A 56320-nucleotide genomic window follows, 5' to 3' on the forward strand; every position below is an offset into this window, starting at 1 on the left:
ACCGCAACCCCGGCATCGACCAGCCGGGTCAGCGGATCACCGAACCGAGCCAGATCCTCCGAAAACGACACGGTCGCCGCAACCTCTCACATCGAGAGTGTTGCGACGACCGCATGAACCCAAGATGCTCCGGGGCTTCCTCTCTTCTCTGGGATGCTCGGCTATCGGCGGCACCGGCCGCACGGCCGGACGAGCAGAATGACGAGCTTCAAGGTGCGAGTCAGAACGTGCAGTCTGTTGGACGGCCTGCCCAGCCGCCCTTCAGGAATCGGATCACGGCGCAGAATATGTCCTCCGACAACGATCCGATGGGCGTCGCGGTCGACGTCGCGGTCGACGTCGCGGTCGACGTCGCGGCGTTCGGTGCGGCAGCGGGTTCCGCGGTTGCCAGCCCGGCGGGTGTGAGCAGGCCGGCCGTCACGGCGGCGACAACGATGAGCTTCTTCATCTGGTGTCCTGTTCGTAGGGGTTGTGGATCGCGAGCCATGATTTCACATTCGACCGATCACAGCGGGCGTCGCAACTGCCTCGGAGGGCGTCTGACACTCACGCGTCCTAGTCGGTGGCGCGGGCCGGCGGTCCAGGTCGGGGTGTGATGGCGGCGATGCAAGAGCGACGGGAAGGCATCTCCCGCACCGGCATTCGCCTGGGCGTGCCTCCACTCACCGGGGCGGCGCTGCGCATCCTCACTTGGCGTCCCAGTAGCACTCCACCACCGCTGTCGTGAACGGGAACCGCACGGGTGTCGGCCCGAAAGCGATCCGGCCTGCGGTCTCTGCCGCGGTTGCGATCGTTTCGGCGACCGTCGTGGCCTCCTCTGCCGGGCAGTGCACGATTACCTCGTCGTGCTGGAAGAAGACCAGTTCGGCGCGGAGCCCGGCGCGAGTCATTGCATGACGCACGCCCGCCAGTACCAGCAGGGCCCAGTCGGCGGCGCTGCCCTGCACCACGAAGTTACGTGTGAAGCGGCCACGAGCGCGCGCCGCGGAGGTGCTGCCGTACCCGCTGAACTGCTCCTCCTCCCGGGGCAGGTCCGACTGGTCGGGCGAGGCGACCAACCGCGGCGGGCAGGTGCGCCCCAGCCAAGTGCGCACCAGGCGGCCCTCCTCACCGGCGCGAGCCGCGTCGTCGACATACGCCACTGCGGCCGGATAACGCCGGCGCAGTCCGGCCATGTGGGTGAGGGCATCGCCGGAGGTCTGGCCGTAAATCGCTCCCAGTAGGGCGATTTTGGCCTGGGCACGGTCGCCGCCGAAGGCTCGGACCGCCAGATCCGCGTACAGATCTTCGCCGCGTCCGGCCACCTCCATCAGACCTGGGTCGCGGGAGACTGCAGCAAGTACTCGCGGCTCCATTTGGTCGGCGTCGGCGACCACCAGACACCATCCCGGGTCCGCACGTATCGCTTGACGGATCACCTTGGGGATCTGCAGCGCACCACCGCCGTTGGTAGTCCAGCGGCCCGAAACCGTGCCGCCGGGCAAGTACTCGGGACGAAAGCGGCCGCCGTGCACCCACTGCTCGAGCCAGGACCAGCCGTGAGCGGTGTACAAGCGGTAGAGCGATTTGTAGGCCAGCAGTGGCGCGACCGCAGGATGATCGATCTGCTGGAGCTCCCATTTTCGAGTGGAGGACAACGAGATCCCGGCGCGGGCGAAAGCTCTGATGATGTCGTTGGGCAGGTCTGGTCGGACCCGGACGCCTTCCCCGAAGGCCCGCGACACTTCGTCGGCCAGCTCCACCATCCGGCGCGGTTCCAGCCCGCCAGGAAAGCGCTCACCCAGCAGCTCGTCCAGCAGCTCGCGGTGGACGTCCGCGCGCCACGGGATCCCAGATCGCGACATCTCCGTGGCAACCAGCATGCCCGCCGATTCGGCGGCAAGGAGCAGCCGCATTCGCTCCGGATGTTCGGTCTTCGCGGTACGGGCCAGCTGTCCCCCGTAGACCTCCAGTAGGGCGTTGAACTCGTCCGTGCCGGGTGGCAGCGGTGCCGGGCCCGACTCGAACAGCGACGGCTGGGTCTCGGCGGCCCGTGCTGGCGCATCCGGCGGGACGGGCAGGTTGTGCAGTCGCGCCCAGGCGGCCGCCAGCGAGCGGGCCTGGCCCGACTGGCCCTCCTCGTGGCCGATCAGCAGAGCCTCTGCGGCCTGCACGTCGTAGCAGCGCTCGACCCGCACTCCGGCCGCAAGCAAGGGTCGGTATATCTCGGCCGTGGATCGCCAGACCCACCGCTCGACCTCGGGGCGTGAGCGCACCGCCTCGGCGATCGAGGGCTCGCGTATCACTGGTCCCGCGGGCCGACCGTCCCGATCGAGTGGACACAGACGCGCACCTCCGTCGCCGGTTTCCGCCACCGCCCATCTCACGTCCCCGAGTCTTGCACCAGGGACATCGGCTTCCGACATCCACCTCGGTGGCGGCATCGAACCGACTGAACAATCGGACAATCCCTTTGGTCACCCCTGAGCCGGCGGGCGCGGCGAACGACACCGATGACGCGTAGCCGATCCGAAGCTCGAGACCCCGCATAAGTGTTGGCTTACACAGCTTTACGCCGCAGCAGTCAGCGACGATGCAACGAATACAGGGACGTTCTCACCGCGCGATCAGCGACAAGACATGATGTTCGCCTGTGAGCTCTCACGAACTTCGGCCCGGACCGGCCGGTCCTCGGTGTTCGGTCACCATCGGACTCACCAACTTTCCGTGTAGCGTCTGGAATGTACCCAATTCAGAGCCATACGGGGGCGACACATGATGGTTCGCACATCCCATCCGATTGTGGACGCCGTGCTCGATCGGCATTCCCAAAAGCTGGGCGATGCGTTGCCGGTCTATCACAATCATGTATTCCGCAGTCTGAACTATCAGCAGTTACTGTTGGGCGAGCCGGTGCCCGACACAGCGGCACTGGCGTGGGCCGTACATGACCTGGGCATCTGGACTGCCGGAACCTTCGACTACCTGAAGCCCTCGGCGGATCTGGTCACCGAACACGCCGCCGAGTTCGGAATCGACGACATCGACAGTGCGCGACGGATGGTCCTCGACCATCATCGACTGCGCCGCAACGACGACCGATTGACCGAAACGTTCCGTATCGCCGACCGCATCGACGCAAGCCGTGGTCTGTTCCGCCGACCGGTGACTCGCGCAGATGTCAAAGCTGTTGTCGCACAGTTGCCTTACCTCGGCTTTCATCGGTTCCTCGCAAACCGAGTCACCACTTACGCGCTGACCCACCCCACCCGCCCGCTGCCCATGGTCCGCTGGTAGGTCGACCGGAGCGCGTCGGGATTCATTCAGCAACGTAGCCAACTCGATTCTCCGAGGATGTGCCGCGGTTGTTGGACTCCTGCTGCATCGCGTACTTCCCGACGCCGATGCGCCCTACCCGCGCGACTCGGGTTCCGAGTCGACCGCGAGACCGGAAATGAGCTGCTCGATCACCGAGCCGATGGCCGCGGCGTCCTCGGCGTCGCCTTTGGAGTGCGCGAGGCATTGGGCAGCCTCGTCCAGCGCGCCCACGATGACCAGTGCAAGCGGCCGCACAGGTTGGGTTCTGATGCGTCCCGCGGCGATGGCCCCGGCCAAGGCGTTCTCCACCAGACCGATCGTGTGTCGCAGTTCGATCTCCCGCCAGAGGCTCCAACCGAGCACCGCAGGCCCGTCCAGGAGCGCGATCCGTCGCACTTCCGAACTGGTCGAGGCCTGCAGCCACGCCAGACAGCCCACGATCAGGTTGGCGATCGGATCATCGGAATGCGACTCGGCGACCGCGGCACCGATCACCTCGACCAGGCTGCGTTCGAGGTCCTCGAACACCGCCACGAACAGATCCCGCTTTTCGCTGAACTGGTGATAGAGCGCACCACGACTGACACCGGCGGCCTCGGCGACCGCGACCGTGCTCACCGCGCCATATCCATACTGGCCGAACAGTTCTCGCGCCGCACGGATCACCGCACCGCGCGTCGACGCCGAGCGTTCGGCTTGGGTTCGGCGATCAGCGTTCATAGCGACGTTGAAGTCTAGGGCAGCACCGAATCCGTCTTCGATCCGAGCTACTTCGGCCCTTGACCAGTGATATCGCCATCCGGGAACATACAGTCATCCTGTTTGTATCTTAGAAGGATTTCTGATTATGTCCGCTTCCACCAAAGATCTGTTCGAGCGCTATCACGCCTGCTGGGCCGACCGCGACCCCGACCGCATCGCAGCACTGCACACCCCCGACTCGATATTCCACCTGCACTCCGGTAGCAAACCCGCTCGCGGGCGCGCCGAGATCCGCGCTTCCGCCGCGGAGACCTTCGCCCTGGTCCCAGACCTGACCTTCCACCTGGTCAACCTGCGGGTCGGCGACGACTTCTGGGTGGTCCAATGGAGGCTGTCAGGCACCTCGGCCACCGGCGGCGCCGTCGATGTGGACCTCGCAGATGTGGTTCTGATCGAGGATGGCGCGGTGCGGGAGAAGCACTCCTACGTCGACGGGGTGGCGATGCAAGCCGCACTGGCCGCCCCCGCCGATATCGCCTGAGCCAGCAGAGCTCGAGGGCGGACTCCGCACACCACCCAGGTCTCGAAAGCTCAGGCCGAGGGGCACCGGTCTTGATCGAACGAAACATCGTCGATCACGGGGTGGGGTCCACCTTCGAGAACGTCACGTCAAACGGTTTCGCTATGACCGAACAGGTGGCCGAGCGCGATCTGCTGCAGATGATTCTGCGGAGCTACCTACCCAAAACGGTGCGGTTCGCCCAAATCAGCACCGTCGCTACGACCGATGCGCTTACCTGCGGTTACTTCGTTTCGCACTTCATCTCGAAAGTGCGCCCACGTGCCAGGATTCCGCGCCCGATCGCGCAGATTCTGTTGCACCGGCGTAACGGTTCCATAAATTACAAGCAGGGGATTTACTCTCGTCGTTCGCCCGGCAGCAGGTGTGAACGGTCACATTTCCCCCGGTTGGGTATCACTGCCACATGTTGGTCACGAATCAGCATCGCCTAGGTGTTCGATTTTCCGTGCTGCGATCGAGGTTTCCTCGAAGCCATACCTCTGGCAAGCTTTCCTGCAACTGGAGTTATCTATAACTATCGCTAACGACTGTGATGCCGACCACAGCGACACGTGAACAACGATGCCCGCAGATCCACCCTCGGCCTACCGGGGCGGCCCGCTTGGAGAACATCATGGTCACCAGAGCTTCCATACATTCACTCGATGCCTTTACCGTCATCGGCGACCGGAGCCGGGCCAGCGCCCGCAGTCGACAGCTGCCGCAGCAGCGCAGTATCGATGACGAACTCGCACCACTGGGAATACCAGCTCTGGCGCTGGGAATGATGCTGATCGGCGCCGGGTTCGCCTTCCTGCCGCTGACGATAGGGTGGGCCGGCGACTATGGCCCGCTGATGGTCTGCACCGCCTACATCCTGTATCTGAGCCTGGCTATAGCGCTGAGCATGTGGGGTGTGCGCCGGATCCGCGACCACCGTAGATTTGTGTCCCGCGCGAGCGATGCAGCGCAGAGCGCCCTCAATCGAAGGTGAAAAGGCTCTAAGACTGGCAGCATCGCTATCACCGGCGGCACGGCCGCGGCGGACAACCTCGTCGATCGACACGGTCGACGTCCAGCACCTAACGCTCGGTCCGCCCCTCGCTCGGCACGCTCCAGGCATGCTTGAAATCACCTCTCACCAGCGCGATTGCACGAAACCCTCCGAATATCCCGTCGCAGCTGACAGATGTGGATCCCGCGTCGAGCATCTACTGCGTGCTACCACCGATTCGGCCACCACTCCGCCGAGCCCGACGTCAGTCGTCGATCTCGCGGTCATGCAGCAGGCGGCGCTTGACCTCGTTCTTGAGAACTTTGCCGAGCTTCGAACGGGGTAGATTTGGCCAAACCTCCACCTGTTTAGGAGCTTTCACGCTACCCAACAGATTGCGTACGAAGGCAACTACTTCGGGGCTCGTCACATGTTGGCTGTCGTGTAGCTCCAGTACTGCGGTCACCCGCTCGCCCCACTTGTCGTCCGGCAGGCCGATCACCGCACAGTCCCGCACCGCAGGATGGGTCATCAGCGCCTGCTCGACCTCGGTCGAGTACACATTGAAGCCTCCTGTGATGATCATGTCCTTGGCACGGTCGACGATGAACAGATAGTTCTCCTCGTCGAGGTAACCGATGTCCCCGGTGTGATGCCAGCCGTATTTCCCGGCAGCCTCCGACGCCGCGGGATCTTTGTAGTATCCGGCCATGACGAGGGGGCTACGAATGACGATCTCACCGCGCTCACCGGCACCGAGTAGCCGACCCTCGCCATCCATGATCGCCGTCAGCACCAGTGGCGTCGGCCGTCCCGCCGAGGAAAGGCGGCCGCGAGCAAGAGTGCCGTCGGCATGGAAGTGGTCCTTCGGCGCCATGGTCGAGATCATCATGGGCGCTTCGGTCTGGCCGAATAATTGAGCAAGCACCGGGCCGATCTTCTCGATCGCCTCTTCCAGCCGCGCCGCCGACATCGGAGCCGCCCCGTACCAAAGGCACTCCAAGGATTTCAGTTCAGCGGATGCGAGGCCTGGATGGTCCAGCAGCATGTAGATCAGGGTCGGCGGCAAGAACGTATGGGTGACCTGGTGCCTCTCGATCAGTGATAGGAACTCGGCCAGCTCGGGTTTCCGCATGACAACAATCTCGCCACCGAGTGCCATTACCGGAAAGCAGAGCACACCCGCGGCATGCGTCAACGGTGCGAGCGCCAGATATCTCGGCCGTTGGTCGAATGGATAGCTCATCAGTGTCAGAGCTGACATCGTGGCAATGTTGTTGCCGGTCAGCATCACCCCTTTCGGGCGCCCAGTGGTGCCCCCGGTGCCGACGATCATGATCACGTCGTCGACCGGTTCCGCCTGCCAGGGCTCGGCGGCCATCCCGTCGAGCCACTGCTCGAATGGTATTGCGGCCGGGATCTGCCCCTCGAGAGACACCAACGTGGTCAGCTTCGGTAGGTCCGGAAGGATCTTTGTGACAAGTTCGGCGAACGCCTCCTGAACGATCAGGCAAGTGCAGTCGAAAAGATCGAGCAGATCCCGGTTTTCCGCCGCTTCATTGCGTGGATTGATCGGGCACCACACCGCACCGGCTCGCGCAATACCGAAAACGCACGCGAACGCGACCGGGTCGTTGCCGGAGAGGATCGCCACTTTGTCACCCGGCCGCACACCGGACCGTGCCAATGCCCGAGCCACCTGCCACGACAGTCGTTGTACCGCTTCGTAGCTCAGTGATTCACCGTCCGTCGTGAGACATGGCGACGACGGGCCCAGGGAGGCCCCCTTGTCGAGGTATTCGGTCAGACGCACAATGCCGTCCTTTGTTCAGGTGCGGACTCGGATCCGATACGGCGTGGGCCCCGGCAGGTGGTGAGCCGGGAGCCCGACGCGATCAGCTATAGACAGAATGGATCGGCTCGAGCACCAGCCCGAAACTTCGCAGCACACCCAACAGTTCACGATGTCCGAACGCCTGGCATGCGGAGGCGAAGCCGACGCGCTTCGGTGCCTGCTGAAGCAGCGAGTACGCCGAAAATGCTTGCAGCAGACCGGTTTGCTTGTAGTTGGAATTGCCGTGGATCACGCAGTGAGCGCGGCCGAGTGGGCCCGACGCGTGCACAGAGTCCATCGAGGTATTGATGCGCGGATTCTCCCGCGGAGGCATCTCGCTACGCACAGCGGCGGCCTGCTCGTCGAGGATCTTGTATTTCTCCGAATCCGGAAGTCCTTGTATCTGTTCGACAACGGCTTTCACGATCAGCGGCACACCCTGCATGAGTTGGCGATCGAAGACTCCGCCGAGCGCCTTGACATTGGCCACTCGCGGATCGCGCTTGAACCACACCGGGTGCGATGTGCCGCCCCACGGCAGCGCGAGACCCGCTTCGTGTTGCCCGGGCACCGTGACGTCGTAAAGGCCGGCGTCGGCAGGCCATTCGAGGTACCGATTCTGTTCCAGGTAGTGCGCTTTCGACAGCGCGGCGTTGACGAGGATCGTCCTGGTCGATGCGACCGTCGGGAAGCCCTTCCAGAAGACCAGGATGTCGAGGGTGTCCAGGCCGGGCGTCTCCAAGCAGATGTTCGCCGCGATCTCACCTGTGGTGTACATCTGCGCGACACCTGGTGCGAGCAACAGCCCGTGCTCCCCCATCCGCTCACCGTAGGTTTCGTCGCACTCGATCAACCAGTCCTGCTCACCGGTGGTGTCGAGGTAGTGCGCGCCTGCTCGGATACACGCCTCGACGACCTCGTGGCCGTACTTGGAGAACGGTCCGACGGTGTTGCAGACAACCTCGGCGCTGCTGAACAATTCGGTCAGCGATTCGACCTCGTGGGAAACCTCGACGACCTCGTACTCCGCGGTCTCGATGCCGGGAACCTTGTCGATCGCTTCTTGGATGCGCCGCTTATCACGTCCGGCCGCGATGAAGGGCACGCTGTACTCGCGAAGGTATTCGCAAATCAATCGACCGGTGTACCCGGAGGCCCCGTACACAACAACGGGTTTGGCAATAGTCATGGATCAGCCTTTCGGAAGTTGGTGGAGTGCTCGGGTCACATGCCCATGCCGCCGTCGACCGGAAGGCCTGCGCCGGTGATGAAGCGAGCGGAGTCCGACGCCAGGAACACCACAGCGTCAGCCATCTCGGACGCGACGCCGAGGCGGCCGAGCGGAGTCAAGCCGACGACTGCACCGACGGCCTCCTCGGCGCTCGGGAACAGGCCAAGGGCAACAACATCATTGGCGAGCTTGATGCCCATCTCATTGGCCACCAAGCCGGGATAGACGCAGTTGACCCGCACGCCGTAGCCGAGCTTGCCGGACTCCATGGCCGCGACCCTCGTGAGTCGATCGAGACCAGATTTCGTCGCCGAGTAGCAGGCGATTCCCGGGAACGCGATGGTCGCGGCGACCGAGGAGATGTTCACCACGGCGCCACCTGCGCCTGCCGGACCGCCCGGACGCATCGCCCGGAATGCGTACTTGATGCCGAGCGCGGGACCGAGCAGGTTGACTTCGAGCATCCGACGGGCTTCGTCCGGGTCCAAGTCGGCCAGTAACGCGGTGACTTCCAGCCCGGCATTGTTGACCACGATGTCCAAGCCACCCAGTTCCGCAATCGTCGCGGCAACGGCGGCTTCCCAACTCGCGTCGTCGGTGACATCGAGGGAGACGAATGCGGCCTTGGCGCCGGACTGCTTCAACGCGTCAGCGGTTGCCCTTCCGGCATCCTCCTTGATGTCTCCGATTACGACGGCCGCCCCTGCACGAGCGAGTGCCTCGGCCATCTCGGCTCCCAGGCCGCCCGCACCGCCGGTCACCAGCGCTGTTCGTCCGGTGAGGTCATAAGCACCCATGTAAATCTCCTCTTCGAGATGAGCCTTTGGTGGTGTCGTCGCCAGTTACACCGAATGCCAATTGCTGTGACGTACGCCATACCCTATCAATCTCTTGACAGTCGTCAAGCTTTTTCTTGACAGTCGTCAAGCTTTTTTGTGACACTTGTCAAGACCTCGAACGGCTCAGCCGAGCCGCACGGCGATAGACTCGATCGGTGCTCGCACGGTGCGGGTAGCGAGAGCCGACAGGGAGGTTCACCGTGACTGACGTGACGGAACGCAACCGTGAACGGATCTCGCGCCGGCAGGTGGACAAGTTCACCGAACGGCGGGCACAGTTGGCCGCGTCCGCGCTACAGACCCTCGCCGAACTCGGATACGCCCGGACAAGCCTGCGCGAGATCGCACAGAACTCGGAGTTCTCCCACGGTGTGCTCCACTATTACTTCAGCGACAAGGTGGACCTGCTCACCCAGTCCGTCCAGCAGTACGAAGCAGCATGTGTGACTCGCTACGACGAGGTCGTCGCGGCCGCAACCTCGGCCGAAGAGCTCCAGAAAGGTTTTGCCGCCGCGATGGCGACCACGCTGCGAACGGACGCCCCGATGCACCGGCTTTGGTATGACCTGCGCAACCAGAGCCTCTTCGAAGAAGGGTTCCGAGCCGACGTACTGGATATCGACCAACGACGCGAACAGATGATCTGGCGAGTGGTCGAGAAGTACGCCGACCTCACCGGACTACCTCTCGCTGTCACTCCACCGGTGGCCTACGCCATTTTCGACGGACTGTTCCAGCAGGCCCTGTTGAGGTATCTCTCGGGTCGCGACGATGTGATCGACGAACTCGACGCAAATGCCCAACAGGCGTTGGAGCGCTCGGTCAACCGTGGCTGAACCTTCGCGCACCTGATCTCCAAAACGGATCAACGTCTATCAAACCGCTACAACCGACTCGAATTACAATGCCGCAATAGGCAATCTCTGAACTCGAGACCGATCGGCGCGTAGCGTACACGCCGGTTGAACGGTGCTACCCGTTTCGGGCGCAAAATGGAAACCGTCCGGCAGCAGCTGCATCTATGGTCGGCGGCAGCTGCCGGTCCGGCAACTGTGAAGAATGGAGATGGAAATGTCATCGGACTTCAGCAGTCCTGAGCATTTTGCGGTGCGTACGGTCGGCCGGGTGCGCTCGTCACTCACCGATCGGGCCACCGCACCGCGCCAAGCCGACGAGGGTGCGCCGTCCGCGGAATTGGTGATCGACGACGAGTTCGCTACAGCTGCCACCGATCTGAGCCCGGGCATGCGAGTAGTTCTGATTACCTGGCTCGACCGAGCAGATCGCGACGTGCAAATGGTTCAGCCGCGCGGAGACAAAACTCGCACGGCGACCGGCGTTTTCGCCACCCGCTCTCCGGACCGGCCCAATCCGATCGGCCTGCACGAGGTAACCGTCACCGCTGTTGATGGAACCATCGTGACCGTCGACAGACTGGAGGCACTCGACGCGACACCGATCCTCGATATCAAACCGGTGCTGGGCCGTATCGATATGCGCTGACCCAAGCCGCCGGTCGCGTACGCCGCACGGCGCCTGCTGGAATTCGAACCCCATGAGCTGGTCTCCGCGGTCATGGGTGGCAGCCGGGCCCAGGCGGTGAAGCGTGCTCGGCCCCGCAGTTCGCGTTCTCATTCCCGCCCAGGGCGCCTCCCGTGGATTTGTCAGCCGATTCCGCTAACCGGACCGAACGACGCATGCGACTGGTCGGCCACCTCAAATGGTGGTGACGAATCCGCCGTCGATCCTCAGGTCGGATCCGGTGATGTTGGCGGACCGGTCGCCGGCCAGGAAAACGACCAGGTCGGCAACCTGCTCCGGAGTGGTGAACCTGCCCATCGAGGTGGCACCAGCTGTCGCGGACCTGACCTCTTCGGGGGTCCGACCGCTGGCGGCGGCGATCGTGTCGGCCACTGCGCCTTCGTCCAGCCACAGCCCGGTCGTCACCGGTCCGGGACTTATGGAGTTGACACGAATATTCTTCGGCCCCAATTCTTTTGACAAAGCCTTGCCGAAGTTGGTGACGGCGGCCTTGGTGGCACAGTAGTCGTAGATCCCGGGGTCGGGATAGTACGCATTGACGGATCCGATGATGACGATCGACCCGCCGCCACGGCGGTACATCTGTGGCAGAGCGGCCCGGGTCGGCCGCACCGTCCCCATCACGTTGAGATCCCAGGATGCCTGCCACTGATCGTCGGTAACGCTCGCGAGGCCGCCCGGTTGCACAGTGAGCGCGCCCACGTTGTTCACCAGCACATCGATGCCGCCGCGGTCCGCCGCAGCCGCAACCAGGTCATCGGCGCCGCCGGGCTGCGCCAGATCGGCGGACACGAATGTCACTTTCCCTGCCTCCTCCAGCGCCCCGAGATCGGGCCCACGGGTGCGTGATCCGGCTACGACGTGGGCATCAGCGTCCACCAGCGCCTGGGTGATCGCGAGCCCGATACCCTTGCTCGCGCCGGTCACGACGGCGGTCTTGCCCGAGAGATGCAGATCCATGCTGTTGCTCCCTTCGCCGGCTCGGTTTGTGACCCCGAACACGCTACGCCCGGCTCAGCTCCGCCATGCCCAGTCAACGGCCTCGGGAGTGTCGGAACCGGCGACATAGCCGCGAACATCAGAATTACCGTCGCGACGAAAATTCGTCACCTTCCATTAGTTACATCCCGGTTACCGCGGCGGCGCATTGCGCGGTCGGGCTTGTCCTCTGGTGACAATGCCCGCGGCGAATTTCATCCATGCACGACGGTGTCCGGCGGCGGCGGGATTTCTAGTGTTGTCGTCATTCCCTGTACCCCCTCCCGAGGACCGCTTATGAATCTTTCGACTCTCCCGGACCATCGCGCCGCCGCCGCGCCGGACGCAGCCGCCGTCGCCGACGACAGCACAGACCTGAACAACGCAGGATTCCTGGACGCCGTGCGGCGCGCCGCCGCTACCCTGCGCGGCGCGGGAGTCTCGAGTGGCGACGTGGTTGCGATCATGTTGCCCAATACTGCCGCCTTTGTCGTCTCTCTATTCGCTACCTGGCGGGTGGGTGCCACGGTCACACCTATCGACCCGTCGCTCACCGCCGCGGAAGCCAACAGCCAAATGACCGACACAGGCGCCAAGGTACTGATCACCGCACAGCCGCCCGCCGCCGACGCGCCGGTCCACGCCGTCATAACCGCTGACGATCTCACTACCGCAGACCCCGATGCCGCCGAACCCGCACGGCTTCGCAACGACACGCTGGCGCTGCTCATCTGTACCACCGGCATCACAGGCGAACCCAACAGGGTGACGATCGACCACGCCAATCTCACTGCCATGTGCCGCATGGTGATCGAGGCATTCGAACTCACCGGAGCCGACCACAGCCTGGTGAATCTGCCGCTGTTCCACGTCAACAGCATCGTGGTCGGCGCCTTGTCACCACTGCTGGCCGGTGGCCGCGCCACCATGGCCTTCAGCCCGAAGACGTTCTTCGACCGGATCGAACGCGGCCGTGCCACATACATTTCTGCAGTCCCGACCATGTATGCACTGCTGTCGGATCTGCCCGCCGAAATCCGGCCGAACACCTCATCGGTACGATTCGCCATCTGCGGTGCGGCCCCAGCCGGCATCGAAGTGCTGACCAAATTCCAACGCCGCTACGGAATACCGATCATCGACGGCTACGTCTCCGAAGTTCCCGCGCGCGCACGCTCATGCTGCTCACCAGCACCCGCGAGACGGACACGGTCGGAATACTCTCGCCAGGCCAGCTGATTCGGACCGCTGATCCGGAGGGGTCGGTGCCCGTCGCCTGTCGAGCTGTCAGACCTGCGGGCTCGATGACATCGTGAACCGCATCCATCGTGACTTCTCACAACGCACCAGGGACGTACGACTATCTCTTGGCCGGCGGGATTGGTCGTCAGTGGTCCGCCTGGAATCAACCGACGCTTGCTCCAGCATCATCGGATTCGGACTGTTCGCCCAGACGCATGGTGTAGACCCGATCCAGGAAGTCGCGGTGGGCACGTAGAGTGGAATCGAGCCGGTCGTTCCAGACGGCGCGACAGATCCGAACCGATCCGCACCCGGCGATCCGAACCGACCATCAGATAATGGGCATTGATCTCCTCGGATGTCATCCCATGACCGTTGTCCCGCACCACAATTCGATACGGTTCATGTTCGACGGCATGGATCGTGCCCGCCAGCGTCACCCCCCACGGCAGCGTGACCTCGACCTTGGTCGCATCAGCGTCGTAGGAATTGGCGATGAGTTCGGCGGGCACGGCCGAAACTCGGTCGTACAACCGGATCCCGAGTTTCTCGATCGTCAGCCGACTGACCCGCATCGTGTACTTGTGCGACTGGTCGCCGTTGTCCATGGCCGAGCCCCCGATCACCCCTCGATGCGGTAACTGCGCGTCCGCTCGACACCATCCTCGTCCGCTCGGTTGTCGAAGGCCTGAACGTACGACCACCAATTCATAACAGACGGTATGGTCCTGACTCGATCCGGTGGCAGCACGATAACGGATGCCATTCAGCCGTTGGGCGCGCAACCGGCAGCCAATACGCAACCGCTGCGGTTGTCGGCCATCCCCGTCCTTGCCGAAAGCACGATTCTCCAGAAGCCGAACCCGTCGGCGGAATATCCAATTCTGGCCTGCCGCGCGAGGCACCAGCATGCGAAACTCTGTGAATTCGAACCGAATCGGTGGGGGAACCGAGGTCCGACTGGGAGATATCATCCCAGATCCGCGCGGCACGAACACCTGGAGGACAGCGTGGGACTTGGTCTATGACTCTCGCCGCAAAGATGACAGTTCGGGTGAGCACTGGGAATTGTGTGCGTTCATCGGACCGCTGGTCGCCTTCGCCGGAGCAGCCGATCCTCCGGGCGATCAACTCGGATACGCGCAAAGCTGGTCACTACATATCCATGCCGCCGTTGACACTCCACACCTGGCCGGTGATGTAGGAGGAGGCGTCGGCGGCCAGGAAATGGACGACCCTGGCGATCTCCTCTGGACTACCCACCCGGCCGACCGGGATCTGGGCGGTGAGTCTGGCCATGACCTTGTCGGGGATGGTCGCCGTCATCTCAGTGCCGATCAACCCGGGCGTCACCGTATTGACGGTGATGCCGATGCTGTCGTCGGAGCGCTTGCCGGATTTCGCGACCTGGTAGGCGGCCTCCTTGGCGAGGGTCTTGGTCAGTCCGAACTGTCCGGACTTCGACGCGGCGTAGTTGGCCTGACCAATGTTGCCGGTCTCGCCGACCACCGAGGACACGTTGACGATGCGCCCGGTGCCGCGCTCCACCATATGTGCCAATGCGGCCTGGGAGAGGAAGAAGGCGCCGGAGAGGTTGACCGCGAGGACGGTGGACCACTGCTCCTCGGTCATCTCGGCGACGGTGCAATCCATGGTGATTCCGGCGTTGTTCACCAAAATATCCAGGCGGCCATGGGTTTCGATGACTTCAGCGATGGTGTGCTGCGACAGTCGGCGGCGGAGCCGACATTACCGCGATGCGCCGAGGCCGCCGCGCCGTGCGGTTCGGTGGCCCGCCGCAGATCGGCGACGAAATGCTCGGCGCTGGTGGGATTGCGGCTATAGCCGACTGCGACGGACGCACCCTGGTTGGCCAGGCTGTGTGCGATGGCTGCGCCGATGCCGCGGGTGCCACCGGTGACGAAGGCGACACGGCCGGCCAGTTTGTCGGTGGCGGGTGCGGTCGACTGGAGGGTTTCGAGCGTGCTCATGAGAGATCCCTTTTGTTTCGAAAGTTGTTGAATGTGCGTCTATTTGGGTAAGCGGCTAGGCAGTGCGCCTGAGGTAGGCGAGCGCCGCGTCGGCGGCATTGGCACCGCACATACCGTGCGCGCCGGGGCCCGGTGGCGTCGCGGCCGAGCAGATGTACATGCCCCGCACCCCGATGCTGTACGGCGACAATGTGATTCGCGGACCGAACACCAGCTGGCGTACATCCTTTGAGCCGGTCATGATGTCGCCGCCGACATAGTTTGTGTTGTACGCGGCCATCTGCGTTGTGTCGCGGACCGTTTGGCCCACGATCCGATCCCGGAAGCCGGGCGCGAATCGTTCGATCTGGGCGATGATTTCCGAGGTGGCGTCACCGGCGTAGCCGTTGGGCACGTGCGCGTAGGTCCACAGCGGGTGCACGTTGCCGACCGAGCGCTGTGGATCGGCCAGATACTGCTGACCGACCAACACGAACGGACGCTGCGGCATCCGCCCGGCGTGGATCTCGCGCTCCGTGGCGGCGAGTTCACCGTAGCCGCCCGCGAGATGTACCGTGCCTGCCCGGTGCGCGTCGGGGTTGGTCCACGGCACCCCGCCCTCTATCGCGAAGTCCACCTTGAACGCGCCGGGTCCCTGCCGAAAATGCCCGTAGGCGCGGGCAATTCGAGACGGCAGGCGATCACCGAGAATGCCGGCCACGGCATCCGGGGCCAGATCGAACATGGTCACATCGCTGGTGGGCAATTGTGCGGCGGCCTCGATCCGGGTATCGGTCTCGATCTTGCCGCCGAGATCGGACAGCAGCGCAGCCAACGCAGTGGTGATGGACTGGGAGCCGCCCGCCGCCACCGGCCAGCCGTGCCGGTGCCCGGCGGTGAGGATGCCGAGCCCGATGGCCGAGGTCAGCGGGTAGTGCAACGGCCGAAACGCATGCGCCGCAACACCTCCGAACAATGCCCTGGCCGCGTCGGTGCGGAACAGCCGCGCCAGCGTTGAACCGGGAAGCACGGTCGGCAGGCCGAACCTGGCCAGTGTCAACGGATGATGCGGGAACCGCAGCAGCGGTCGCATAATGTCTTCGGAGAGTGCGTCGAACCGCGCGGACGGCGCACCGAACAACAGCCGCCACCGCTCGTCGTCTCGCCCCAGCCCCGCCGCGGTCCGCTCCACCGACCGGTAGAGCGTCGCGCCCCGGCCACCGTCCAGCGGGTGCACGCAGTCGATTTCCGGTGTGCGCCAATATAATCCGTAGCGCTCCAAGTCGAGACTGTTGAGGAATGCCGAGCAGGCGGCCATCGGGTGGGTAGCCGAGCACTGGTCGTGCAGCAGGCCGGGCAGCAGTGCCTCGCCGGTGCGGGTGCCGCCGCCGATCTCGCCGGCGGCCTCCAGCACGGTCACCTGCACGCCCGCCTTGGCGAGGGCAACGGCGGCGGCGAGTCCATTGGGCCCGCCGCCGACAACGGTCGCGGTGGTCATGCCAGCGCTCCGTGTCCGTGTTCCTGCTCGTCGCGGGCGGCGCGTGGGGTGGACAGCGCCAGTGACCAGGTGACCTCCAGCGGGATCGGCCCGTTGGGCAGCCACGGCTGCTCCTCGACCGCCTCCGCTACCTTCCAGGTACCCCGCTCGATAACGCCGAGCGCGGCGTCGATCACTTTGTAGTGCTGCACCTTGCTGCCCCAGGCTTGCGACTCCACCCAGACGATCACCAGTTCGCCGGGTTCGAAGCCGGCCTCCTGCTGCACCGCCGTGACCAACTCCTCGTTGTGCAGGTGTCCGTCACCGAAGTTGAAGCCGATCAGCGAGTTGCAGATGAATTCGGCCTCGCGCACCGTCCGGCTGTCGATATCGGGCAGGTTCTTCAGCAGCACCGAAAACAGGCCGCGGCCCTGGCTGTGCATGGTGCGCCAGGCGATGGTCTGCTGCATGGTGATCTCGGCCCACTGTGGTTCGTAGCCGAATTCGACGAACTGGTCGATCTGATTCTTCGCGCTGCGGGTCACCCTGTTCAGTTTGCTCTCCGCGCCGGGTGCGAAGGCCCAGACCGCCGAGGCCCAGTTGCCCGCGTACTGGCGCATCGACGGCAGGAACGAGACCTTATCCGGCCGGAAGTTGCCCAGGATCGGGAAGAACAGCAGTCCGGCGATGAGCGCGGCGGCCAGCCAAGGCGAGGAGATATCGGTGAGTCCGTAGCCGTCCCAGTTCGGGAAGCCGAGGAACAGAAAGACGGTCGTGTAGGCGAACAGCACATTCCATTCGAGTGGCACCGCGAGCGGGAAGGTGGAGACGATGAACAAGTGGAAGATGACCATCACCGTTGCCGCGGCCACGGTCAGCCAGATATTGGTGGAGAAGAACAGCACCAGTGGGGTGATCACTTCTACCGTTGTGCCGCCGACGTGCGCCATCACATCCGCGATCCGAGACGGGCGCAGGTCTCGCGGGAAGTCACGGTAGTGCGCCCGCTTGAGCCACTTGAACGGAACCGACGGGCTGTTGCTCACCATCGGCGGTACCACCTGCGAGAAGTGCTTGCCGAGTTTCGAGATGCCCGCACAGACCCACACGACCAGGATCAGCAGCTTCAGCGCGATGATCATATCGACGAACGGCAGCACCGCGAAGAAGAACAGTGCCGGCAGATACTGCTCGCCGCGCGCGCCGAGGAAAACTGTCTTGTCGCGCAGACCGTTGATGATCAGCAGCACGATCGGCGCGATGAGCAGCACTGGACGCACCAGCCCTGAAGTGTTCTCCGGCACCGCCGCCGACAGCGAATCACTGTGCGCGCCAGGGGTCAGCAGCGAAGCGGCAAGGCTGATCAGCAGCGCAGCGTATAGCGCGACGTCGAACCGGGTGCGCCGGTCGCCCGCGGTGCCGGGCACCCACTTCCACGGCCGCAGCCGGATGGTGCCCGGCCGGGCCCAGAAGAGAATGCCGCCGGTCATCGGCTTCACCTTGCCGGCGAGCGGCCCCCACGAACCGGCGATGCCGATGGTCTCCAGCAGCACCGTCCACAGCACGAACTTCTGATAGACGATCGGCTGGTCCCACCATTGCGAGACATGCCAGAACGCCGGGAGATCGGAGGTCACCGTGGCTACGACGATGCCGCCGAGTGCGTAGAGGACGAGCAATTTGAGAATGTAGATGGTGTGCACCATCCGCGGCGACCCGAAGCCGTGCTCGGCCCAGTTGGCGGCGAGGATACGCATGCGCTCCATCAACGGTTTCCGCAGAAAGGTGTCGGGATCTACCTGCGGCAGATCCGGTTTCGTGAATCCCATTGTTCTGCTCCTATTTCTGACCGAGGGTGGATATCAACGGTTTTCGATGGCGAGTCGCCGCAGCTTCGGCTTGTCGAGTTTGCCGACGTCGTTCTTGGGAAGGTCGTCGAGAATCGTGATAGCGACGGGCAGTTTGTATTTCGACAGTGCGCCGCGAACGTGCTCGTGGATCTTCTCGGTCGCCAATCCGGTGCCCGAGTTCAGCGAGACATAGAGGACCGGCTCCTCGCCGTAGACCTCGTGCGCGCGACCGACGACCGCGGCCTCGGCGATCTCCGGCAGTTGGTAGACCACGGTTTCGATCTCTTTGGGGTAGATGTTCTCGCCGCCGCGGATGATCATGTCCTTGGTGCGGTCGACCAGGACCAGGTACCCGTCCTCGTCCAAGCGGCCGATATCGCCGGTGTGCAACCAGCCGTTGACCAGGGTTTGCGCGGTCTCCTCGCGGCGATTCAGATAACCGCGCATGACATTCGGGCCGGAGATCAGCACCTCGCCGATCTCGCCGTCGGGTACCTGATTGCCGTCCGTATCCGCGATCCGAATCGACTGGCCGGGCAGCGGCAGTCCGACGGTGCCGGCCTTGCGCTTGCCGACGAGCGGGTTGACAGTGCTCGCGCAGGCACCCTCGGACAGGCCGTATCCCTCGATAATTGGTATGCCGTAACGATTTTCGAACCTCGCCAGCAGTTCCATGCCGGCCGGGGCCGCGCCGCAGATGGCAAAGCGTACCGAAGAGGTGTCGGGGCGGACCTCGGCGGGTAAATCGCTCAGCATCGTGTATATCGTTGGCACGGCGGAGAAATACGTCGCGCGACTGCGTTCGATCCGGTCGAAGAAGGTGCGCGGGCTGAACTTGCCTGCCATTGTGGCGCGGCCGCCGGCGAGCAGTGGCGAGAGAGTACTCGCCACGATGCCGTTGACGTGGAACAGCGGCAGGATGAGCAGGCTGTGGTCGGCCGCGGTGAGGGCGAAGGTCTTGATCACCATGCGGCACATGGCATTCAGATTGGCGTGGTCGAGCATCACGCCCTTCGGGCGACCGGTGGTGCCGCTGGTGTAGATGAGCAGCGCCAGTGCGTCGTTGCCGAGCTGGGCCGGAACGAGGGCGGTGTCGGGGTCCACCGCGGTGAGCTCGGCGGCCGGGACAACGGCCCGCACCGGAACGTCGAAGGTGAGCCGCTCGGGCACGATCAGCACCTTGGCGCCCGCATCCGCGATCTGATAGGCGGCCTCGGTCGCCGTCAGCGCTGGATTAAGCGGGGTGGCCGCCGCGCCGAGACGCCAGGTGGCGAACAGCGATATAACCAGGGCCGCGGTATTCGGCAGCATGATCGCGACCACGTCGCCCGCCGAAACGCCCGCGGCGCGCAGTGCCGTGGCGGCGCGCTGCACTGCGTCGAGGAACCCAGCGTTGCTGAGGTCGATGGTGTCGTCGGCGAGGGCGGGTGCGTCCGGATCGGCGGCGGCGCGACGGTCCGGCAGTGTCGAGAGGTTCATGAGCGGTCCTGGTAAATAGAGTATGCGGTATGGCTATAACTGTAGAAATCGGGCAGCCCTGTGACACCGTCGTGCGTCGACGAAGTACGCCGCCGGTGTTGTCCCCGGAGAACAACCCGGCAATTTCCCACGCTGTTACCGCCAAGTAGCTACCGTTGGGGAGTGACGAATCTTCGTCGCGACAGTGATGTCGATGTCAGCCGGTATGTCGCTGGGATCGCCGCCCGCATGAACGAGCGGGTGACCGATATCAGCGCGATCCTCCGGCGCGGCCTCGAGGACGAGATCCCCGAATTGCGGGGCGACGCCCGCACCGTCGAACTGCTCGGCGCCAGCGTAGAAGGCAATGTCGACACCATCCTGCATGCGCTGCAGCACGACATTCCGGTGGCTCGGATCAACGCTCCCACTGCTGCCATCGAATACGCCAGACGCCTTGCCCAGCACGGAGTTTCGGTCAAGGCCCTGGTGCGCGCCTATCGGGTCGGCCACCGGCGGATGACCGAGCTGGTCTTCGCCGAACTACGGGCCACCGATATCGCGCCCGCCGACGGTGTCACGGTCGTGGAGGCGATCACCAGCACACTGTTCGACTACATCGACTGGATCACCGAGCAGGTCGTCGCGGTGTACGAGACCGAGCGTGAGCAGTGGCTGGAAAGCCGCAACAGCGCCCGCGCACTGCGCGTGCGTGAGGTGCTGGCCGGGAAGAAGCCGGTCGATATCGATGCCGCGACCGAATCCATCCGCTACCCCCTGCATTGGCACCATTTGGCGTTGATCATCTGGTATCCGGACACCGGCGCGAGCGGCGACGAGTTGACCCGGCTGCAACGCTTTGTCCGTGAGCTGGCCGAGGCGGTCGGTACCGCGGCTGCGCCGCTGTTTGCGGCCGCCGACCGGATGAGCGGATGGGCCTGGCTGCCATATCGGTCCGAGCAATCCGATGCGGTGGCCAAGGTCCGGGATTTCGCGAGCAAGCGGGCCGATGCACCGCGGCTGGCGATCGGCATCATGGGCCAGGGGGTGCCGGGCTTCCGCCGGTCCCATCAGTATGCGCTGCTGGCGCGCTCGGTCGCGCTCACACGCGGGGATGTGGAACCGAGGATCATGGCGGCGAGCGATCCGGGACTGTCGGCCGCGGCGCTGCTCGGCGGCAGCGCAGAGGTCGCCGAATGGGTGGGTGAGGTGCTCGGCGAATTGGCCACCGACGACGAGAACGATGCCCGGCTGCGCGAGACGCTGCGGGTGTTCTTGCACACCGGATCCAGCTACAAGGCGGCCGCCGCGGAGCTCGATCTGCATTTCAACTCGGTGAAATACCGGGTCGGGCGGGCGGTTGCGCGGCGCGGGCGGCCGATCACCGACGACCGGTTGGACGTCGAGCTGGCGCTGCTGATCTGCCACTGGTACGGCGCGGCGGTGCTGCGGCCGAATACGGACTGACCGCAGCGACAAACCCACGCGCACACTTCGTTCTTTCGGGACAATGGCGCGCCCGCCGATCGGATCTACCGTTCTTGCATCAAATCCCGATGCGGTGCATCAGCAACGGAGCAGGCGCTACACCGACGATCCGATGCCTGCGGACAGCATGATCCGTGGCATCGAAGGCCTAACCGCCCGTCGACGACGCCGCGCACCGGCCCGTTATCGAGGCCAGCCGACCATGTTTCGAGGAGTTCCACAATGACAACAACCACCGACGCCGCTGACGAACTCGCGGCCCCGCTGGATCTGCTGATGACCAGTTCGGCGACCGGCGTCGGCCGACGTATGTTGCCCAATACTTCCTGGACCAGACTGGCGTTGAGTCTGGCCAATCAGCCGCGGACGGTCGCGGACCGGATCGGCGCGTTCGGTCAGGAACTGGTGACGATCGCCCGCGGGCACTCGGATCGGGTACCGGCGAAGGGCGACCGGCGCTTCGACGATCCGGGATGGCAGGGCAATCCGCTGTTCAAGCGGTCCATGCAGGCATATCTGGCCGCCACCGCCACCGCCGACGCGCTGTTGGCCGACGCGGACCTGGATTGGCGCGATGCCGAATGGATGCGATTCGTCCTGGATAACGTGATGGATGGCGTCTCGCCGAGCAATAACCCGCTCCTGAGCCCGGTCGCGTGGAAAGCATTGGTGGACAGCGGCGGTGCGAGCGCGGTGCGCGGATTACGGCACTTCCTCTCCGATATGGCCGCCGCGCCGCGGGTGCCGTCGATGGTCGATTCGGATGCCTTCACCCTCGGCGATACCGTCGCGACCACATCGGGTTCGGTGGTGCTGCGCACCGAGATGTTCGAGCTGATCCAGTACGCGCCGCAGACCGAGCAGGTGCGAACGGTACCGCTGCTGATGGTGCCGCCGGTGATCAACAAGTTCTACATCATGGATATCGCCCCGAACCGCAGCATGGTCGAGTACTTCGTCCGTCAGGGCCAACAGGTATTCGCCATTTCCTGGCGCAATCCGACTGACCGCCAACGGGATTGGGGCTTCGACGAGTACGGGCAGGCCATCATCGACGCGCTGGATGTCGTGGAGCGGATCACCGGCTCCGAGCGCACCCATTTGCAGGCCTCCTGCTCCGGCGGCATCATCGCCGCGATGACGGCGGCCCATCTGACCGCGATCGATCAGGCCCATCGGCTGGCGAGTCTGACGCTGATGGTGACGGTGCTCGATCAGAGTCACGCGGGCTTCGCCGCGGCCGCGATCGACGAGGAGTCGGCGAATATCGCGATCGCGCTCTCGGCCAAGAAGGGCTACCTCGACGGGCGGGCGCTGGCCGAGATATTCGCCTGGCTGCGGCCCAACGATCTGGTCTGGCGCTACTGGGTCAACAACTATCTGCAGGGCCGCGCGCCCGCACCGTTCGACGTGCTGTTCTGGAATGCCGACACCACCCGGATGACGGCAGCGCTGCATCGCGACATGGTCTCGATGGGTGTGCACAATTCACTGACCACGCCGAATCAGGTGAGCATGCTCGGCACTCCCGTCGACCTGTCCCAGGTCACCGTCGACACCTATGTGGTGGCCGGTATCGCCGACCATATCTCGCCGTGGCAGGCCTGCTACCGCAGCGCCCGGCTGCTCGGCAGCAAGGATCTGCAGTTCGTGCTCTCCACCAGCGGGCATATTGCCGCGCTGGTCAACCCACCGGGAAATCCCAAGGCCTCCTATCGGATCGGTGCGGTCGACGACGCCGACCCGGGAGCGTGGCTGGATGCGACCGCCGAGAATCCGGGCTCCTGGTGGCCGAATTTCGTCGAATGGCTGGCCGAACGCAGCGGTCCGGAGCGGGACGCGCCGCAATCGCTGGGTACGGCCGATCTGCCGCCGGTGGATTCCGCGCCGGGAACTTATGTGCTCGAACACTGAAAGGTGATCATGACCCAGCATCCCGAAGTGTGGCTGTGATGAGTGCGCCGGAGCCTGCCACCTATGTCGAAGATCGCCTCATCGCCGTGCTCGGTCAGCAGATCCGGGTGCATGTGCGCTGGGGAACCGGGAGGCCGCTGGTGCTGTGCAACGGTATCGGCGCAAGCCTCGAGGTGCTCGATCCGCTTGTCGCACAGCTGAATCCGGCTACAACTGTGGTTCGGTTCGATGTGCCGGGCAGCGGCGCATCGCCGGATTCGCCACTGCCGTACGGGTTTCCGTATCTGGCCGCAGTGCTCGGGCAGCTACTACGCAAACTCGACATCCGCGGGCGCGTCGATATCCTCGGACTGTCCTGGGGCGGTGCGCTGGCCCAACAGTTCGCCTTCCAGCATCCGCGGCGGTGCCGCACGCTAATCCTGGTGTCCACCGGTACCGGCGTGATCATGGTTCCCGGTCGGCCCACCGTACTGCTGAAAATGCTGACGCCACGGCGATTTCTGGACCATCACTATGCTGCATCCATCGCCGGTGAGCTCTACGGCGGCTCTGTCCGCACCGATCCGTCCATCATCGAGCAGCTGTTCGATCGGCAGCTGATGGCCGGGTCCCGGGTCGGCTATCTGCACCAACTGCTTGCCGGTTCGGTGTGGACGAGCATCTTCGCGCTGCCGCTCATCCGGCGGCCCACGCTGATCATCGCGGGCACCGACGATCCGATCATCCCGATCGCCAATGCCCGCATCATGCACCGACTGCTCCCCCATTCGGCCGTCCATCTGCACGGTGGCGGGCACGTCGACCTCATTACCAATGCCACCGAATTAGCGCCCGTCATAGAGAGATTCAGGAAAGAGTAGTCATTAGCACATCGGTATCCATCGACGGCGCCGACTTCAACGGGCGATTCAGAGCGGGCGTTTCGCCCCGGTCGTCGCGAGCACCAGCGGCGAAGTGTCGATATTCATGCTGTCACAGGTGCCCGTGGATTCCTCTCGATACGTCGACTTGATCTCGAAGCTGCCGGCCTCAGTGGTCCTCGGCGCGCGGCGCAGAAGCAGCCGACGCCGTTGCGAATCCATTCCCGCCCGGACCATGAGCGGTCGTCCGGCCGGGCCGGGGCGGAGTTCCGGCCACAATGGTCAGCCGGATCTGTCGTCCTCACGTGGTCCACGACGGCACGGCGGTCGCCGTCGCCAGGCCGATGCCGCTCGTTCCGCCGGTGACCAATACTGTTCGACTGTCCATCGAATCCCCCTTTCCCAGTGTCGATTTCAACCTCCACACCGACAGGACGATCGGGTGCTCACATCGGCGAGATTCGCCTATCGGCGCGGTCGGAGGTTTGCGAAAATCGGATTCGATCGGGAAGGCCGGAGCAAAGGTGTTGACGCTCCCAGAATGGTGAGTGTACAGTCACTCACATGAGCAAGAGCGGAGTGACCCTCTCCCGATCGGACGTACGACGCGACGCCGTCGTAGACGCCGCGATCATCGAGTTCGCCCGAACCGGTTACCACGGCACACCGATCAGCACGGTCGCGGCGACGGCGCAGATCTCACCGGCATATGTCTTCAAACTGTTCCCCGGCAAGGTCGCACTGTTCGTCGCCGCGCTCGAGCGCTGCTTCGATTCGATCGAGCGAGCACTGTCGTCCAGCGCTGCCCGCGCCAACGGCGCGAGCCCTGAGCAGATCCTGTACGAAATGGGCGGGGCCTACGCCGAACTCATCAGCGACAAGAGCCTGCTCATGCTGCAAGTGCACGCCCAGTCCGTTGCGGACGTCCCGGAAATCGGCGAGGCACTGCGCAGCGGTTTGGGCCGGGTGACCGACTTCGCCAAACAGCGGTCGGGCGCCGAAGACGAGCAGGTGCAGCGATTCATCGCCTTCGGCCAGCTCTGCCACCTGATCACCACCCTCGGCCTGGACGGCGACGACAGCCCCTGGGCCGCCATCCTCACCGCAGGCATTCGCCACCCGAACGCCCACTGACTTCAACCAACTGCCCCCTCGTGGGGCATTATTTCAGCACACCGAGTGATTGACCAGTCACACACTAGGAGAAGAAACATGTCCACCACCGCCACCGAAATCGTCCTGCCCGGCCGAGTCGAGCCCCAGGGCCTGCTGGTCACCCGGCGCGACCTGCCGGCACCCGCAGCCGGCCAAGCCCTCGTTCGGATCGAGGCGAGTGGTGTCTCCTTCGCCGAGCAGCAGATGCGGCGCGGCAAGTACTACGACCAGCCGGCCTTCCCGTTCGTGCCCGGATACGACTTGGTCGGGACCGTCACCGCAATCGGTGCCGATGTCGATCCGGCCTTGGTCGGCAGGCGCGTGGCCGCGTTGACCAAGATCGGCGGCTGGTCCAGCCACGCCCTGCTCGACGCCGCGGACCTGGTGCGGGTGCCCGACGCACTCGATGCCGCCGAGGCGGAAACCTTTGTCGTCAACGGGATCACGGCCTGGCAGATGCTCTACCGGACCGCGCACGTGCGGCCCGGGCAGACCATTCTGGTCCACGGCGCGAACGGCGGCGTCGGCTCGACGCTCGTTCAGTTGGCCCGCGCCAATGGAATTCGCGTCATCGGCACCGCTTCGGCCCGCAATGCCGAAGCCGTCGAAGCACTAGGTGCGACCTGGATCGACTACCGCAGCGACGTGCCGCAACAGGTTCGAGCGCTCGCACCCGAGGGCGTGGACGCCGTATTCGACCATATCGGCGGGCCCGGCATCAACGACTCGTTCGAACTGCTCGCGCCGAACGGCACGCTGGTCTCCTACGGCACCGCAGCCACCAAGAACGACGAGGGCAATTCACGACTGCCCGTGCTCAAGCTGTTCGCCCAGCTACTGCTGTGGAATGCGCTGCCCAACAAACGAAACGCGCATTTCTTCAACCTGTGGGCAGGCAAGCGCAATCTCACACGCTTCCGCAACCACATCAGCGAGGACCTCGAGAAGGTGTTCGACCTCGCCGCCCACGGCGCACTGCGCGCCCAGGTCGCCGCCCGCATCCCGCTGACCGAAGCCGCCCGCGCCCTCGAACTCGCCGAGTCCAGCACCGTCGTCGGCAAGGTCGTCATCATCGCGGACACCCGAGCCTGAACCACTCTGCCAGGGGTTCCCGGCGTTGCGGACACCTCCCGATTCGGCGCCTGGCTCGCTCTCACCTCGCCGGCCGCACTCTTCCTCGACGGCGCGAGCCCCTACTGGGTGCTGGCCCTCGCGGGCGGTGGCAGCTACCTGTCGCCGCCACCCTCGAACCCCGCCGCCGCGCGGCCGATCCAGCCGTCTGCAAATTCCTCTCCCCCAATGCTTTCCATCGTCGTCATCTGAAAAATGAACAAGGGAATTGTCATGAGCACAGAACGCCCGATGCCGTACCTCAGCGGCCATTACGAACCGGTGGCCGATGAGATCACCGGCCACGAGCTGACCATCAACGGCACGCTGCCGCCGGAACTCAACGGACGCTACTTCCGCAACGGACACAATCCCCAAGCCCGGCATCACCCCGAGCCACTGGTTCCGCGGCGAAGGCATGATCCACGGTGTGCGGCTGCACAACGGCCGCGCCGAGTGGTACCGCAATCGCTGGGTGAAAACACCTTTCTTGGAGGGTGTTCCGTTCACCGGCGTCGAACTGCCTCGCCGGGTCCCGGCAGGTATCCACGGCCATTGGATCGCCGATCAGGAGGGCTTCCTGTGATCACCGGAACCGATACCAGCGCACCGGTTGTCGTGCGCCGCGGACATCCTCGTCGACGCGACGCTGCAGCGAGTGTGGGAGCTGCACACCGATATCAGCGCCTGGTCCGCCTGGCAGACCGATATCACCGCCTCCGCCATCGACGGTCTGGTCGAGCCGGGCACCGTATTCCACTGGAGCACATTCGGATTGGATATCGATTCGACGATCTACGCGGTGGACGCACCGCATCGCATCCTGTGGGGCGGACCCGCCCACGGCATCACCGGGGTACACCTGTGGACGTTCACCGAAGTCGACGGCAAGGTGCACGTGCACACCGAGGAATCCTGGGACGGTGTCCCTATCCGGGCGGACATCGCCGGAATGCACGCGGCACTCGACGGCTCTTTGGCCGCCTGGCTGGAATATCTGAAGAAAACCACGGAGAGCGCTTAACCACAGTGCCGGGTGACGGCAACGCTGCCGTCACCCCGCTACTCGACGCACGTGAACCTCCGCCCGAGATCCGAAGGCGGGGCCGCCCACCGTCGGATCAAGCCTCGGAATGTCATGGGTGTGGTGGTGGTGTCGGACTCTTCCCGATAGTCGGGTTGGTGACGCGCTGCACCCAGGCCGCACAGTCCAAAAGGGCCATGTCGTCGTCAGACGGTCGGGAAAGCAGGATACCGGTGCGGGGCCCGGGCCGCACGGCGGGTGCGGGCAGGGTGATGCCGCAACTGCCAAGGTAGCTGAGCACCATGGTCGTGCGCAGTACGGCGGCGTTGGCGCTGTCGTACCAATCCGCGTCGGACTGCAGGTCGGCTGCGCGGGGTGGAATGCGGCGCACGGTAGGGCACAGGAGCGTGGCATCATCGAGGTCGGCGGCGAACTCAGCGCGCAAGGCAGACATCGCAGCATAGACGGGGCCGATGGAATCGGCTGTATGCGTGTTGCTTTCGAGTCTGCGCCGGGTGGCGGGTTCGATCGGCATCGTCGAGCCGAGCCGGTGACGATGCAGTCGGTATGCCTCGGCGCCGACGATCGTTCCGATGTCATCCATCAGGCTCTGGGCCGTCGAGAGCGACGGTAGATGACGAAATTGAACTTCAGCGCCTGCGGCCCAGAGTTCGGCGACGGCGACGTCGATGTCGTCGGCAATCTCCGCTGCGGTGTCCTGCGACCATTCGCCCGCGGGTACGACGAATCGCAGCGGTAGCGGGCGACGACGAGGTCGGGTAGGCAGGAGTACACGGTCCAGCGCGGCGAGATCCTCGACCGTGGTCGCGAATACGCCGACGCTGTCGAGTGTTGCCGACAGCGGTGCGAAGTCGTGGGGGCCGTATCTACCTGGGCTGGCACGGTATCCGACGATGCCGCACAGGGCGGCGGGCACGCGCACGGATCCGGAGGTGTCGGTGCCGACCGCCAGTGCGACGATGCCGCGGGCGACCGCGACCGCGGATCCGGAGGAGGATCCGCCCGTGACGAGCTCCGGGTCGAGGGGGTTGGCAGGAGTGCCGAAACAGAGGTTGATCCCGAGTCCCGAGAAGGCGAACTCGCTGAGATTGGTTTTGCCGATGGTGACCAGACCGCTGTTGTGCACCCGCCGCACGAGGTGGCTGTCCACGACGGCGGGTTCATCGTGGAGGTGGCTGGCCGAACCGCAGGTCGTGACGGTGCCTTGGACGTCGAACACGTCCTTCCACGCGATGGGGACTCCGTCGAGTCGGCTGCGGCGTGCGCCGCGCGAGGCACGGAGATCGCTCGCCTGGGCCTGATAGCGGGCGCGTTCGCCGGTGACGGTGATCATCACCGCAGCCGAATCAGGTTGCCGGGCACGGTCGATGGCGGCGGTTACCAGCTGCGTCGACGTAGCTTCGCCGCTCGCGAGGGCCTGCGCCATTGCGGTGGCGGTAGTCATGGTAGGTACTCCCGATGCTCGGGTCCGAAACGAATAGAGCACACGCTATCGCGCAGACATCCGCGCGGATATGTGTAAACATCTAGTCAATTGCCCAAATGATGTGTACATATCCATTCCCGTTGGCTGCCGCAGTTCTGTTGACTAACCAACATGACAGCGTTGAGCTACCCGGAGCCGGTAACCATTCCGGCCAGGCAGGCCCGGTCGGTCACCTTGCGTACCGGCCAGCGATTGCAGATCACCGACGTCGCCGGTGGCCAGGTGGGCGATGTGTTCGCCTACAACGTCGACGACATCACCGAACATCACAGCGCCTCGCACACCCGCACCCAGGTCAGCCGCTTGTTCCCCGAGCTGGGCGAATCCTTCGTGACCAACCGGCGACGCCCTATCCTCACCTATCTGGCCGACACCTCCCCGGGTCGGCACGACATGTTGATCGCCGCCTGCGATCCGGAACGGTATGCGGCATACGGGGATCCCAACCACGCCAGCTGCGCGGACAATCTGCGGCAAGCGATGGCCGACCTCGGCCACCCCGCGCTGCCGCTCATTCCGCAGCCGATCAACGTATTCATGCGCATCCCCGTCGCCGCGGACGGGGAGCTGTCCTGGCTCGAAGCCGCTACCGCGCCCGGGGATTCGATCATCTTCCGCGCAGAGATGGCCTGCATCGTCGTCGTCTCGTCCTGTCCGCAGGACCACAACGTCATAAACGGCGCCGGCCCAACCCCGCTGGCTCTGACCATCCTTCCCCCGACCACTGAGGAGAACACCGATGACCACCGCTGAACTCGAACTGGCCCATCCGGCGCTCGAGCCGTTCGGCCTCGACTCCCTGAAGCTGCGCAACCGGTTCGCCGTCGCGCCCATGACGCGTATATCCGCCGAACCGGACGGCACGCCGACCGCGCAGATGGCCGAGTACTACCGCGAGTATGCGACGGGTGGATTCGGCTTGATCATCACCGAGGGCATCTACCCGGACGCCACCCACAGCCAAGGCTATTTCAATCAGCCCGGCCTGGTCACCGACAGCCACATCGCCGGGTGGCGCGCGGTGGTGGACGCCGCGCACGGCGCCGGGACCCCGATCATCGCGCAGTTGATGCACGCCGGAGCGATCTCGCAGGGCAACGCCTACGGGTTCGAGACCATCGGACCGTCGACCGTTCAGCCGCGTGGGCAGATGATGGCCGATTACGGCGGCGTCGGCGGACCGTGGAACGCGCCCCGGGAAATGACGGCTCGCCATATCGACGACGTCATCGCCGGATACGCCGACGCCGCGGAGAAGGCCCGGGCGGCGGGTTTCGACGGCGTCGAGATCCACGCGGCCAACGGCTATCTGCTCGACCAATTCCTCACCGACTACACCAATCAGCGCACCGATGATTACGGCGGATCTGTGGAGAATCGGATCCGCCTTACCGCGCGCGTGCTGCAAGCCGTGCGTGACGCGCTCGGCGATCTCCCCGTCGGTGTGCGGCTGTCACAGACCAAGGTCAACGACTTCACCTACCGGTGGCCCGGTGCCGAGGCCGACGCGCGGGTCGTCTTCGCTGCCCTGGCCGACGCGACCTATCTGCACATCGCCAGCGAGGGCAGGAATTTCCTCGAGACCGCGCGCTTCCCCAGTGGCACGACCATCACTCAGCTGGCCCGCGAGGTGTCCGGCCGCCCGGTCATCGCCAATGGCGGCATGCATGCCCTCCCCCAGGCCGCCGATGTACTGACCGGCGGGCATGCCGATGTGCTGTCACTCGGTCAGGGTGCGCTGGCGAATCCGGATCTGCCGCGTCGGGTCGAGACCGGGGCAGAGCTCGCTCCGTTCAACCATGAGATGCTCCATCCCATGGCCACCCTGGACTGTGCCGCGGCATGGCGCGCACGAACCGACAAATGAGCGAGCACACCTGGACCCGTGGCGCGGCGGCCGTGGCGACGCTGACATTCGATGTCGATGCGGAGACGCCCATCCTCGCAGAAGGACGCCGCTTCGCCGATCACCCCATGGTGATGTCACACCAGTCGTACGGACCGGATGTCGGCGTGCCGCGGATCCTCGATCTGCTCGATGAGATGGTCGTTCCCGCAACGTTCTTCGTGCCCGGCTGGGTAGCCGAGCAGCGTCCTGGCCTGGCCCGCTCGATCGTCGATCGCGGGCACGAGGTTGCGCACCACTCTTACAGTCACCGTGCGCCCACCTCACTGCCGGCAGGAGCCGAACGCGCGGATTTCGTCCGCGCACTGGACGTTTTCGCTGCACAGGACATCGACATCGCCGGACATCGGGCGGCGATGTGGAGCGCCAGCCGCGAAACGATCGGCCTGGTGGCCGAATACGGTCTGGCCTACGACTCGTCGCTGATGGGTGACGACCGGCCGTACCTCGTCGACGGCACCCATGCGCCGGTGGTTGAGCTGCCGGTGCACTGGTCGCTGGACGACTGGGAGCAGTATGCGTATCTGCCCGAACCGCGTATCGGCGCGGTCATCGAATCGCCGGTCAAGGTCGAGGGAATGTGGCGCGCCGAACTCGACGGAATGCGGCACTACGGCTGCCTGTTCAACGTGTGCATGCACCCGTTCCTCACCGGGCGGCCGGGCCGGATGATGGCCCTGCGCCGCCTCATCGGGTACGCGCAGGAGTGCGGGGACGTGACCTTCGTCCGCTGCCGGGATGTGGCTGCCTGGGCCCGCGAGGACGCCAGGACGCCGCGTCGCGCACTGCCGAGCTACGACGTGGATCCGGCGGTGTACCCGAACTGACGTCGCGTCGGCCCGGTCATTACGTCGCCGCGTGCGATGCGGTGCCCGGGCCGACGGCCTCGGCGGCCAACGCCAGGAACAGGTCGACGGTGTCCTCGAGTCGGTTGACGTTTCGGCCGGTCAGCTCGGTGATCCGGGCCATGCGGTTGCGCAGGGTGTTGACGTGCACATGCAGGGCGGCGGCGGTCACGCCCCACTGGCCGTCGTTGGCCAGGAAGGTCCGCACGGTGTGTTCCAGTTCGGTGTGCGCGCTGGCGTCGTGCTCGCGGATGATGCCGAGCACCTGTTCGGAGAACCGTTGCAGCACCTGCTCGTCGAGCAGACCCAGCAGCATCCTGAAGTTCGCGACATCGGCGAAGGTGGCGGTGTCCGGGCCGTCCTGCGCGCGCAGCACCTGGCAGACTTCCCGAGCACGCACCAGCGGTTCCCGCAGTGCGCCGACACCGGCGGCGATCTCACCCAGCCCGATGACGATCCGTGAAGCGGCCACTCTTCTGCCGACTTCCACAGACAGCTCTCGGGCGAAACGCGTCAGCTCCTCCGTCGTACTCTCCCACGGGCACACGGCCACCGCGTCGCGGCTTCCCGCCACGGTGAACACCGGGATGCCGTGCGCGGCGAAGAACGCACCGGCAGCATCGGCGATATCGTCCAGCGGTGTGTCGAGGCCGCCAGGCGTGAGCACCGGTGCGAGCGCGAACACGCCCAGCGACCGGTCCGACGGCACACCGTACGCACGCAGCCGATGGCTCACCTCACCGCTGCGCCGCGGCCCGGACAGGACCATCTCCAGGAGCTCGGCCGCGAAACGCGCCTCGATGGCATGCACCGCTTGTTGTTTGGTCACCTCCAGGCTCAGGAATCGAGCGGCCTGGGCGAGCGCCTCCCGATCCGCCACGGCGAGTTTCGCGGCCGGTTCCAGGCAGTACAGCCCGGCGTCGATTTCTCCCATCGCGCCCTCGACGAGGTAGAGCGCCGACGGCCCGGAGCCCAGTAGATCCACCTCGATCGGTGGTGGCGTGCGGTTGAGCGCCGCAGCGGCGAGGCGAATCTGTTCATCGGTAGGTTCGCAGCCGATGCTGGCCAGGCAGCGCCCCTTGCGATCAATGACCAACAGCGGCAATTCCGTTTCGCCACGCAGGATTTCGAGCACGCCCGCAGCACCACTGCCGCGTGACAGGGCGGTCGCCAGGGCGTCGCCACGGTGCACGGTCGCGGTCAGTTCCGTCTGGAGGACCTCGTTCTGAATCCGGGCGGCGGCCCGGGTCAGCGCGGCGAACGGCACCCCGATGCACAGTTCGACCAGTGGCAGACCACGCGAGACGCACAGTGCAACAAGCCCTTCCGGTAGGTCCGGAGTCTGCGCCGTTAGCCCGAACACCAGCCCTGTCGCACCTGCCCGCGCGACAGCGTCGACGAAGCGCTCCGCCGAGACATGCGGTAGCCACAGACCGTTGGTCAACACCAGTTCGCCGGGCCGGACATATCGCGACGGGTCGGGAAGCTCGGTGGTGTGCAGCCAGCGGATCTCCGCCGCCAGGCGTTCGGTGAATTCCGGCGTCATGACACGCAGGCCCAGCGCGGGATCGGCGACAAGTCGGCTAATGGTCAACACATATCGAAATGTACACAGCAACCCGCAATCGATGGATGAATACACATCGACCTATCGCGCAGTGCGGTGCTGTTATGAGGTGAATCACAACCGAAAGAGGGAAGTCATGTCATCCCCCCAATTGCCTCGCACCACGAGCAATGCAAACACCACACCGGCCAGCGGTGACACCGGCGTCCGATTCGACGATCACGGTGTACTACCCATTCCCGACAGCAAACGCGACTGTTCCCCCTGGGAACTGTTCTGGATCTGGTGCGGTGCGAATATCGCGCCCATCAACTGGGTGCTCGGCGCGCTCGGAATCGCCCTCGGGCTCAGCCTGATCGAAACGCTGATCGTCATCTCGGTCGGAAATGTGTTCGGCTGCGCGGTATTCGGGCTGTTCAATGTCATCGGCCACCGCACCGCTGTCAATCAGATGGTGCTCGGACGCTCGGCGTTCGGCATCGCTGGAGCAGTGCTGCCCGCCCTTGTCCAGGGTCTGCTGACCATGGCGTGGGTGGGTGTGAACACCTGGGTCGTGCTCGATCTCGTGCTCGCGGTGCTCGAGGAGATCGGCATCCAGGGCGGCATGGAGCTGAAAGTTGTCGTCGCGACGGCCATCATGGTGATTCAACTCGCGCTCGCGCTGTACGGCTTCTATGCGATCCGGACGTTCGAGAAGTACACCGTCCCCCTCACCATCGCCGTCATGGTGGCGATGACCGTGGTCGCACTCGCCCGCACCCACCTGGACTGGACCGCCGCCGCGGCCCCGACTCCCGGCCAGAAGCTCACCGCGGTAACACAACTCATCACGGCCATCGGCGTCGGCTGGGGCCTGACCTGGATTCCCTACGCCGCGGACTACAGCCGATTCGCCCGGCCGACGCTGCGCGCCAGGACCGTGTTCTGGGCATCGGCGGCCGGAATGTACCTGCCCACAGTCTGGCTCGCTGCCCTCGGCGCCTGCCTGGCAAGCGCTGGTGGTGGCGCCGACCCGTCCACTCTTGTCGTGAGCACCTTCGGCGCGCTCGCCGTCCCGGTACTGGTGCTGATCATGCACGGCCCGATCGCCACCAACATCCTGAACCTGTACTCGTGCTCGCTGGCCGCGTTGACCGTCGGCATCCGCATTGCCCGCTGGAAGATCACTCTCTTCGCTGGTGCGGTGGCCTCCGCGGTACTGGCCGTGTTCATCAACTCGTCGAATTTCGCGCATGCATTCGACAACTGGATGGTGTCGATCCTGATGTGGATCAGCCCGTGGATGTCCATCCTGCTCGTCGACTATTTCGTGGTGCGCCGCCAGACCTTCTCGATCCCGGACCTCTACCGCGACGGCACGACGTCGATCTACGGGAAGTTCAATGCGCGCGGTCTGGTGAGCCTCGCGGCCGGATTGCTCGCCAGCTGGTCCTGGCAGTACGGCGTGGTCCCCGCTATGCAGGGGCCGGTGGCGAAAGCCTTGGGTAACACCGACTTCTCCTGGCTGTCCGGCAGCCTTGTCGCCGGCGGCATCTACGGCATCCTGTCCGCCCTGGCCTCCGCGCGCCGCACCAGCGCATGAATCGCGAGACAGATTCGGTGCCGCGACTCAGCCGGGTACGCGCCCAGGGCGGCGGATGCTCCAGACGATCTCGTCTTCACCTCCGGACAGGCGCCGATCGACGAGTGCGGCGCCACCGTCGGAAAGGTCCGACTTCGAGGCGCAAGCCCGGCGCGCCCTCGCTAATCTCGCCACGGTCCTGGCGAACGCGGGTTCCGGCATCGATCGCGTGGTCAAAGCCACGGTGTTCGTCACCGATATCGGCAAGCAGGACATCTTCGCCGGACTCCGGGCCGAACACTTCGCGCCGCCTTACCTCGCCGAATCCTTCGTTCGCTAACCGAGGTACAACCCGGGCGGTGGGCGAGCCTGCCGTGTTCTACCCCGGGACAGGCCATGGTGCTGTGCTGATCAGCAGCAATGACCCCGATCCGTTCAATGCCCTGCGGTTGCCGGCATGACGGATTCCGTCATGCCGACCGCGGCAAATGTCGATTTCCGGCGGGTGCCCGGCAGCAAGGGGTGCGGTGTGATCGGTCTCATCCGTTCCAAGAAGGAGTGCAAGATGCTGACTGTCCTACCCATCAGGTACGTCTCGGATGTGCAAGCGTGCTCCTGGAGCGGTTCGAACTCGACCCCACGAAGCACCGGGACGTCGGCTCGGGGCTCGTGCCGGCCCGGCCGGGCCCGGGGCGTCCCGTTCGCTGCCGACGGCGGTCGGATCGGCGTGGCGGATGCAACGGACGATCCTGTTCTGGTGGGCATTCGGAGTCGTCGTCCTCGCCGTCGTGTACGGCGCGATCGGCGACCAGATCGACGACTTCCTCGGCAAGGGCGAGCAGGTGGCCGACATGATGGAACAGCTGGGTGGCCGAACGACCAACATGATCGACGCCTACTTCGCCGCCATCTTCGGCGTAATGGCGATCGCGGTCGCCGGCTACGCCGTGCAGGCATTGCTACGGATGCGCGGTGAGGAGTCGGCAGGGCGGCTCGAACCCGTTCTCGCGATAGCGGTTTCGCGCCCGCGGTGGATGCTCGCGCATATCGGCCTGGTCACTGCGGGGATCGTGGCCCTGCAGGCGCTGACCGGGGCGGCGACGGGACTCGCGTTCGGTCTGGTTATCGGGGACGTGCCCGAACAGGTCGTGAGTCTCACCGGTGCGGCTCTTGTCTTCGTGCCCGCGATCCTCGTCGTCGCGGCGGCGACCGTACTCTTCTTCGGCGGCCTCCCCGCCTGGTCGACCGGACTCTCCTGGAGCGTCCTCGCACTCTGCCTGGTCTTCGGGCTGCTGGGACCGCCGCTCGGCCTGCCCCAGACCGTCCGCAACCTGTCGCCGTTCGCGCACGTCCCTGCGGTACCCGCCGCGGAGGTAACGGCCACTCCGCTGGTCTGGCTCGTAGTGATCGCCGTCGTCATCGGTGCGGTCGGAGTAGCGCTGTTCCGGCGACGGGACCTCACCGCCTCGTAGGGCCTCGCTGCTCATCCAGGCCTCGAGGACCAGCCACCCGCCGTGGTGCCCGACACCTCGAAGGGGTGCCTGGTCGCCCAGGCGGCGGTGAGGACGAGCTGGACGTGGGCTTTTGCCTGGCCGTGGTAGCGGCATCGGCGCAGGCCGTGGCCGTGGCCGTGGGTGAGCTCGTTGGCCGATGTCCTCCGGCCGGTTGACATCGGCCCAGTCGCGCGGGGCTCGCGGGGGTTCAGGTGGTGATGGCGGCGACCGGTTCGAGGCCGTAGGTTCGGGCGTAGCCGTTCTCGGTGCCGACGAGGAGGTCGATGACCTCGAAGTAGCGATCCCAGAACGGGGTTTCGCGCAGTGCGTCGATGAGGAGCTGGTAGGCGTGGTGGTCTTCTGCTTCCCATACCCAGACGTCGGTGATGCGTGCGGAGTAGAACTCCGTGTCGTAGAAGCGTGACCGTACGCCGGTGGTCTTGGCCTCGACGGCGGGCAGGACCTGGGTGGTGAAGGCGTCCACACGTTCCTGGACGGTCAGAGCGAGCCACTCGGGTGTGGTCTTGACGAGCATGAACGCGGTGACCAGTGGTTCGGTCTTTTCAGCGGGCATTAGATTGCCTCCAAAGGTGTACGTGGCCTTGATGCACTGGGCACCATGGGTTCCGGGCGAGCGGGTGGTGGGCCTCAGGAGCGGACAGCGGGCTCGAGGGTCTGGGCGCACCACTGCTCGAAGCTGGTGGGGGACGCGGTGTCCGGGGTGCGGGCGACTCCCGCGTCGAGGCCCTGGTCCTTGGCCCGCTTCATGTCGACGACACCCTGGACGAACGCCTCGTTGAGGCCGTAGCCGACGAGTGTGGTGTGCAGCTCGTCGAGTGGCTGGCGTTCGTAGCGGACGGGGCGGCCGAGCTGTTCGGTCATGATGCGGGCCAGGTCGTTGGGCGACAGGTCCTGCGGCCCGAGGACGGGGACGCTGTCGGTGCCGGTCCACGAGCGGTCCAGCAGCAGGTCGGCGGCGACGGCCGCGATGTCGGCGACAGCGACGAGGGGGGCTTTGCGGTCGGCGTCAACGACGTCGGTGAACACGCCCCTGTCGCGGATCGAGTCGGACTCCTCCAGGAGGTTCTCGAAGAAGGACGGGTTGGCCAGGGCCCGGTAGGCGACGCCGGTGCCGGCGATGAGGTCGTCCATGGCGAGGGAGGCGGTGACGAGGCCGGCGCGGTCGGCGACCGGGGTACCGCGGCCGAGCGCGGAGACCCCGACGACATGGCCGACGCCGTGGGCGGTGAGCGCCTGCACGGCGGGGCGGGTGAAGCCGCTGTAGCCGTCCTGCGGGGGCTGGGAGGCGTCCGGGGGGACGAGCCAGAAGACGGCGTCCGCGCCCTCGAAGGCCCGGTCGAGGACCCTGGCGTCTGCGTGCGAGCCGGTGATCACCTCGACGCGTCCGCGCGCCGCGTCCGGGAGCCGCGCGGGATCGCGCACGATCACCCGCAGTTCCTCACCTGCGGCGTGGGCGGACTCCAGGAGCTGGGAGAGCAGCGGACGGCCGATGTTCCCGGTAGGAGCCGTAATAACGATCATGAAAGCCTCGCAGGTCGTTGGATCGGTACACCCGTCATCCTGCGAAGAACCAAGCGTTGCCACAATGGGAACTTCAGCACTGAATCATTGACTGAAATGGAATTATGCTGGTGAACAGCCCGGATCCGGTCATCGACGCCAATCTCGCCATCGCGCTGGACGCCCTGCTGGCCGAGCACAGCGTCACCCGCGCCGCCGCCCGCCTGCACACGTCGCCCGCCGCAATGAGCCGCACCCTCGCCCGCCTGCGCCGCATCCTCCAAGACCCCCTCCTGGTCCGGGCCGGACAGACCATGGTCCCCACCCCGCGTGCCCAGGCCCTGCGCGACGAAGCCGCCGCAGTGGTACGCAGCCTCGGAGCACTACTCAGCCCCGGCACAGGCGTCGACCCCGCCGGCCTGAGCAGCACCTTCACTCTCCAGGCCGCCGACCTGGTCGGCGCGGCACTGGCCCCCCGACTGCTGCAACTGGCCCAGCAGGAGGCGCCGGGGGTCTCGTTCCGGCTCCTGGCCGAAGAGCTGGAGGCCGGATCTGCACTCCGCGACGGCCGGATCGATCTGGAGATCGGATCCATCGACCACGTAGATCCCGAAACCCAGGTCGAAGAACTGGTCAGTCTGCGCATGGTGGCGGCCGTCCGGCCCGGCCACCACCTCACCGAAGAACCCTTGACCCCGGCCCGGCTCGCTGCCGCCCAACACGTCGCGGTCAGCCGCCGTGGCCGGTTCACCGGCCCACTCGACACCGCGCTGGCCCAGCAGAACCTCCAACGGCGGGTCAGCGTCGTCCTCCCCAGCCACCTAGCCGCCATGACCCTCACCGCCCGCAGCGACATCGTCTGCCTCGTACCAGCCGCACTCCCCGGCGCCGACCCGTCGCCCCTCACCGACAACGCGACCTCCCTCGGACTGCACCTCCTCGACATCCCCCTGGCACTGCCGCCACTGACCATCGGAATGGCCTGGCACCCCCGACACACAGCCGACGGAGCCCACCACTGGCTCCGCAACGCCATCCGCCGGACCCTTCGCATGCCCAGGAGCCCGACCACATCATCTGACTGAGGCACCCGCAGATGCGAGACGGCTACTGGTGGGCTCGCGTAATCACCTGTCGCGGCTTGTCGGTGCTTTCCAACCAGACGGGTCCGGAGCCGGGGTGCGGTGGCGTAGCGGCTGCAGGTGGCTGCCGCATCCGTGGCGAGTTTGGTTGTGGTGACGTGGTGCACCCCTGTAATCGGCCTCGGCCGGCTCACCACCGAACTCACCCGAGGAGTTCACGCATTCGTGCAGGCTGCCAACGGCACAGAGGCCAAACGCCATCGCTGAAAGCGCGGGTCCGAGCCGGTGATGCCAGGATCAGGGCGGTGGGTAGATCAGCACCTCTCATCGACTCGCTGATCTGCAGACCGCCGTAGCGTTGCGGAGGACTCGCCCCGACGAGACCGAAACCGCAACGTGGTGGGTGTGTGGGTCGTCGACGGCATCGAGCAAGTAGGCGGCGAGGTCGGCGCGCGAGATCTGCGGACCGACCTTCGACGTGGCGCCCAACGAGACTCGGGGGATTGTGGCGCCGGGTTTGTCGGTGAGCCGGGTCGGGCGTACGGCGGTCCAGCGCAGCGCACTCTCGGTGAGGAATTGCTCCATCCGCGCCATGTCGGCGTAGGTATGGCACATAACCCGGCGCAGTGCGGCGGCCAGCACTCTGCTCGCCGGCCCGGTATCGGCCGAAACATCCAGTCCTGCAGAGGAGACGACGAGGAGTCGACCGCCGGGCGGCATGGCGGCGATGATCTCAGCGGTACTCGCGGAGTAGACGATGGTGGGGGCGCGGTCGGCGGCGCCGAGTGCGGAGATCACCGCATCGTGTCCGACGAGCAGTCCGTGCAGGGACCCCGGGATTGTCGGATTGGCGATGACCTCACGCAATCCCGGTGCGGGTGAGAAACTTCCGGGCCGCCGGACGATCGCGGTCACCCGATACCCGCAGGCAAGGGCCTGCTCGACGACGATCCGGCCGGTGCGCCCGCTCGCGCCGACCACGGCGATGCTGGTCATCAGCGGGCGGCGGGACGGGTTGCGGGTTGGAATTCACACCTCAGACACCGAGATCGGTCGCTGCGGGGGCTTGACATCTCCATTGAGATTCCTTCGGAGTCAGTGGTGGTGGGGAATTCAGTGCGCGAGGGCGGACAGTGCGACCCGGCGCGGCAGCAGGCACAGCACGGCAACGAACATCCGGTTGGTCCGGCTGGTGAAGGTGACCGGACCGGACGTGCCGGACAGAGCTTTCCGGGCAGCGTGCACGACCTGCTCGGGCGACTGGACCAGCCAGGACGGCACATCCTCGACGGCCTTCGCGCCGGTCGTCGTGACACCGGGGCACAGGGCAAGCACCTTCACGTCTCGCGATTTCTGTTCGTGCCACAGTGTTTCGGAGAAGGTGGTGACGAAAGCTTTCGATGCGCTGTAGACGCTCATGCCCGGCTTCGGGGTGTGTCCGAGGGTCGAGGAGACATTCACCAGCGTGCTGCCGGGCGCCGCGTCGGCGAGGAAGGCGTGGGCCAGCACTACTACTGCTCGGCAGTTGAGATCCAGTATGGTCAGCGCTGATTCGAGGGGAATGTCGGCGAAGCTGCCATGCGTGGCGGTGCCCGCGTTGTTCACCAGCAGTGTGTATTCGCCGGCACGTAGTGCCGCCGCGACGACCCGCAGCCCGTCCTCGGTCGTGAGGTCCGCGACCAGGTAGTCGTGTCCGTCGCCGAGTTCGGTCATCAGCTCCTCGAGCGCATCGTTCCCGCGCGCCACGGCCGTCACCGAGTACCCGGCGGCGGCCAGCGTGGTCGCGAATGCCCGCCCGATGCCTGCGCTTGCGCCGGTCACCAGCGCTTTCACTGCTCGGCCAGCGGCTTGGTCGCCGGGTCGAAGAGGAAGGAAACACGTTCCATCACCGGGTTGCGCTGGGTGTTCTGGAACGCCGCGATCCGCCATCGACCATCCTGTTCACGCACCAACGTGTAGGTCTGGGTCTTGGACAACTCGGCGGGTTTGTCGTCGGAGTATCGGTCGCCCCGGCTGGTGACGATGGCGACGGTGCCGCCGTAGAACCGGGCGTCGAGGTAGGAGTCCGCGAGCTTGGTGCCCTTCAGGAAACCGTCGAACAGTGCGCGGTGCGCCTCTGTCAGATCGCCGCGACCCTGGTAGTGGGTGCCGAGAAAGGTTGTGTAGGTGGCGTTCTCGGTGAAGGTTGCGCCGTAGGCGTCGGCGTCGTTGCGGCCCCAGGCCGCGGTCATCGTGCTCAGCGTGGTGCAGACCGCCCGCAGGTCGGTGTCGGAGCCGCCGTCGGGGACGACGCTGGTGCACTCGGCGACGCCGGTGTTGTGCACCTCGGAGGTGCGGTCCAGCCAAAGGTAGCCACCCGCGGCGATCACCCCGAGCGTGAGGGTGGTGGCGCCCAGTGTTCGCACGATGGTGCGGCGCCGGGACTTGGCCGGGACTGTTGGGGTGGCCGGGTTGGTGTCGATGGTGGTCATAGCGTGAGCCTCTCGCATATTCTTCTGCCTAGAAGATGTATCTTCAGTGAAGATGTTTCTTCGTTGCAGCAGAGATTACGAGAACGTCCGCCCCTTGTCAACACCTCGACATGGAGGCGATCCAGGTACGACTTTCCGCCGGTATCCGAATTCCGTTGTGCTGCATGCCCGAGCGGACGCCAAAGCCCTCGACCTCGGCGCGACCGACCTCTATGCGCTCAACATCCTCGAGCTGCGGATGAGGCGGGCCGCGGCAGCCTCGACAACGTCGGGCCCGGATCCCGGGCTGTTATTCGCGAAGGACATGGGACACACCGTGACCCATCGATGTGCAGCGTGGCGACCGTTGAGTTCCGGTGAGCCGAACTCGACCACAGGTCGCCCACCGCGCAGTCGACGAAGTCGTTCCTGATTTCCGCAACGAGGCACCTCGTGGTTGAACCAGCAAACCTGCTCGGATTGAACTCGGGATTAGGGTCGGCGTGTGATCTCCTTTCGGACCATCTTGGGGACGATGTATGTCGCCGTCGCGGCTCTGCTCACGCTGCTGATCCTCGTCCCGCAGGTTCGGCTGTATCGAGATGAGCAGCCACGCACCGATGTTGTCGCCCAATTACGTTTTCTCCGTGCGAAATTGGGATCGGGGGCCGGGGAGGAGATGCAGGGTATGTTCCCCGAGGGGTACTTCTTTTCGCACGCCCTGTACGGATTGGCGTGGACTGACGTCGCGCGCGGCGACCCAACGTATCGGGACGCGGCGCTGCGGGAGGCGCGCTGGGCGCTACAGCGTTTGGGATCCCCTTCGGGGCGAGCGGTTTTCGATGCGCGACTGCGCCCGGCATACGGAGTCTTCTACGTCGGATGGTCCAGCCGGTTGCGCGGAGCCGTGATCGAACTCGCCGGTGCCGACGCACCGGAGACGGCGCAATTCACCGCCGATTGCGAGGCACTCGCGGCAGCGTTCGATACCGACGGGCCGTTCCTTGCCGCGTATCCGGGCCAGGCCTGGCCCGTCGACAATGTGGTGGCTGTGGCCGCGCTGAGGTTGCACGACCGCATCGTCGGTTCGCGTTTCGAGCCGGTGATCGCCCAATGGCTCACCTCGGCTCGCGCGCACCTGGACCCAGCCACTGGTCTACTACCGCACCAAACCACACCCGTGAAGGAAAGTGCGCGCGGCTCGTCACAAGCAATGATCCAGCGGTTCCTGCCCGAGATAGATGCCCCGTGGGCCAGACAGCAGTACAGCGCATTCCGCCGATTATTCGTCGATACCCCGCTCGGCCTGCCAGGAGTACGCGAGTATCCGCACGGCCGCAACGGCGCAGGCGATGTGGATTCTGGGCCACTCATTCTCGGTGTCAGCGTCGCGGCCACGGTGGTCACCATCGGCGCGGCCCGAGTGCACGGCGATCAATCCCTCGCCGGTCCGATCACCAGCCTCGGCGAAAGCCTCGGCGTACCAGTCACTCTCGGCAACTCCAAACGCTACGCCTTCGGCGCCCTCCCCATCGGCGATGCCTTCCTGGCCTGGTCCTTCCCCGCACCGCTCGCCACCACCGCGACATCATTTCCACCCGTGGTCCCTTGGTGGTGGCGGATACCCTGGCACGCGCTCGCGCTAACGCTCCTCACCCTGCTCTGGTTCCCGATAGTCCGCGAACTCGTTCAACGACGGCGCACGGGTCAGCGCATCATCCCGGCCATCCCACCATGTGCTTCCACCGAGTGACAACGCAATAGGTTGCATACGTGGCTCTTTCACCAAATGGCAAGGCAACCCAGCAGCATCGCCCTGAGACCCATCGAGCACCCCGCTGCCTGAGCGCGACCTGATCATCGCCCGCCGCGAACATGCGCCGGTCGCCCGCATGTGCACAGTCTCGGCGATAATCCGCGCACCCTCGGTATCGGTCGACCGGAGGTCGGCGGCCCGAGCGGCGAAATTGACAGACGCGCCAGATTTGGGTTCTGATGCGCTGCACCCACCTCCCCTGCACCCGCTTTCGCGCTGTCCGTTCCGCGCGAACGTGGCGAGCGCTCCCGCTGGCGAGCTGCGGTTCGCCAAGTAAGTCCGGGCGCGCTGAGCCTCTCCGCCTTGGTGGCGGGGCGTCGCAGCACGGGCAGCTTCGTTGTGGAATATGCCGGAGCAGCGGCCAGTGCGCTGTCGAGGCCCGCAGTTCTGGCAGTGCGCCTACCAGGTTGGGCTAGCTCGACGGCGGTTCTCCGGTCACGTGCCGGAACCCACCCGTGCATCATTTGTCTCCCCTTGTTTCCGTCTGAATGTGATATTCAGCAGAGGCGATCTGGTGAATGCCCCATTGAGACGGTTCAGTAAGGGAAGGCGGGGGCGTGGATCGATGTCGTGGAGTGCCTCGGTGAGCAAGCGGATGGGTTCGCTGCAGCCGGCGTAGCGCGCATCAGGGTCTTTTGCGAGGGACCGGTGCAGGATCGCATCGACCTCGGGCGGCATCCAGCGTTGGCGCTTGGAGATTTCGGGAGGTGGGTCGTGTAGTTGAGCCTCTGCGGTGGCCATGAGGTTCGCACGGGGGAACGGCGGGCGGCCGGTGAGCAGCTCGATGGCCGAGCAGGCCAGTGCATACTGGTCCGTCGCGGGGGACACAGTGCCCGCCCGCAGCAGTTCCGGCGCGGCATACGGTACCGATACGACCACGAAACCGTTGCTGGCCAAGGGGGGCTCGGGCCGGTGCAGCCACCGGGCCTGATCGAAGTCCGAGATCTTCACCCTCGCGGGCTCGTCCACGCCGACCAACACGTTCGCCGGCTTGATGTCGAGATGGACCGTCTCGTTGCCGTGCGCGAAATCCAATCCTGCCGCGACATGGGAGAGCACGTGCAGCACGCGCCGCAGATCAGGCTGTTGGTGCGGCATCCGCACCAACAGCGACGCCGTCGCGCCTGCCACGTACTCTCGCGCCGACCAGAGCCTGCCGTCGGATTCACCGTGTGTGTACAGTCGCACGATGTTGGGGTGCCGCAGCACGGACAAGATGTCGAACTCGTGCACAAATCGCGCACGCGCCTCGGGTGACCGGCTGTCGTCCCGCCCCAGAATCTTCAGTGATACGGGTCGTGATCGTTCCGGATCCTCGGCCAGGTACACCTCACTGCTGCCGCCATGGCCAAGCCTGGCCTTCACAACGAATCCCGCAAACTGGTCACCTGGCTCGAGTGCCACCGCCTCACCATAGTTGGCCGACGTCCGCCTTCGACAGGAGCTACCACCCTCTCTGTTGGGAAGGCAGCGCCGGGTCCCGATGCGTCCGGGAGTGGAGTCGACACCAAGTCGGTTGTACGCAAAAGGGAAAGGACGTGCGCGATGGCGTGCACTGCGTCATCGTGTCGTCGCCGATGAACGACGGCAACGACGGTGGCCCGCTCGACACCGATAGCCATCGCTGATCCGCACGCCAAGGCCGTCGCCTCCAGGCTGGGCCCGTAGCGGGCGGCTCGAGTTCCGATGGATGGACTCCACTCGCTGGTGGCCTGGGGCCGTCCCGAACGCCGACGATCGCCATCAACCTCGTCGCTCGACCCCCCAATGGTGTTCTATATAGGTAACTTTCGCCGCACCACCGATCATCAGCAGACAGCCTGTTGCGCATCGAACTCTCCCGTATCCGCAATGCATACGCCATGATGAGAGAGCGAATGTGAGCTCTCAATCGACGGCGGGGTTTCGAGGTGGCACTGTTGCGCACTCTCACCCAGCAGCGGGCAGAACTGGAAAAGGAATGGACCCGCTGGGCGACGGCGCCGACCGCGGCGGCGGCTGACATCTCCGCGGAAACCAGCCTGCTCCGCGCTGAAGTCGCGCAATCCTGGCAGCGCTCGTTACATACCGTCGACCCGGGCCGCACAGGCGCGCCCGGCCTCGACGATGTCGGCGACCGCTGGTCGAAATCCGCCTTGCGCGCACCGATCACCGAACTGTCAGGCCAACTGCGCAGCATCACCGAGGAAGCGGGCTACGTTGCGGCGGTCACCGACGAATCGTGCACCGTCCTGTGGTCCTGCGGTGACCGCACGGTCCGGCGGCAAGCCGAACAGGTGAACTTTGCCCCCGGCGGTCGCTGGGACGAAAGCTATATGGGCACCAACGGTTTATCGCTCGCCCTCCACCACGACCGCCCCACCGCCGTGTTCTCGGCCGAACACCTGGTCGCCGCGCTGCACGGCTGGGTCTGTTACGCCGCGCCGATCCACGCGCCCGACGGCAGACAGGTCGGCGCGCTCGACCTCGCGAGCTCGTGGAGCCGCTCGCATCCTGCGGTCATGACCTCGGTGCGTGCCCTCGTCACCGCCGTGGAGACCATGCTGCGCGCGACCGCGCCCACCCCGACACCGGGTGTTCGTCTCGAATGCCTCGGCGCCGCAAAGCTTTTACGCGAGGGCAGACCGGTCCCGCTACCGCCACGCCAACTGGAAATCCTGGCTCTGCTCGCACTGGAGCCCGACGGTTTCACCCCCGAGCAACTGCACGCGGCGGTCTACGGCGACCGCCAGGTCTCCGCCAACACGCTCAAAGCCGATGTCTCGCACCTGCGCCGGACCACCGGTGGCGAGATCACCAATCGCAGATACATGCTCACCGGCGCGGTGTCCTGCGACGCGGTCGAGCTGCTCGCCGCCATCGCGGCGGGGGATGCCCCCTCGGTGCTGTGGCTCTATCGCGGACCGCTGCTGCCCGGCTCGGACACACCGGGCGTGGTGGAGTGGCGCAGGTATCTGGACGTAGGTGTGCGCACCGTGGTGCTGGCCAGCGATCGCGCCGAGCATGCGGTGGCGCTCGGAGAACGCGTCCCCGACGACATCGAAGTGCACGAGCACGCGCTGCGGCTGCTGTCTGCCGACGACGTACGGCGTGCCGTGGTTGCCGCGCGCCTTCACACCGCATTGCACACCTAGCGTCCGCGGTTCGACGCCACCAACCTCACACCAACCTTCGCGGGTCATAGTGGCCCCTCAGAGGAAGATTCCGCGAGGAGCACTGAAATGATCTACGCCAAACCCGGGTCCGGTACCAGCATCGTCAGTTACGCCGTCCGCTATGACAACTTCATCGGTGGCGACTGGGCTGCTCCCATCGAGGGACGGTATTTCGACAATCCCTCCCCCGTCGACGGCGAGATCTTCTGCGCGGTGGCCCGGTCGACCGCCGCCGATATCGATATGGCCCTGGAAGCCGCACACCACGCTGCCGAAGGCTGGGCCGCCACCTCCGTCACCGAGCGCGCCAATATTCTCAACCGGATCGCCGACCGGATCGAGAACAGCATCGAACCGCTCGCGATCGCCGAATCCTGGGACAACGGCAAGCCGGTCCGCGAAACCCTTGCCGCCGACCTGCCTTTGGCGGTCGACCACTTCCGCTACTTCGCGGGTGCCATTCGCGCACAAGAGGGCAGCATCGCCGAGATCGACGCCGACACCGTCGCCTATCACTTCCACGAGCCGCTCGGCGTGGTCGGGCAGATCATTCCGTGGAACTTTCCGATCCTGATGGCGGCATGGAAGCTGGCGCCCGCTCTGGCCGCGGGCAACTGTGTGGTGCTCAAACCGGCCGAGCAGACACCGGCGTCGCTGCTCTTGGTGGTCGAGCTCATCGCCGATCTGTTGCCGCCCGGTGTGCTCAACGTGGTCAACGGTTTCGGCGTGGAGGCGGGCAAGCCGCTCGCCTCGAGCCCGCGGGTGGCGAAGGTTGCCTTCACCGGCGAAACCACCACCGGCAGGCTGATCATGCAATACGCCAGCGAGAACATCATTCCGGTCAGTCTGGAGCTGGGTGGCAAGAGCCCCAACATCTTTCTGCCCGATGTGATGGCCGCCGACGACGAATTCCTGGACAAGGCCGTCGAAGGCTTCGTGATGTTCGCGCTCAACCAGGGCGAAGTGTGCACGTGCCCGTCCCGAGCGCTGATCCACTCCTCGATCTACGACGAATTCCTGGCCCGCTGCATCGAACGCACCAAAGCCATCAAGGGCGGCAACCCACTCGACGACACCACCATGATCGGAGCCCAAGCCAGCAACGACCAATACGAAAAGATCCTGTCCTACATCGACATCGGCAGGCAGGAAGGCGCCCGCGTGCTCACCGGAGGAGAAGCACGTAAGGTGGACGGACTGCCCGGCGGGTACTACATCCAACCGACGATCTTCGAGGGCAACAACACCATGCGGATCTTCCAGGAGGAGATCTTCGGACCGGTGGTCTCGGTGACCCGGTTCGACACCGTCGAGGAAGCAGTGCGCATCGCCAACGACACCCTCTATGGACTCGGCGCCGGTGTATGGACCAGGGACATCACTACCGCATACCGGATGGGCCGAGCGATAAAGGCAGGACGAGTATGGACCAACTGCTTCCACGCATACCCAGCGCACGCCGCGTTCGGCGGCTACAAAAAGTCCGGAATCGGACGCGAGAACCACAAAATGATGCTCGATCATTACCAGCAGACCAAGAACCTGCTGGTCAGCTATACGCCGACCAAGCTCGGGCTCTTCTGATGCAAGGCCGGGTCCATCGTGTCGCCATCACCGATCGGGCACGAATCGTGTTGCGGCGGTTGATCGAACAGAACGGCCCGGTACTGTTCCATCAATCGGGCGGTTGCTGCGACGGCAGCTCACCGATGTGCTTCCCGGTCCGCGAATTCCGCATCGGCGGCGCCGACGTCCTGCTCGGCCGACTGCCGTGGCACACCGAATTCTGGATCAGCGGTGACCAATACGAGCGGTGGAAGCACACCCATCTCACCGTGGATGTGGTCAGCGGCCGCGGCAGCGGGTTCTCCCTCGAAGCGCCGGACGGCGTGCGCTTCATCGTCCGATCCCGGCTGCTCACCGACAAAGAATCCGCTGTGCTGGCCGCCGGGCCGCCGCCGCACACCGGAGCCGACCGCATGACCTGACACCACAGAGACGGGTGACGGTCCGGGGATCCGCAGCCCTTGGCCGGCACCGCACGGCCTCGTCGTCCCGGTGTGTGCACCGGGACGACGAGGTGCGGTCCCCTACGATCTCGCTAGCGGCCCGGCAGGAACCGGAAGCTGCGCGCGAGCGTCATCAGCAATCGCTGCCACTTGTCCTGCGAGATCACCGGGGGCGCATCCAGGTTCATGAACCGGGTGACGACCACGGTTTGCTGCTCGGTGAACTTCAGCAGCCCGTCCGGGCCGTGCCTGCGACCGACTCCCGAGATGCCCATACCACCCATCGGCGCCGCGGTGGTGCCCCAGGCAGGCGCGTATCCCTCGTCGACGCACACGGTGCCCGCATGCAGTTGCCGGGCGATCTGCTCGCCGTCGCTCTTGCTCGCCGCCCACACGCTCGCGTTGAGGCCGTACTCGGTGTCGTTGGCCAGTCGGACGGCCTCGTCGACGGTGTCGACCGGGTATATCGAGACCAGCGGGCCGAAAGTTTCGTCGCGGCCGCATTCCATCTCGTCGGTCACCTCGGTGAGCACCGTCGGTTCGAAGAACAGCGGGCCGAGATCCGGACGTGCTTTGCCGCCGGTGAGCACCTTCGCCCCTTTGGAGGTGGCGTCTGCGACGTGCTTGGTCACGGTCTCCAGCTGCGCTTCGGAGATCAGGCTGCCGATATCGGCCGAATAGTCGTAGGCGGCACCGAGTTCGGCGGCCTGCACCGCAGCGACGAATTTCGCGGTGAACTCCGTGGAGACCGAGCGCTCGACATATAGTCGCTCGATCGAGATGCACAGCTGTCCGGCGTTGGAGAAGCAGGCCCGAACGGCCGCCTTGGCGGCTTTGTCCAGCTTCGCGCCCTTGGTGACGATCATCGGGTTCTTGCCGCCCAGTTCCGCGGAGAAGCCGATCAGCCTGCGCCCGCACTGCTCGGCGAGTGAACGGCCGGTCGCCGAGGAGCCGGTGAACATCAGATAGTCGCAGGCCTCGACGATCGCGGTGCCGACAACGGTGCCCGGACCGGTCACCACCGCGAGCAGGTCGCGTGGCAGCCCGGCCTGATACAGCAATTCCGCGCTTGCCAAGGACGAGAACGGCGTTTGGCTGTCTGGCTTCACAACAACGGCGTTACCGGCGAGCAGCGCGGGGATCGAGTCGCCGATGGACAGCAACATCGGGTAGTTCCACGGCGCGATCACACCGACAACGCCTTTGGGCTGGGTGTGCACCGATGCCCGATTGAGCACGGGGAAAGCGCCGGGCACCGAGTGTGGTTCAAGTAGCCCCGGCGCCGCCTTCGCGAAGTACCGCGCGGCGAACATCAGGCCCATGATCTCTTCTTGAGCAGCCCACCGCGCCTTACCGGTCTCGGTCTGCACCACGTCCATGAGGAACTCGCGGTGCTCGACCACCAATTCCCGATACCGCTCCAGCACGGCGGCGCGTTCCTCGGCCGATCGTGCGGCCCACCGTGCCTGCGCCGCTCGTGCCCGGTCGAATGCGGCGGTCACGTCCTCAGCGGTGCCCACCGGCACCGTTCCGAGCGGCTTACCGGTGAAGGTCTCGACGATCGTCTCGGTCGAACGGGCCTCGGGGCTATCGATCGCCGCCAGGGCGCTCAGACGAGCGAAAACTTCGGCTTCCGGCGCGGGCATCGTTGCCTCCTACTTGTGAGTAACCGCAGATTACACACAATCTACGCCGCCGCCCGCCCACGCCGCACACACTCGACCCGGTTCGGGCGCTGATCTCGCCGACTCGGCGGAATGTACAGGCGCCACACCTGCATGGCGACCGGTCCGAACTGTCGCAGGCTCCGAATAGCCGATGAGCGCTGCAGAAGCCAAGGCGTCCACTGGAATTCATCACCTCGACGTTGGCAGATCAGATCAGAGCTTCGATGTCAAATCGAGTCTCGCTCACCGGGACCCGATCGCCGTACGGGTCGGCATCTCGATTACGTTGTGCCGATGTTCAGAGCGAGGCTCGGTGTCCGAACACGGATACTGGCGATCGCGCTCATCCCGAGCCTGACTCTGCTCGTGGTCGGCGTGGGTGCAGCGGGATACCTGGTAGCCCAGGGAAACAAGGCCCAGGATTGGGCGTCGCAAAATCAGCAGGCAATCCCGTCGACCAGGGAACTACTCGAGGCCGTCCAGCAAGAACGTCACCTGACGATTGCCGCCCTGACAGGCGACGATTCGCTCATCCCGACGCTCGGCGCGGCCCGAATGCGGCTCGACGGCGCATTGCGCGGACTGATCGAGGCATCCATCGGCCTGCGCGAGATCGACGATTCGAAGATCGGCGACAACGCCGCGAACTTCATGACACTGGGCACCCAGATGACCCAGGTGCGGACCGCTACCGATGCGGGCCAGCTGCCCGTGCCTGATGCGTACATGTTCTACAACCGCCTGCTCGACGTCATCACCTTCGGCACCGAGCTCGCCGAGCAGACGGCGCCGAACGCCGAGATCGGCGTGCGCATCGCCGACGGAATGCGCATCTTCCTTGCCACGGAAGCGATGTCGCGCAGCAACGCACTGGCAGACATGATCGCCAACGCGAGCGGCCCCATCCCCGTTCCGATGGAGGAGTTCCTTCGGCAGATCGGCTTCTATCACACCGAAGTCGCGAACCTGGCCGCCGAACTCGACCAATCCCAACGCGAGCGTTTGCAGGCGCTGATGAACAGCACCGCATGGCAGCAGCTGACAGCAATGGAAAATGCTCTCGCCCAACGAATTACGACCAGCACCGCGAGCTCCTCCGGCTCGTCGAACTCCTCGAGTTCCGCCAGCTCTTCGAGTTCCTCCACCAAGCCATCGACCACTCCGCCGCTGCCGTTGAGCACACCCGAATGGCACAACGCCGCCGCCGAGGTGAACCGCGAGCTGATCGATATCTGGATCGCACAGAACAAGCAGGCGCAGAAACTGGCCGAGGACACGGCCGCCGAATCCGCGGATACCTCCGCGTGGGCCGGTGGCGGGGTCTTGGCGGTCAGCGTGCTGGCGTTCGTGATCGCGCTGTTGCTCGCCAACCGCATTATCCGCAGGCTCAAGCGCCTGCGTGGCGAGACCCTCGCGCTCGCCGACGAGCGCCTGCCCGAGACGATGCGGCGGCTGAGCGAGGGCGAAATCATCGATCCGGCCACCGAATCGCCGACCCTCGACTACGGCCACGACGAAATCGGCCAGGTGGCCAAGGCATTCGAGCACGCGCACTCCGCGGCCATTGCCGCGGCGGTAAACGAGGCCCGCACCCGGGAGGGTGTGAAGGCCGTCTTCCTCAATATCGCCCACCGCAGCCAGATCGTGGTGCATCGGCAGCTGGAGATTCTCGACGAGGCCGAGTCCAAGCAGGAGGATCCGGCCTTGCTCGACACGCTGTTCCGGCTCGACCATCTGGCCACCCGCGAACGCCGCAACGCCGAGAACCTCACCATCCTCGGCGGCGGGCAGCCTGGCAGGCAATGGCGCAACCCGGTGCCGCTGATCGACGTGGTGCGCAGCGCGGTCGGCGAAACCCTCGACTACGCACGCGTCCGGGTCGCCCGACTGCCCGAGACTCACGTCATGGGCACCGTCGTCGCCGACCTTATCCACCTGCTCGCAGAGCTGGTCGACAACGCGACCGCCTTCTCACCGCCGCAGTCCCGAGTCGAGGTGACCGGCAATGTGGTCGGCAAGGGCATCGTCGCCGAGATCAGCGATCAGGGCATGGGAATGTCGGATTCCGACATGGCCAAGATGAACGACATGCTGCGCGACCCACCGGATTTCGGAGTCGCGGCGCTGTCCGCCGATTCCCGCCTCGGGCTGTTCGTCGTGGCCCAGCTCGCCGTCCGGCACGGTATCTCGGTCCGGCTCGCGGAGTCCGACTACGGCGGGATCCGGGCCATCGTGCTCATCCCGTCCGCGTTGATCGCCGGCGAAAACTCCTTGCCCGCATCGGGATCCGAGACGACCGATGCCGGACACAGGCGCCGCCACCCGGTGCCGTATGTCGAATCCGCGGCACACGGGTCCGCCGAACCCGAATCCGCGGTATTGACCGCGCCACCGGAAGCCCCGTCGGTGGTGGAACCGCCGCGGCCGACGCCCGCGGACGGGCCGCGGCCGAGCGCGCCGACACCGCACGCGGGCCCCGACGGCAGGCCCGCCCTGCCGCGCAGGCACCGGCAGGCCAGCATCGCCCCACAATTGGCGCAACCCGCTCCGGTCGAGCCGGTCGCCGAGCCCGGCACAGAGCGCGCACGCAGCGCCGAGCAGGCCCGAGATCTCATGTCCGCCATCGAGAACGGCACCAGGCAGGGCCGCCGGGCTGTGCCCGACCAGCTGCCGAGGAACGGGCCCGACGAGCTGCCGAGGGCTGTGCCCGAGGAGTTCCCCGCTACCGCGGCCGCTATGCCCGCGGACGAACAGGAAGGCAATGGTGACTTCTTCCAACACCGGTGATCTGAACTGGCTGCTCGACGATCTGGTCGACCGGTTGGCGGGCGTACGTCACGCGGTGGTGCTGTCCACCGATGGCCTGCTGCTCGGCAGATCCACCGCCATGACCCGCGAGGACGCCGAACACTTCGCCGCGATGTCCTCGACCCTCTACGGTTTGGCGCGCAGCGCGGGCAGTCGTTTCGACGGCGGCGGGGTCCGGCAGGCGGTGATCGAACTCGATCGCGCCGTGCTGTTCGTGACCTCGGCAGGCGATAACGCCTGCCTCGCACTGCAAGCGGCCGAGACCGCGAATCTCGGTATGGTGGCCTACGAAATGAATGTCACCGTCCAACGTGTCGGCACCTACCTGTCCACCCCCGCACGACTGCCATGACACGCAAGGGTGAGCCGTGGTTCGACGAGGCCGCCGGTCCGCTGGTCCGGCCTTACGCGGTGACCCGTGGCCGCACCATCGGTGCGGGTCATGATCTGGACATGCTCACGGTGGTTGTCACCGCTGATCGCGCGCCCACCCTGCGGCGGGCCGAGCCCGAGTACACCGACATCGTTCGGCTCTGCCGTGTCCCGCAGTCGGTCGCCGAGGTGGCGGCCCATGTGAAACTTCCCTTGGCGGTGACCAAGATCCTCGTCGGCGATCTGATCGGCGAGGGACATCTGATCTTCCGGGCTCCGGTGCAGCCGGAGGCCGGCCCGGGCGATCTCAACATATTGCGAGCGGTACTCGATGGCATCCGAAAAATCTGACCCGCATTTGGCCGCCTCGGTCAAGATTCTCATCGCCGGTGGATTCGGCGTCGGCAAGACCACCATGGTCTCGGCAATCAGCGAAATCACGCCACTGCGCACCGAGGAGCTGATCACCGAGGTCAGCACCGGGGTCGACGACCTGTCCGGCGTCGAGCAGAAGACCACTACTACGGTGGCGCTGGACTTCGGACGCATCACCATCGATCGGGATCTGGTGCTGTATCTGTTCGGAACGCCGGGGCAGGACCGGTTCTGGTTCCTGTGGGACGAGCTGGCCCGCGGCGCGCTCGGCGCCGTCGTGCTCGCCGATACCCGCCGTCTCGGCAATTCCTTTGCCGCCGTCGACTTCTTCGAACGCCGGGGCCTCGCGTTCACGGTCGCGGTGAACTGCTTCGACGGTGCGCCCGTCTACACCGTCGACGAGGTGCGTGACGCCCTCGACCTCGACGACCATATTCCGGTGCTGCTGTGCGACGCCCGCAGCCGCGAATCCAGCAAGGAAGTGCTGGTGAATCTCGTGCAGCACCTCATCGAGCGCGCGGGCAGATCGACGGTCGCCAGCTGATCACCGCTCGCAGACCCGTCGGCTTCATATCTGGTGTAGCCAGGAAATAAAGAGCAGGGCGCCCGCGGCGCCGAGCACAAGGGACACCGAGACCGGCCACCACGGCCCGGTGCGCCCGAGTAATTGGTGACTCAATCGCACCTGCACCACACCGAGCCCGGCAAGCAAAACCAGCCACGCGGGCAACAACCCGACTCCGAGCAGCGCATGCACCACCCACGCACCGGCCAGTGTTGGTCCGCCCCAGGAATGTTCGAGGTCGTTATTCGCGATCAGCGGATAGGCGATGCCGCGCACCGCGGCCACCACAGCAAGAAACGCCAGAAACCACGTCAGCACACAGACCGCGATCGCGAGCACCGTGTGCACCGCAGCGCGCAGACCGGACCGAGTGCCCATCGGGAACGACGCACCGAACAGCCGGCGCGGCACCCGCAATCTGACCGCCACCGGCCGGCAAGCGAGCGGACCCGCCACCAATGCGTAACCGGCCCAGCGCAACAACGAGCACACCGATCTCATATAGGCGACCGTATCGCGGTGTACGGTCGCCGCGACAGCGCATCGGCGGACGACGCCAGGAACCGCAACTGATCCGGGGCGCTCACGCCAATCGCCCGGCGTCGACGAGATCGTCGAACAGCAGCCGGTCCACCGGCGGCACCAGAGCGCGATCGGCGTAGTTGAACCACGCGACCTCTTCGATCTCGCTACTCGCCGCGAGCGTGCCGCGGTAGTCGGCTGTGTAGCAGCTCATCCGCACCACCACACCGCTCTCAGGTCCATGCACTGCCGCCTCGTAGGTGCCGACGTGCGCGACCGTCTCCGGCAGCAGCGCGACGGTCAGCTCTTCCTCGATCTCACGCAGCAGCGTTTGCAGATCCGTCTCGGCACCCTCGCGTTTGCCGCCGGGAATGTAGAAGATGTCCTTCCCGCGCGGGCGCGCACACAGGATGCGCCCGTCTTCGATGCGCACCCACGCGACCGTATCGATCAGCTGTCCCACTCGCCCGTCCGCCACCGCCGCAGCCTAATCCAGTGCGGCCCGGCCGATGGATGTCAGCGGACGGCAGGGATCATCGAAGCGTCGCGGACTCCGGGACCGTCGACCGGCTGCAGGTCACGGCCGTGCACTCGTTCCCCGCATGCCGAGCACACCGGCTCAAGCACCGTGACGTGACCGCAGGTCTTGTGCAAGGACTGCACCGGGGGGCCGTCCGGGGCCGCCCACTGGTCACCCCACTGACGCATCGCCGTGAGCACGAGCCAGAGCGACCGCCCCTTGGCGGTAAGCCGGTAGTCGTGGCGGACCGGGTTCGCCTGGTACGGCACTTTCGTCATGATGTCGTGTGCGACAAGGTATTCCAGGCGCTGGGTAAGCACATTACGTGCGATGCCGAGACGTTCGCGGAAGTCGTCGAAGCGCGTCACCCCCATCAGCGCGTCGCGCACGATCAGCAGGGTCCACCACTCGCCGACCACCTCAAGGCACTGGGCAATCGAGCAGTTCATGTCCTCGAAGCTCGTCCTCCGCATCCCCACAGCATAGTCGGTTGCTTCAAAGAACTCACTCGCTTATGGTTCGTTGCATGATGCAACTCACTCAACGGCTCGGCGACGAGTTCGCACTCGCCGAACTCGACTACCGCGTCTGGCGGGCACAGGTCGACGACAGCTGGCGCGGCTGGACCGGGCCGCACGGTGGCGTCGTCGGTGGACTGCTGATCGAGGTCGCGCGCCGCGCAGCAGCAGGCGACCTGCCGATGCGGGCGGTCGACGTGCGCTTCCTCGGCCGCCCGACCGAGGGGACGTTCACGTTCCGGGCGACCGCGCATCCGGTGGGTCGCAGCACCACCGTCATCGATGTGGTCGCCGATCAGGAAGGCGTGCTGGTCGCCTCGGCGGCCGTCACTTTCGGGCGGACCGCACCGACACAGCTGCCCGAGCGGCCTGCGGTGCCCGCCCCGCAGGTCCCGCCGCCCGCCGACTGCTGGACATTCCGCCTGCCACCAGAAATCGTGCCTGTCGGCGCTCATTTCGAAATCCGCCCCGCCGCGGGCCCGCTGCCGCTGAGCGGGTCGGACGAGGCGTGGATGTGCGCGTGGATCGCACTGA

56 protein-coding genes (1 of these 56 cut by a window edge) are annotated in these 56320 nt (G+C 65.5%); 30 read left to right on the forward strand and 26 right to left on the reverse strand.

Translation table 11 applies throughout. The features are described from left to right. Positions 1–220: 220 nt before the first annotated feature. Positions 221–448, reverse strand: coding sequence for a hypothetical protein (locus ACLMAL_RS31410; RefSeq protein ID WP_412002368.1), 228 nt, complete (start codon positions 446–448; stop codon positions 221–223). Positions 449–686: 238 nt separating this feature from the next. After that, positions 687–2366 carry a bifunctional 3'-5' exonuclease/DNA polymerase gene (locus ACLMAL_RS31415; protein WP_412002369.1) on the reverse strand — a complete coding sequence of 560 codons (1680 nt, stop codon included), beginning with the start codon at positions 2364–2366 and terminating at the stop codon, positions 687–689. Between the two features lie 388 nt (positions 2367–2754). Here ACLMAL_RS31415 and ACLMAL_RS31420 point away from each other — a divergent pair, with 388 nt between their 5' ends. Then, positions 2755–3276 carry a hypothetical protein gene (locus tag ACLMAL_RS31420; RefSeq protein ID WP_412002370.1) on the forward strand — a complete coding sequence of 174 codons (522 nt, stop codon included), beginning with the start codon at positions 2755–2757 and terminating at the stop codon, positions 3274–3276. Between the two features lie 114 nt (positions 3277–3390). Here ACLMAL_RS31420 and ACLMAL_RS31425 read toward each other — a convergent pair whose 3' ends face one another. Continuing rightward, complete coding sequence (locus ACLMAL_RS31425) at positions 3391–4017, reverse strand: TetR/AcrR family transcriptional regulator (RefSeq protein WP_412002371.1); 627 nt, start codon at positions 4015–4017, stop codon at positions 3391–3393. Between the two features lie 127 nt (positions 4018–4144). Here ACLMAL_RS31425 and ACLMAL_RS31430 point away from each other — a divergent pair, with 127 nt between their 5' ends. From ACLMAL_RS31430 to ACLMAL_RS31440, 3 genes are all read left to right on the forward strand, one after another. Further along, complete coding sequence (locus ACLMAL_RS31430; protein WP_412002372.1) at positions 4145–4540, forward strand: nuclear transport factor 2 family protein; 396 nt, start codon at positions 4145–4147, stop codon at positions 4538–4540. Between the two features lie 71 nt (positions 4541–4611). Then, positions 4612–5013, forward strand: a complete 402-nt coding sequence (locus ACLMAL_RS31435; protein ID WP_412002373.1) for a hypothetical protein — start codon at positions 4612–4614, stop codon at positions 5011–5013. A gap of 182 nt (positions 5014–5195) precedes the next feature. Next, entirely contained in the window at positions 5196–5555 is a 360-nt protein-coding gene (locus tag ACLMAL_RS31440; RefSeq protein ID WP_412002374.1) for a hypothetical protein, read from the forward strand. Between the two features lie 265 nt (positions 5556–5820). Here ACLMAL_RS31440 and ACLMAL_RS31445 read toward each other — a convergent pair whose 3' ends face one another. The 3 genes from ACLMAL_RS31445 to ACLMAL_RS31455 form a co-directional block, all read right to left on the reverse strand. Beyond that, positions 5821–7368 carry an AMP-binding protein gene (locus ACLMAL_RS31445; RefSeq protein ID WP_412002375.1) on the reverse strand — a complete coding sequence of 516 codons (1548 nt, stop codon included), beginning with the start codon at positions 7366–7368 and terminating at the stop codon, positions 5821–5823. 82 nt (positions 7369–7450) lie between these two features. After that, a complete protein-coding gene (locus ACLMAL_RS31450) occupies positions 7451–8578 on the reverse strand; it encodes a DUF5938 domain-containing protein (protein WP_406230740.1) in 1128 nt (375 codons plus the stop codon). Positions 8579–8613: 35 nt separating this feature from the next. After that, complete coding sequence (locus tag ACLMAL_RS31455) at positions 8614–9417, reverse strand: SDR family NAD(P)-dependent oxidoreductase (RefSeq protein ID WP_412002376.1); 804 nt, start codon at positions 9415–9417, stop codon at positions 8614–8616. Positions 9418–9659: 242 nt separating this feature from the next. Here ACLMAL_RS31455 and ACLMAL_RS31460 point away from each other — a divergent pair, with 242 nt between their 5' ends. Then, complete coding sequence (locus ACLMAL_RS31460; protein WP_412002377.1) at positions 9660–10295, forward strand: TetR/AcrR family transcriptional regulator; 636 nt, start codon at positions 9660–9662, stop codon at positions 10293–10295. A 235-nt stretch (positions 10296–10530) separates the two neighbouring features. Then, complete coding sequence (tsaA, locus tag ACLMAL_RS31465) at positions 10531–10962, forward strand: tRNA (N6-threonylcarbamoyladenosine(37)-N6)-methyltransferase TrmO (protein WP_412002378.1); 432 nt, start codon at positions 10531–10533, stop codon at positions 10960–10962. Between the two features lie 213 nt (positions 10963–11175). On the opposite strand, the gene ACLMAL_RS31470 is transcribed toward tsaA, so the two are convergent. Further along, a complete protein-coding gene (locus ACLMAL_RS31470; RefSeq protein WP_412002379.1) occupies positions 11176–11961 on the reverse strand; it encodes an SDR family NAD(P)-dependent oxidoreductase in 786 nt (261 codons plus the stop codon). Between the two features lie 315 nt (positions 11962–12276). Between ACLMAL_RS31470 and ACLMAL_RS31475 the strand changes: the two genes are divergently transcribed. Then, a complete protein-coding gene (locus tag ACLMAL_RS31475; RefSeq protein ID WP_412002380.1) occupies positions 12277–13218 on the forward strand; it encodes a class I adenylate-forming enzyme family protein in 942 nt (313 codons plus the stop codon). Positions 13219–13406: 188 nt separating this feature from the next. Here the strand turns inward: ACLMAL_RS31475 and ACLMAL_RS31480 are convergent, their stop codons facing one another. The 6 genes from ACLMAL_RS31480 to ACLMAL_RS31505 form a co-directional block, all read right to left on the reverse strand. Continuing rightward, the gene (locus tag ACLMAL_RS31480) at positions 13407–13829 is read right to left on the reverse strand and encodes an ATP-binding protein (protein WP_412002381.1); all 423 of its coding nucleotides are present in this window, start codon (positions 13827–13829) and stop codon (positions 13407–13409) included. Between the two features lie 547 nt (positions 13830–14376). After that, a complete protein-coding gene (locus ACLMAL_RS31485; protein WP_412002382.1) occupies positions 14377–14895 on the reverse strand; it encodes an SDR family oxidoreductase in 519 nt (172 codons plus the stop codon). Then, positions 14892–15212, reverse strand: coding sequence for an SDR family NAD(P)-dependent oxidoreductase (locus ACLMAL_RS31490; protein ID WP_412002383.1), 321 nt, complete (start codon positions 15210–15212; stop codon positions 14892–14894). The genes ACLMAL_RS31485 and ACLMAL_RS31490 overlap by 4 nt, the downstream gene beginning before the upstream one ends. Before the next feature lie 55 nt (positions 15213–15267). Beyond that, positions 15268–16689, reverse strand: a complete 1422-nt coding sequence (locus tag ACLMAL_RS31495) for a phytoene desaturase family protein (RefSeq protein WP_412002384.1) — start codon at positions 16687–16689, stop codon at positions 15268–15270. Further along, entirely contained in the window at positions 16686–18497 is a 1812-nt protein-coding gene (locus tag ACLMAL_RS31500; protein WP_412002385.1) for a DUF3556 domain-containing protein, read from the reverse strand. The genes ACLMAL_RS31495 and ACLMAL_RS31500 overlap by 4 nt, the downstream gene beginning before the upstream one ends. Before the next feature lie 33 nt (positions 18498–18530). Further along, complete coding sequence (locus ACLMAL_RS31505) at positions 18531–19997, reverse strand: class I adenylate-forming enzyme family protein (protein WP_412002386.1); 1467 nt, start codon at positions 19995–19997, stop codon at positions 18531–18533. A 162-nt stretch (positions 19998–20159) separates the two neighbouring features. On the opposite strand from ACLMAL_RS31505, the gene ACLMAL_RS31510 reads away from it, so the two are divergent. From ACLMAL_RS31510 to ACLMAL_RS31540, 7 genes are all read left to right on the forward strand, one after another. Beyond that, a complete protein-coding gene (locus tag ACLMAL_RS31510; protein ID WP_412002387.1) occupies positions 20160–21443 on the forward strand; it encodes a PucR family transcriptional regulator in 1284 nt (427 codons plus the stop codon). 243 nt (positions 21444–21686) lie between these two features. Next, positions 21687–23378: a PHA/PHB synthase family protein gene (locus ACLMAL_RS31515; RefSeq protein WP_412002388.1), complete on the forward strand. Its 1692-nt coding sequence runs from the start codon at positions 21687–21689 to the stop codon at positions 23376–23378. A 38-nt stretch (positions 23379–23416) separates the two neighbouring features. Next, entirely contained in the window at positions 23417–24238 is an 822-nt protein-coding gene (locus tag ACLMAL_RS31520; protein WP_412002389.1) for an alpha/beta fold hydrolase, read from the forward strand. 564 nt (positions 24239–24802) lie between these two features. Further along, a complete protein-coding gene (locus ACLMAL_RS31525) occupies positions 24803–25372 on the forward strand; it encodes a TetR/AcrR family transcriptional regulator (protein ID WP_412002390.1) in 570 nt (189 codons plus the stop codon). 78 nt (positions 25373–25450) lie between these two features. Further along, positions 25451–26485: a medium chain dehydrogenase/reductase family protein gene (locus ACLMAL_RS31530; protein WP_412002391.1), complete on the forward strand. Its 1035-nt coding sequence runs from the start codon at positions 25451–25453 to the stop codon at positions 26483–26485. Between the two features lie 436 nt (positions 26486–26921). Further along, entirely contained in the window at positions 26922–27089 is a 168-nt protein-coding gene (locus tag ACLMAL_RS31535) for a hypothetical protein (RefSeq protein ID WP_412002392.1), read from the forward strand. Between the two features lie 27 nt (positions 27090–27116). Next, positions 27117–27527: an SRPBCC family protein gene (locus ACLMAL_RS31540; protein ID WP_412002393.1), complete on the forward strand. Its 411-nt coding sequence runs from the start codon at positions 27117–27119 to the stop codon at positions 27525–27527. A 112-nt stretch (positions 27528–27639) separates the two neighbouring features. Here the strand turns inward: ACLMAL_RS31540 and ACLMAL_RS31545 are convergent, their stop codons facing one another. After that, positions 27640–28992 (reverse strand): amidase family protein, encoded by a 1353-nt coding sequence (locus tag ACLMAL_RS31545; protein WP_412002394.1) that lies wholly within the window; start codon positions 28990–28992, stop codon positions 27640–27642. A gap of 153 nt (positions 28993–29145) precedes the next feature. On the opposite strand from ACLMAL_RS31545, the gene ACLMAL_RS31550 reads away from it, so the two are divergent. Genes ACLMAL_RS31550 through ACLMAL_RS31560 form a run of 3 tightly spaced genes read left to right on the forward strand, consistent with a single transcriptional unit; the run spans position 29146 to position 31767 of the window. Then, positions 29146–29787, forward strand: coding sequence for a DUF1989 domain-containing protein (locus ACLMAL_RS31550; RefSeq protein ID WP_412002395.1), 642 nt, complete (start codon positions 29146–29148; stop codon positions 29785–29787). Continuing rightward, positions 29774–30901, forward strand: a complete 1128-nt coding sequence (locus tag ACLMAL_RS31555; RefSeq protein WP_412002396.1) for an NADH:flavin oxidoreductase — start codon at positions 29774–29776, stop codon at positions 30899–30901. The genes ACLMAL_RS31550 and ACLMAL_RS31555 overlap by 14 nt, the downstream gene beginning before the upstream one ends. Then, on the forward strand, positions 30898–31767 hold the full coding sequence (locus ACLMAL_RS31560; protein ID WP_412002397.1) for a polysaccharide deacetylase family protein: 870 nt from the start codon (positions 30898–30900) through the stop codon (positions 31765–31767). The genes ACLMAL_RS31555 and ACLMAL_RS31560 overlap by 4 nt, the downstream gene beginning before the upstream one ends. Positions 31768–31786: 19 nt before the next feature. Here ACLMAL_RS31560 and ACLMAL_RS31565 read toward each other — a convergent pair whose 3' ends face one another. Then, a complete protein-coding gene (locus tag ACLMAL_RS31565) occupies positions 31787–33382 on the reverse strand; it encodes a PucR family transcriptional regulator (RefSeq protein WP_412002398.1) in 1596 nt (531 codons plus the stop codon). Between the two features lie 106 nt (positions 33383–33488). Here ACLMAL_RS31565 and ACLMAL_RS31570 point away from each other — a divergent pair, with 106 nt between their 5' ends. The 3 genes from ACLMAL_RS31570 to ACLMAL_RS31580 all read left to right on the forward strand — a co-directional run bounded on the left by ACLMAL_RS31570 (position 33489) and on the right by ACLMAL_RS31580 (position 36385). Then, a complete protein-coding gene (locus ACLMAL_RS31570; RefSeq protein ID WP_412002399.1) occupies positions 33489–34934 on the forward strand; it encodes a purine-cytosine permease family protein in 1446 nt (481 codons plus the stop codon). A 55-nt stretch (positions 34935–34989) separates the two neighbouring features. Further along, positions 34990–35253: a RidA family protein gene (locus ACLMAL_RS31575; RefSeq protein WP_412002400.1), complete on the forward strand. Its 264-nt coding sequence runs from the start codon at positions 34990–34992 to the stop codon at positions 35251–35253. A gap of 394 nt (positions 35254–35647) precedes the next feature. Then, positions 35648–36385 carry a hypothetical protein gene (locus tag ACLMAL_RS31580; RefSeq protein WP_412002401.1) on the forward strand — a complete coding sequence of 246 codons (738 nt, stop codon included), beginning with the start codon at positions 35648–35650 and terminating at the stop codon, positions 36383–36385. Between the two features lie 11 nt (positions 36386–36396). Here ACLMAL_RS31580 and ACLMAL_RS31585 read toward each other — a convergent pair whose 3' ends face one another. The 3 genes from ACLMAL_RS31585 to ACLMAL_RS31595 all read right to left on the reverse strand — a co-directional run bounded on the left by ACLMAL_RS31585 (position 36397) and on the right by ACLMAL_RS31595 (position 37948). Next, positions 36397–36585, reverse strand: coding sequence for a hypothetical protein (locus tag ACLMAL_RS31585; protein WP_412002402.1), 189 nt, complete (start codon positions 36583–36585; stop codon positions 36397–36399). Positions 36586–36614: 29 nt separating this feature from the next. Then, entirely contained in the window at positions 36615–36980 is a 366-nt protein-coding gene (locus ACLMAL_RS31590; protein WP_412002403.1) for a darcynin family protein, read from the reverse strand. A gap of 74 nt (positions 36981–37054) precedes the next feature. After that, positions 37055–37948, reverse strand: a complete 894-nt coding sequence (locus tag ACLMAL_RS31595; protein ID WP_412002404.1) for an NAD(P)H-binding protein — start codon at positions 37946–37948, stop codon at positions 37055–37057. A 104-nt stretch (positions 37949–38052) separates the two neighbouring features. Here ACLMAL_RS31595 and ACLMAL_RS31600 point away from each other — a divergent pair, with 104 nt between their 5' ends. Continuing rightward, a complete protein-coding gene (locus ACLMAL_RS31600) occupies positions 38053–39012 on the forward strand; it encodes a LysR family transcriptional regulator (RefSeq protein WP_412002405.1) in 960 nt (319 codons plus the stop codon). 321 nt (positions 39013–39333) lie between these two features. On the opposite strand, the gene ACLMAL_RS31605 is transcribed toward ACLMAL_RS31600, so the two are convergent. From ACLMAL_RS31605 to ACLMAL_RS31615, 3 genes are all read right to left on the reverse strand, one after another. Continuing rightward, on the reverse strand, positions 39334–40005 hold the full coding sequence (locus ACLMAL_RS31605; protein WP_412002406.1) for an NAD(P)-dependent oxidoreductase: 672 nt from the start codon (positions 40003–40005) through the stop codon (positions 39334–39336). Positions 40006–40122: 117 nt separating this feature from the next. Then, entirely contained in the window at positions 40123–40830 is a 708-nt protein-coding gene (locus tag ACLMAL_RS31610; RefSeq protein ID WP_412002407.1) for an SDR family NAD(P)-dependent oxidoreductase, read from the reverse strand. 8 nt (positions 40831–40838) lie between these two features. Continuing rightward, a complete protein-coding gene (locus ACLMAL_RS31615; protein WP_412002408.1) occupies positions 40839–41480 on the reverse strand; it encodes an SgcJ/EcaC family oxidoreductase in 642 nt (213 codons plus the stop codon). A gap of 484 nt (positions 41481–41964) precedes the next feature. Between ACLMAL_RS31615 and ACLMAL_RS31620 the strand changes: the two genes are divergently transcribed. After that, positions 41965–43212: a hypothetical protein gene (locus ACLMAL_RS31620; RefSeq protein WP_412002409.1), complete on the forward strand. Its 1248-nt coding sequence runs from the start codon at positions 41965–41967 to the stop codon at positions 43210–43212. A 498-nt stretch (positions 43213–43710) separates the two neighbouring features. Here the strand turns inward: ACLMAL_RS31620 and ACLMAL_RS31625 are convergent, their stop codons facing one another. Beyond that, positions 43711–44679: a serine/threonine-protein kinase gene (locus ACLMAL_RS31625; RefSeq protein ID WP_412002410.1), complete on the reverse strand. Its 969-nt coding sequence runs from the start codon at positions 44677–44679 to the stop codon at positions 43711–43713. A gap of 506 nt (positions 44680–45185) precedes the next feature. Here ACLMAL_RS31625 and ACLMAL_RS31630 point away from each other — a divergent pair. The 3 genes from ACLMAL_RS31630 (at position 45186) to ACLMAL_RS31640 (ending at position 48418) form a co-directional block, all read left to right on the forward strand. Further along, entirely contained in the window at positions 45186–46409 is a 1224-nt protein-coding gene (locus ACLMAL_RS31630) for a transcriptional regulator (RefSeq protein ID WP_412002411.1), read from the forward strand. Between the two features lie 87 nt (positions 46410–46496). Next, the gene (locus ACLMAL_RS31635; RefSeq protein ID WP_412002412.1) at positions 46497–48014 is read left to right on the forward strand and encodes an aldehyde dehydrogenase family protein; all 1518 of its coding nucleotides are present in this window, start codon (positions 46497–46499) and stop codon (positions 48012–48014) included. Further along, positions 48014–48418 (forward strand): DUF779 domain-containing protein, encoded by a 405-nt coding sequence (locus ACLMAL_RS31640; protein ID WP_412002413.1) that lies wholly within the window; start codon positions 48014–48016, stop codon positions 48416–48418. The genes ACLMAL_RS31635 and ACLMAL_RS31640 overlap by 1 nt, the downstream gene beginning before the upstream one ends. Positions 48419–48531: 113 nt before the next feature. Here the strand turns inward: ACLMAL_RS31640 and ACLMAL_RS31645 are convergent, their stop codons facing one another. Beyond that, positions 48532–50085 carry a succinic semialdehyde dehydrogenase gene (locus tag ACLMAL_RS31645; RefSeq protein ID WP_412002414.1) on the reverse strand — a complete coding sequence of 518 codons (1554 nt, stop codon included), beginning with the start codon at positions 50083–50085 and terminating at the stop codon, positions 48532–48534. Between the two features lie 315 nt (positions 50086–50400). On the opposite strand from ACLMAL_RS31645, the gene ACLMAL_RS31650 reads away from it, so the two are divergent. The 4 genes from ACLMAL_RS31650 to ACLMAL_RS31665 are packed head-to-tail and all read left to right on the forward strand — an operon-like array spanning position 50401 to position 54205. Further along, positions 50401–52893: a nitrate- and nitrite sensing domain-containing protein gene (locus ACLMAL_RS31650; protein WP_412002415.1), complete on the forward strand. Its 2493-nt coding sequence runs from the start codon at positions 50401–50403 to the stop codon at positions 52891–52893. After that, positions 52871–53266: a roadblock/LC7 domain-containing protein gene (locus ACLMAL_RS31655; RefSeq protein ID WP_328413130.1), complete on the forward strand. Its 396-nt coding sequence runs from the start codon at positions 52871–52873 to the stop codon at positions 53264–53266. The genes ACLMAL_RS31650 and ACLMAL_RS31655 overlap by 23 nt, the downstream gene beginning before the upstream one ends. Then, positions 53263–53637, forward strand: a complete 375-nt coding sequence (locus ACLMAL_RS31660; protein WP_328402293.1) for a DUF742 domain-containing protein — start codon at positions 53263–53265, stop codon at positions 53635–53637. The genes ACLMAL_RS31655 and ACLMAL_RS31660 overlap by 4 nt, the downstream gene beginning before the upstream one ends. Continuing rightward, the gene (locus ACLMAL_RS31665) at positions 53618–54205 is read left to right on the forward strand and encodes a GTP-binding protein (protein WP_412002416.1); all 588 of its coding nucleotides are present in this window, start codon (positions 53618–53620) and stop codon (positions 54203–54205) included. The genes ACLMAL_RS31660 and ACLMAL_RS31665 overlap by 20 nt, the downstream gene beginning before the upstream one ends. A 24-nt stretch (positions 54206–54229) precedes the next feature. Here ACLMAL_RS31665 and ACLMAL_RS31670 read toward each other — a convergent pair whose 3' ends face one another. From ACLMAL_RS31670 to ACLMAL_RS31680, 3 genes are all read right to left on the reverse strand, one after another. After that, positions 54230–54727, reverse strand: coding sequence for a hypothetical protein (locus tag ACLMAL_RS31670; RefSeq protein WP_412002417.1), 498 nt, complete (start codon positions 54725–54727; stop codon positions 54230–54232). An 82-nt stretch (positions 54728–54809) separates the two neighbouring features. Next, complete coding sequence (locus ACLMAL_RS31675; RefSeq protein WP_412002418.1) at positions 54810–55226, reverse strand: NUDIX hydrolase; 417 nt, start codon at positions 55224–55226, stop codon at positions 54810–54812. A 38-nt stretch (positions 55227–55264) separates the two neighbouring features. Then, positions 55265–55741, reverse strand: a complete 477-nt coding sequence (locus ACLMAL_RS31680) for a winged helix-turn-helix transcriptional regulator (protein WP_412002419.1) — start codon at positions 55739–55741, stop codon at positions 55265–55267. A 53-nt stretch (positions 55742–55794) separates the two neighbouring features. Here ACLMAL_RS31680 and ACLMAL_RS31685 point away from each other — a divergent pair, with 53 nt between their 5' ends. Further along, positions 55795–56320, forward strand: the 5' portion of a protein-coding gene (locus ACLMAL_RS31685; protein WP_412002420.1) for an acyl-CoA thioesterase. The gene runs 278 nt beyond the window's last position; the window shows 526 of its 804 coding nt (coding positions 1–526); it begins with the start codon at positions 55795–55797; its stop codon lies beyond the right edge, outside the window.

The sequence above is a fragment of the Nocardia sp. CWNU-33 genome (assembly GCF_046764895.1).
Classification (GTDB): Bacteria; Actinomycetota; Actinomycetes; order Mycobacteriales; family Mycobacteriaceae; genus Nocardia.

Bases quoted from the DNA above. Each gene is read 5' to 3' on its own strand.
- ACLMAL_RS31665 (WP_412002416.1), top strand. From the start codon at position 53,618: ATGGCATCCGAAAAATCTGACCCGCATTTGGCCGCCTCGGTCAAGATT.
- ACLMAL_RS31590 (WP_412002403.1), bottom strand. From the start codon at position 36,980: ATGCCCGCTGAAAAGACCGAACCACTGGTCACCGCGTTCATGCTCGTC.
- ACLMAL_RS31410 (WP_412002368.1), bottom strand. From the start codon at position 448: ATGAAGAAGCTCATCGTTGTCGCCGCCGTGACGGCCGGCCTGCTCACA.
- ACLMAL_RS31660 (WP_328402293.1), top strand. From the start codon at position 53,263: ATGACACGCAAGGGTGAGCCGTGGTTCGACGAGGCCGCCGGTCCGCTG.
- ACLMAL_RS31450 (WP_406230740.1), bottom strand. From the start codon at position 8,578: ATGACTATTGCCAAACCCGTTGTTGTGTACGGGGCCTCCGGGTACACC.
- ACLMAL_RS31615 (WP_412002408.1), bottom strand. From the start codon at position 41,480: ATGACCACCATCGACACCAACCCGGCCACCCCAACAGTCCCGGCCAAG.
- ACLMAL_RS31650 (WP_412002415.1), top strand. From the start codon at position 50,401: ATGTTCAGAGCGAGGCTCGGTGTCCGAACACGGATACTGGCGATCGCG.
- ACLMAL_RS31585 (WP_412002402.1), bottom strand. From the start codon at position 36,585: ATGTCAACCGGCCGGAGGACATCGGCCAACGAGCTCACCCACGGCCAC.
- ACLMAL_RS31530 (WP_412002391.1), top strand. From the start codon at position 25,451: ATGTCCACCACCGCCACCGAAATCGTCCTGCCCGGCCGAGTCGAGCCC.
- ACLMAL_RS31680 (WP_412002419.1), bottom strand. From the start codon at position 55,741: ATGCGGAGGACGAGCTTCGAGGACATGAACTGCTCGATTGCCCAGTGC.
- ACLMAL_RS31535 (WP_412002392.1), top strand. From the start codon at position 26,922: ATGATCCACGGTGTGCGGCTGCACAACGGCCGCGCCGAGTGGTACCGC.
- ACLMAL_RS31520 (WP_412002389.1), top strand. From the start codon at position 23,417: ATGAGTGCGCCGGAGCCTGCCACCTATGTCGAAGATCGCCTCATCGCC.
- ACLMAL_RS31480 (WP_412002381.1), bottom strand. From the start codon at position 13,829: ATGGACAACGGCGACCAGTCGCACAAGTACACGATGCGGGTCAGTCGG.
- ACLMAL_RS31605 (WP_412002406.1), bottom strand. From the start codon at position 40,005: ATGACCAGCATCGCCGTGGTCGGCGCGAGCGGGCGCACCGGCCGGATC.
- ACLMAL_RS31420 (WP_412002370.1), top strand. From the start codon at position 2,755: ATGATGGTTCGCACATCCCATCCGATTGTGGACGCCGTGCTCGATCGG.
- ACLMAL_RS31550 (WP_412002395.1), top strand. From the start codon at position 29,146: ATGACAGCGTTGAGCTACCCGGAGCCGGTAACCATTCCGGCCAGGCAG.
- ACLMAL_RS31495 (WP_412002384.1), bottom strand. From the start codon at position 16,689: ATGACCACCGCGACCGTTGTCGGCGGCGGGCCCAATGGACTCGCCGCC.
- ACLMAL_RS31425 (WP_412002371.1), bottom strand. From the start codon at position 4,017: ATGAACGCTGATCGCCGAACCCAAGCCGAACGCTCGGCGTCGACGCGC.
- ACLMAL_RS31580 (WP_412002401.1), top strand. From the start codon at position 35,648: ATGCAACGGACGATCCTGTTCTGGTGGGCATTCGGAGTCGTCGTCCTC.
- ACLMAL_RS31595 (WP_412002404.1), bottom strand. From the start codon at position 37,948: ATGATCGTTATTACGGCTCCTACCGGGAACATCGGCCGTCCGCTGCTC.
- ACLMAL_RS31640 (WP_412002413.1), top strand. From the start codon at position 48,014: ATGCAAGGCCGGGTCCATCGTGTCGCCATCACCGATCGGGCACGAATC.
- ACLMAL_RS31500 (WP_412002385.1), bottom strand. From the start codon at position 18,497: ATGGGATTCACGAAACCGGATCTGCCGCAGGTAGATCCCGACACCTTT.
- ACLMAL_RS31645 (WP_412002414.1), bottom strand. From the start codon at position 50,085: ATGCCCGCGCCGGAAGCCGAAGTTTTCGCTCGTCTGAGCGCCCTGGCG.
- ACLMAL_RS31560 (WP_412002397.1), top strand. From the start codon at position 30,898: ATGAGCGAGCACACCTGGACCCGTGGCGCGGCGGCCGTGGCGACGCTG.
- ACLMAL_RS31600 (WP_412002405.1), top strand. From the start codon at position 38,053: ATGCTGGTGAACAGCCCGGATCCGGTCATCGACGCCAATCTCGCCATC.
- ACLMAL_RS31490 (WP_412002383.1), bottom strand. From the start codon at position 15,212: ATGAGCACGCTCGAAACCCTCCAGTCGACCGCACCCGCCACCGACAAA.
- ACLMAL_RS31670 (WP_412002417.1), bottom strand. From the start codon at position 54,727: ATGAGATCGGTGTGCTCGTTGTTGCGCTGGGCCGGTTACGCATTGGTG.
- ACLMAL_RS31440 (WP_412002374.1), top strand. From the start codon at position 5,196: ATGGTCACCAGAGCTTCCATACATTCACTCGATGCCTTTACCGTCATC.
- ACLMAL_RS31430 (WP_412002372.1), top strand. From the start codon at position 4,145: ATGTCCGCTTCCACCAAAGATCTGTTCGAGCGCTATCACGCCTGCTGG.
- ACLMAL_RS31455 (WP_412002376.1), bottom strand. From the start codon at position 9,417: ATGGGTGCTTATGACCTCACCGGACGAACAGCGCTGGTGACCGGCGGT.
- tsaA (WP_412002378.1), top strand. From the start codon at position 10,531: ATGTCATCGGACTTCAGCAGTCCTGAGCATTTTGCGGTGCGTACGGTC.
- ACLMAL_RS31555 (WP_412002396.1), top strand. From the start codon at position 29,774: ATGACCACCGCTGAACTCGAACTGGCCCATCCGGCGCTCGAGCCGTTC.
- ACLMAL_RS31475 (WP_412002380.1), top strand. From the start codon at position 12,277: ATGAATCTTTCGACTCTCCCGGACCATCGCGCCGCCGCCGCGCCGGAC.
- ACLMAL_RS31505 (WP_412002386.1), bottom strand. From the start codon at position 19,997: ATGAACCTCTCGACACTGCCGGACCGTCGCGCCGCCGCCGATCCGGAC.
- ACLMAL_RS31570 (WP_412002399.1), top strand. From the start codon at position 33,489: ATGTCATCCCCCCAATTGCCTCGCACCACGAGCAATGCAAACACCACA.
- ACLMAL_RS31635 (WP_412002412.1), top strand. From the start codon at position 46,497: ATGATCTACGCCAAACCCGGGTCCGGTACCAGCATCGTCAGTTACGCC.
- ACLMAL_RS31525 (WP_412002390.1), top strand. From the start codon at position 24,803: ATGAGCAAGAGCGGAGTGACCCTCTCCCGATCGGACGTACGACGCGAC.
- ACLMAL_RS31515 (WP_412002388.1), top strand. From the start codon at position 21,687: ATGACAACAACCACCGACGCCGCTGACGAACTCGCGGCCCCGCTGGAT.
- ACLMAL_RS31575 (WP_412002400.1), top strand. From the start codon at position 34,990: ATGCTCCAGACGATCTCGTCTTCACCTCCGGACAGGCGCCGATCGACG.
- ACLMAL_RS31545 (WP_412002394.1), bottom strand. From the start codon at position 28,992: ATGACTACCGCCACCGCAATGGCGCAGGCCCTCGCGAGCGGCGAAGCT.
- ACLMAL_RS31470 (WP_412002379.1), bottom strand. From the start codon at position 11,961: ATGGATCTGCATCTCTCGGGCAAGACCGCCGTCGTGACCGGCGCGAGC.